Origin of the sequence: Arthrobacter sp. NPDC056691 (assembly GCF_042791415.1) — a bacterium.
Classification (GTDB): Bacteria; Actinomycetota; Actinomycetes; order Actinomycetales; family Micrococcaceae; genus Arthrobacter.
Map to the genome: position 1 here is coordinate 1 of NZ_JBHTXX010000039.1, position 47,622 is coordinate 47,622.

Here is a 47,622-nt window from a genome sequence, read left to right on the forward strand (position 1 = left end):
TCTTTAACTATAGGCTTCAGGAAAGTATTCCCGATGGCTGCCTCCAGAGTCATGAACGACTTGTCGAGCCGAAGACGGGCGACCGTAGCTATTCTTGCCCGGCCAAATTAATCAAGTCCGGCGGTAGGTTTGGAGGCGCCCGAGGCATCCCTCGGCACCGATTGAATGAGGTCACACGAGGCCACGAAACCTCAATGGGAGCGAGAAGCCCCGGCGACGGGACTAGCGCCAGCCGGCTGTTGCTCCACGTCCACAGAGAAATTCTGCCCCGTTACCCACGCAGATTCGTCCGACGCGAGATAGCAGGCCATATAGGCGATGTCGGATGCTGTTCCTGGACGCTGGATAAGGTGGTTGTTGAGCTGCCACTTCCGTCCGACTTCATCCACAGCAGCATCTGTGGCTGGTGTCTTGACAAACCCCGGGGAGATGGCGTTGACCCGAATTCCGCTTGCTGCGCCTTCGGCTGCCAGGGATTTGGTCATTGCGACTATGCCGCCCTTGGCGGTGGCGTGGGCCACCTGCCCCAGAGGGGCGATTCCGCGAAGGGCCGAATAAGAAGCGGTGTCGATGATTGAGCCGCCGGACTTGGACATTGCCGCCCAAGCAGCGCTAGTGGTGTTGAAAACGATCTCCAGTTCAACACGCAGGACGTGGCGGAAGAGGTCGATAGTCATCTCTGAGAAGGGTGCAAAGCCGAAGCCTGCGGCGTTGTTGTACAGCACGTCGATTCCACCTAGCACCTTGGCACCCTCCTCGACCCATCCGCGTGCGACGTCCGGGTCAGCAAGGTCCACATCGTAGCCGCGTACGTCGTAACCTAGCGCGCGAAGGCCACTGGCCGTCTTCTCCGCAGCCCCTGGACGCAGGTCACAACCGATTACTTGAGCGCCTTGCTCCGCAAAGAGTTTTTGCGCTGCTTCACCTTGGCCCCCTGCCGTTCCGGTAATTAGTACACGCTTCCCCGTCCAGACGTCCCATTGCTAGCTCCTTTGCTCGGTCCGATAAGGCCGCGGTGGACACAGCCAGGCAAACAACCCGGCGAGTCCCAGTGCCAGGGCAGTCTCGGATGAGACCCACCTCTGGCGGCTTGTCCAGTGACGATTCAAGAATCGTCCTCCCCCGCGGAGTTACCTGCATTCATTCAAAGCGTGGACACCTTGGCCGTCTTGGTCGACCCTTGCGTTGGCCATCATGCTGGTTCCATGGCTTCCAGAAAAGGCTAAGCCCGAAGTTCCCCTGAAGTCAGCAGTCCGTTCCGCTGAGTGAACCGACAGGTTGGCGACCGCCGAGGGCCGCTCCTCCCATCGCAGCACCTCGACATCGGTCGAGCGACGGATCCGGACCGACTTTCCGCTCCGTGGTTTCAGCTTCGAAGGGGCAGATAATGGCAGAGACGTTCGATACATCCTCGCCGACATAGACAGCTTCGACCCCAAGGGTTCGTCGCGCATCTTACAGACGATGTTGTCCTCCGCTTCGGCAACGCGGACGCTGTCGCCGGCACTGTCGCCGTCAGCGAGGGGGTGGCCGGGTTCTTTTCGACGATCGAAGGTCTCAGCCACCATGTGATGGACATCTGGGAGCCCGAGCCTGGTGTCACCCTCACACGGTTGAAGTGGAATTTCGCCGAAGGACGGTGAGACTGTATATATGTCGAACGGCGACGTCCTCCGCTGGCGCGGCGAGAGGATCTACGACCGGCAGATGCTCATCGACATCACTCGGATTCACACCCGCAATCTCGTCTTCGGTCACACAACCGGCGGATCCCATTCACGCGCGCCCCAGGCCTCTTGGACATATAGCCTTAGCGCCGCACCCGGATTCAAACAACGGTATAACTTCAGGTGCAAAACGAAGGTGCCCCACCGTTTGTTTTATGGTGGGGCACCTACCTTGATTTCAGTGGGACGTTGCCGCGGCCGCTTTCTCGGCAAGAGTCTGGCCGCCTGAGAGCCAATGCTCCGGCGGGACCTCACGGATGATGACGCGGATGCTCGGGCCGGGAACCTCAAGTGAGCGTTCGACGGCTGTGTGCACATCGCCTAGGAGGGCGCGGAGCTGGTCGGGCGTTCGTCCTTCGGCTAAGGTGACCTCGATGAGCGGCATCAGGCCTCCTGCAACGCTGTGCGGTCGCCGGCCTGAAACTGAGTGCTCGGGCGCTGGGTGCGCCCGCCCCACATGTCGATCGAATGCGGCAGGGCGGGGTCGAAGTAACGTGGAGTCCAGGCGGCATCGTCTTCGATCCGGCGGACACCGTATGAGTACTCGTAAGTCAGCCCTTCCGGCCCCTTGAAGTAGATGAAGATCGCACCGGACTGTGGGTGGCGCCCGGGCCCTTGTTCGATCTCGACGCCGTTGTCCTCCAGAAAATGCCAACTGCGCATCACATCGTCGATACTTTCAACTTGGAAGTTGATGTGACACAGACCCGGACGGTCGCCCTTGAATACGGCAAGCTTGTGGTGAACTGGGTCGAACCGCATGAGCGCGGCATTATTGCCGACCCAATCGCTGATCTTGATGTTGAACAGCGAACTCCACCATTCGTACGCCAGGCGCGGATCGGGTGCGTCGACGCAGAGATGTCCGAATTCGATGATGCCTGCCGGCCGTGTGAAGTGCACAGGACCGGCATCTGTTTCCGCATCGATGACGAGGTCGAAGCGGTTGCCCCAGGGGTCGGTGAACTCGAGAAATTCGCGTACGTGCCTTGACGCGGACTCTTCGGGGGTTCCCCAACGGGTCGTGATGCCGGCCAGTGTGAGCTCCTCGTCAGCGGCGACCAGGGCGGCCTTGTCCGCGACGGAGAGTCCGGAGCTGAGCACACCGGATTCACCCTCGACAAAGGCCAGGCAATGATGGCGCTGGTCGGCGCGCAGGTAGTGGACACCGTCCTGGGCGCCGCGGTACTGCATGCCCACGATGTCGCGTGCGAAGCGAACGGCTTCTGCGGCGTCCGCCGCTCCTGACCGGACGTACTGGATGTCTTTTAGCTCGATCACAGTGTTTCCCTTCTCTAATTCACGGAATATTTTTTAACGGGTCGTGTCGCCGCTGGAATCCAACGTGAGATATCGGCCCACGCGCGGCAGCAGTTCTGCGGCGTGATCACGCCACCATGCCTGTTCCTCGACCGGGAGTTCTGAGGTAGGCCCGGCTGACGACGCACGGAGATCGAGCTCCGCGGCGCGCTCCAGGATCCACATTCGTGCGAGTGCTTCCCTGGCGTCCCGACCCCATGTCACCGCGCCGTTGCCCCTGAGCATGATGGCGCGGGCGTCTCCGGATGCGGAGACGAGCGTTTCGGCAGTGTGCCGGTCCCTGATCAGCCGGGAATCCGGATACAGGGCGATCGGACCAATCATCGCGGCATGGCCATTGAGTGCAGCCGGTACCCTGCCCAGAGCCGCCATCGCGGCCACGGCCCTGGGCTGCGCCCGGCACACGGCGCCGGCTTCAGCGTGACGCTCGTATAGCGCGATGTGGATCCACGCCTCCTTCGGAGCCTTGTCCGGCAGGTCGACGGCGCCGAGGCTGAGGTCGGCTGGGGCGTCGTCGGCTGTCAACCAGGCAAGTGGAACCGGAGGCGTGAGCAGCGCCTGGTCGACGGAGGTGCGTACGGAGACATGGCCGAACGCATCGACGAGACCGGCACGGGCCAGTCCTCGAGCTGTTGCGGTCACTTCACCGTATGCGGCCTCGGTCGGTGCGAACTCCATGTCTTTTGCGCCTGTCAGTGTGTGTTCGAGCGTTCGATCTGCATAATGACCGCTTTGGGTTCCGTGAAGAACTCGCGGCTGAAATTGCCGCCCTCGCGCCCGACTCCAGACTGCTTAGCGCCACCGAACGGCGCACGAAGGTCGCGGACAAAGAAGCAATTGACCCAGACGGTGCCCACAACAACTGCCGCGGAGACTCGATGCGCTTTGCTGAGGTCTTCCGTGAAGACCATCGCGTTCAGGCCGTACGGGCTGTCATTGACCAAGGCCACAGCCTCGGGCTCAGTGTCGAACGGCGTGACAGTCACGACAGGACCGAAAATCTCTTCGCGCTGATGCGGCGAGTCTGCAGCCGGTTCACGAATGACCGTGGGCCTGACGAACCACCCTTCATCCAGGCCGCCGGTGATCTGTTCTCCGCCTGATTCAGGGATCGTTTCCACGTAGCCCCGAACTTTTTCATAGTGAACATCGCTGGCCATCGGACCAATCTGCGTTGCAGGGTCCTTGGGATCGCCCAAACGCATGCTTTCCGCCGCTTCAACAAAGCGCCGAAGGAACTCATCGTAGATCGGACGTTCAACGTAAATGCGGCTACCTGCGAGGCAGACCTGTCCGGCGTTGGTGTAGATCGCCTTGATAGACCAGGCGATGGCGTTATCCAGGTCGGCGTCGGCGAACACGACGTTCGCGCCCTTTCCGCCCAACTCCAGGCTGACTGGAATGAGGTTTGATGCCGCAGCGCGTGCAATCACCTTCCCGGTCGAGGACTCGCCGGTGAACGTGATGCGGTCGACGTCTGCATTGGCAGTGAGGGCCTCCCCCACTGAGTCGGCCCCGTAGCCGTGAACGACGTTGAAGACTCCAGGCGGAATCCCTGCTTCCAAGGCGAGCCGGGCCATGATGGTGGCGCTGGCCGGCGAATCCTCGGCAGGCTTCAGCACGACGGTGTTGCCCCAAGCCAGTGCGGGGGCAACCTTCCAACTTTCCAACATCATAGGGAAGTTCCACGGTGCGATAGCCACCACAACTCCCGCCGGATCAAACCGGGTGTAGGCATGATGAGGCGTGCCCATCGGAAGCACCTCGGCCGAGGACCCATGTGCATGATCTGCAAAGAAACGGAAGTTTAGTGCGGTACGGGATACGTCGTTGGACAGGCTCTGCGTGATTGGCTTGCCCATGTCGCGGGTGTCTGCCATGGCCAGTTCCTCGCCGTGCAGCTCGATGAGATCTGCGAAGCGATGCAGTAGCGTCCGGCGTTCAGTGGCGCTCATACGGGGCCAGGGTCCCTCGTCAAAGGCACGCCGTGCCGCAGCGACGGCGAGGTCGGCTTCAGCGCTGCCTCCCAGGGGAAAGACCGCCCAGGGCTCGCGCGTGTAAGGGTCGATGCTGGTGAAGACGTCCCCGGAGGCCGACTGGACTTCCCTGCCATCAATGATGTGTCCGAATTCGACCAGGCCGGACTCCGTAGTCGGCTCCGATGCCGTTGTCTGGAGTGTGCTCATTTCTTTATCCTTCTTCGGTAGTGGAGATATCGGAGGTTTGCAGCGAGACCACGCCAAGGGTGGAGAATTCAGCCGAAACTTTCGCGCCGGGGGCGATTGCCTTGGCATCGGTCATCGCACCTGTGAGCACGATCTCCCCCGCCCGGAGGTAGTCGCCGCGCGCGGCGAGCTCGTTGGCCGCAAAGACGAGGGCCCGCAGCGGGTCGCCCAGTACGGCTTCGCCGGTGGCTTCCGCGACGATCTCACCGTCGATTCGGAGCGCAACGTGCTCGTTGATGACGTCACAGTCCGCGAGCGGGACGCCGGTGTCGGCGACGGCGAACCGGGCCGAGGAAGCGTTGTCGGCGACCACATCGGGCAGGCGGAAGTCGAAGGCCCGGTACCGGCTGTCGATGACCTCGATCCCTGCATGCACCCGTGCTACTGCCCGGGCGGCCGCCGCAACATCTATTCCGGGACCGCGCAGGTCCTCGCCAAGCACAAAGACGATCTCGGGCTCCACCTTCGGATGGATGAGCTCGGACAGCGGGATCGGGTTACCTGGAAAGAGGTGCATGTCCTCGGTGAGGATGCCGGTGATGGGTGCAGCTACGCCCATTTGCTTCTGCTTGGCGAACGAGGTCAAGCCGAGTTTGACGCCGATACGTTTTCCGCTGTGCGCAGTCCGGCGGCTGATGCCCTCGGCCTGGATTCGGTATGCAGTGTCCAGGTCCAGATCCTGCCAGGTCAGCGTGAACCGCTCGGTACTCCGACGCTCGTTTTCTGCGCTGATCAATTCGTCGAGGACGGAATCCTCTGTCCAGGCCTGTGAAGGCGTGTTCTCCTGCTCAGTGGTTTTCATGACCTACTCCATGCTCAATAGTGTCGGGAATACGAAGGTTGGGTGTTTTTGGCTCAAGGAATCAGCACCACTTTGCCCACGTTGTCTCCGTGCTCGACGTAACGGTGCGCATCGGGGGCATCGTGGAGCGGGAAACTGCGGTCCCTGACGGTACGGAAACCGCGTCCCACTTCCCGCCAAAGCTCTGCGACCGATTCCGGCGTACCGGTTCGAACGCCCACTACTCGGATCCCGGTGGTATAGAGCTTCTGCAGGTTGAGCGGAACGGTGTGACCGAGGAAGGCTCCTGAGGACACCATCGCCCCTCCCGGGCGCAAGGAATCGAATCCGTGTTCCCAGACCAGCGGCGCCCCCAGATTGTCCACGATCAGGTCCGCTCCCCCGCCGAAAGCAGCGCGGACACGGTCACTGAAGTCATCGTCGATGGCGTCGAACACATGCTCAAACCCAAGCTCCCGAAGGGTCTTCCGCTTGCTTTCATGCCGTGAGCTCACCACGACCTCGCAACCAAGGTGTTTGGCGAGCAGGGCCGTTGTCAGGCCCAGGGCGCTGCTTGCGCCCTGGACCACGACCCGGGATCCGGCACCGATGCCACCAACGCGGGCGAATTGGTTTGTAGCGACCGCTCCGACACTCGCTAACGCGGATGCCTGCTCGGGCGCGACGCCCTCCGGCACAACTGATGCGTTGGCCGCCGGCACGGAGACATATTCGGCGTAGGCGCCTGGGCGGTGAGTGCCAATGATCTGCACGTTAGGTGAGAGGTCGGAGCGGCCTGTACGGGTGTATTCGTCATCGCCGAGAACTACCAGCGGGAACACCGCTACGTGATCTCCCAGCTTGAATTCAGAAACGGAAGCCCCGACGGCTGCTACAGTTCCGGCATGGTCTCCGCCGAGAATGTGGGGGAATGTGAAGCTCGCATAGGGGTGCTTTCCGGACCGTGCAACCAGGTCGAGCAGGCGCCCGATGCTGACTGCACCAACCTTAACAAGAATCTCATCAGGCCTAACGCCCGGCACAGGCATGGTCTCCATGTGCAGCACGTCCGGGCCGCCGAATTCACGGAAGACCATGGCATTCATGGTCTTCGGCACGTGCTCCGAGACAGTGGGCCAGGATGCAACGGTGTTCATGAGATCAGTCATTTCTACCCCTAGGTTTGCTTCTGGTGCTTCACAACTGCTGACGTCTCAGTGCTCGAGCAATGCCGGGTTGATCGGACCCCAGCTGTTGGCCGCGATTACGTCGGCTTCCCACGTTTTCGGGAACTGAGGGAATTCGTTGTGCCAAGGACGCGGTTCGAAGTACCCCTTCGATTCGTCCGCGATGGTATCGAGCTGAGTGAACAACTCGATGGTGTTCCCGTCAGGGTCTTTGTGGTACGTGAAGACATTGTGTCCGGCGCCGTGCCTGCCCGGTCCCCACTCGAGGCGAACGTTCCGGGCGGCCATGTGGTCGAGCATTGTCTGCAGGTGGGTGAGGTCACGCATTTCGTAGGCGATGTGGTGCATGCCGTCGAACTTCTTTGACGCCATGAAGTTGGCTGCGTGGTGGTCACTGTTGCAGCGCAGGAAGACGAAGAAGTCACCGATGGTGTCCGACCACTTGAACCCGAGCAGGTCCTGGTAGAAGCTCTGGGTCGGCACCAGGTCCGGGGTGAACGCTGCAATATGCCCGAGCTTGGTGGGTCGCAGGACACTGTCCCCGGGCGCCACCTCACTGCGTGCTTGCTGGTCATAAAGGTGCAGCTGAGTTCCCGTCAGCGGCTCGGCGATTACCAAGACGTCAGGGGTAGAGGGAGCGATGCCGCTGCGACGCTCAACCTCGTAGCCGGCGTCTCGAATGCGGCGCTCAGCGTCGGCAAGATCCTCTTCAATCTCGTAGCCCACGACGGTGCGCGCCTTGTGCTCTTTGCTGGCACGCAGCACTACGGAGTGATGATCAAACGAAGGGGTGAGGAACACCTCCTCCGCCGTCTTCTCGACAGGGACGAAGTCAAGGACGTTTGTGTAGTACTCGGTGAGCCGGTCAAGGTCCGGTGTCTCAAACTCGACGTACCCGAGCTTCGTAACATTGACGGCGGAACTAGGCTTGATAGCCATGTAGCAGATCCTAACTTTTTTCGCTTTTTGGTGGGTCAGTTGACGACAGCAGAGGTTGCTGAAGTAGTTGCGGTTCCGCCATTGCGGCGATAACCAGGTTTAGGTGGGTGCCCCGTCGGGTGTTACGGGTGTGTCCTGTTTCGTTTCCGATACAGTGTCGCCGCTGGCACTCCCCCGCCTTGTAGTGAACAAAAGAAGTACGGCTGCGCCCAGGATTCCCGGCACCGCAATGGCGTAGAAATTCAAGCTTGTACCGCCTCCTGAGGCGACCAGCAGACCGAGGGCCGTGGGTGCGAGCACGGAGCCGAGCCGCCCGATGCCGAGCGACCATCCAAGCGCAGTTCCCCGCACCTCCGTGGGAGATTCCTTCGAAACCCAGGCGTTGATGAATGCCTGGGTGCCCAGCACCGCTGCCCCCGCCACAATCAGCAGGGCGTACAGCGCGATGGTCGGGAACGGAATGCTCAGGAGAAACAGTGACAGAGCCGCTGCAAGGAACGAGGTGATGATCACGGGCCGGGATTCGAAGCGATCAGCCAGGAACGAGATCCCGACCAGGCCCAGAATGGCGCCCACGTTGTAAACAAGAAGGAATCCCAAGGCGGATCCCAGTGAATATCCGGCGGCCTGCATGATCTGCGGGAGCCAGGTGTTCAGACCGTAGATCATGAACAGGCACAGGAAGCTCGTAATCCAGAAGACGACCGTCAGGCGGGCCAGCCCGCCCTGGAAGAGGGCGCGCACGGAGCCACGAACCGGAACATCATCACTGTCACGCCCGATTTCAGGAAGAACGAAGCCATGACGCACCGCGAGTGCCTTCGCCTTGGCAAGCTCGCCACGGGCCAACAGGAACGCCGCGGACTCGGGTAGCAGGGCAACGGCGGCGGGGACGATCAGAACAAAAGGCAGCAGGCCAAGCAGGAACATCCCGCGCCACCCGAAGGCTGGCAGGATAACCAGCCCGGCAAGAGCGGCCAGAATACCTCCCAACGGGAATCCGGACCACATCACGCCATAGACGAGGTTGCGCTGTTTCGGTGAAGAGTATTCGGCAGTCAGTGCACTGGCGGCCGGCATCACGCCGCCGAGCGCGACGCCGGCGATGAAACGCAGCAGGCCGAGAATTTCGGCGCTGGGTACGAGAGCGCACAGCCCCGTGAACACCGAGAACCAGATAACCGAAAGGACCAACATGCGCTTGCGGCCGAAGCGGTCTGTCAGAGACCCAGACAGGAGCGATCCGACAAACATTCCCAGGACAGCCATTGAACCGACGACTCCGACGCTCGCCGGGTTGAGGCCAAGTGAAGGGTCCCGAAGAAGTGAGGGCACCACCGCTCCGAACACCACGACATCAAAGCCATCGGCGACGACCGTTGCCCAGCACAGGGCCAGGACGGTAATGACGAGGCGGCGTGGATGCCGCGGGGCTGAGGTGTCTGTCGAAGACAGACTTGCTGAAGCAGATGACACGGGGGCTCCTTTGCCGAAATGCCGCTGATCTATTGAGTGAGTGTGTGGGGAAGATGGCATCAAACCACTTTCCGATACGTTCAAGTGTATACAGTTATGAGGGCCAGTCAAGCGTCAGTTGAGGCGGGAGTCAGAGGGTTCGCTCGTCGTAGCCAAGGTGTCCCCTCTCCTGTGCCGAGGTCGGCCAATGTCCGCAAATGGACCCGGTCAGCTGGGTGCGCAGACAACGGGGAGGATCACAGGGACATGCACGAATTGAGTCGTTCGCGCCTGCTGCCACCTTTCGCGGCCAGTCGGGATCGACGAAGATCGCCCGGGCCAACGCCACTGCGGACACGTTGGTTTCAACCAGCGCCTTCACCATGTCCGCGGGGCCGCCGAGACGCCCGTTCGCGATGATCGGGATGCTCACTGCACCAGCGAGGGCCTTCGAATCAGCCATGGCGTAGCCCTGCCGGTTCATAAGACCCTGGTTCGCCGGAAGCCGGAGGGTTTCGAACGTGGCAGGGATTGCAAAGAGAAAATGTGCTCCCGCGGCCTCCAGGAGCGGCGCCAGCCGTACGGCGTCTTCGATGGTCCAGCCGTCCTCGATGAGCTCATCGCTGAGCAGGTGGACGCCCACGATGAAGTCCTGCCCGGTACCGGCGGTGATTCGCCGGACGACCTCAGAAGCAAACCGCACGCGGTTCTCAAAACTCCCTCCCCACTGGTCCGTTCGGTGATTGGTCCGAGGCGACAGGAATCCTGAGATCAGGAAGCCCTGCGCCGCGTGCACGTCGACGCCGTCGAACCCGGCACGCTCACAGATCTGGGCTGCGTGAACGAACGCCTCGATGGACTCTTCAATCTCCTCTTCGGTCATTTCCTGGGGAGTCACGGTCCGACCCGGTGTGAGTTCGAAGGGGACCGCCGACGGCGCAAGCCGCCGCCTGCTCTCGTACTCATCCCAGGGACCTGCGTACCGCCCGGAGTGCACGATCTGCACCACGGCCAGCGATCCGTGTCCGTGGACCTCGTCGGCGAGCTTGCGCAGGCCGGGGAGGTGCTCCTCACTGATGACTGTCTGCAGCGGCATCTGCCGTCCGGCCAGGTTTACTGCGAAGTTCTCGGTGAAAACAACACCGACGCCGCCTTGTGCGCGCCGGCCGTAGTGCTCAATTTCCTTCGCGCTTACCGAACCGTCCGCGTGGCCGTACGAGACCGACATCGGCGCCTGCATGATGCGGTTATGCGCGGTCCTGGGCCCAAGCTCCAACGGCTCAAACAGCGGGGCCACTTCGGTTTTCGTGGGATCAATCTCTGTTGTGTCGGTCATGCGCGGGCCGCCCCGCCAGGTGCAGCCGCGGTAGCATCCGCCCGAAGGTTCTCCCCCTGGACTTCATTGCGGAGAGTGCCCAAAGGTCCGATTGCCACTTCGAGCGTATCTCCGACTCGCAGGAACTCCCCCTTGCCCTGACCGGCGCCCACGCCAGCGGGCGTACCCGTCGCAAGCACATCGCCGGGCTTCAGCGTCATGATGGAGCTGGCGCTTGCAATGAGTTGAGCGACTCCGAAGATCATGTCCAAGGTGTTGCCGTCCTGTTCGATGACACCATTTCGGCGCAGTTGCACAGGAAGTGACTGCGGATCCGGGATGAACCATGACGGCGTGACACTCGGTCCGATTGGAGTGAATGTATCGCGGCCCTTTGATCGGAGCCAGTCAAACGCGAAAGGAGGAGCCAGGGGGTCGGCTACACGATGGTAGCCACGCGAGGAGATGTCATTGACGATCGTGTAGCCGGCCACTACGCTCAGAGCCTCCTCGACTGACACGTCTTTGGCTTCCCGGCCGATGACCACGCCCAGTTCGGCCTCCCAGTCGACACGCGCTGACGCGTCCTCCGGAATGGTGATCGCCTCGTCGGACCCGATGATCGACGTTGAGGGCAGCAGGAAGAAGAAGGGTTCGAATCCAGCAGGCACGTCCCCCGAGCCAAGCATTTCCTGTAGATGACTGCGGTAGTTCGCCCCGGCGCAGATCAGCTTGCCGGGCGAGGGCAGCGGCGCCAAAAGGCGTGCTTCCTCGGCGGGATATCCATCGGCCGGTCGCAGTTCGCGAAGAGCCGGTTCGAGAGTCGACCAGTCGCTCAACACAGCCGTTACGTCGGCGTAGGCCGCGAGTGCCGGGTGTCGCCATACTTTCCCGGTCGAGTCCAAAACACCGACGAAGGTTGTTCCCTCGCCATCATTCGGCCAGCAGGCCACCAAACTCCAAATAGAAGACATTTCTACTCCAGCTTCATTGCTCCGTATATGCGTCGTCCGTCACGACTAGTCTCTAGAGTGCATACACTTTGCTGCAAAGTCAACCTGTGGTCCCGCTCACTGGAATACAGGCAGTCGTCATCCCTGGGTCAAAGAGAGGGGCGGAAATGTCCCTCTCTCGACGAAGATTCACGGGGCGCTGACGGACCTCCGTGATGCACCAACCATTCCCCTGCGGGTCCCCCGACAAACCACCGAGGCACGCCTGCAGGAGGACCTCCTGCAGGCGTGCCGGGGTACCGCGTTCTTCCCGCGAACTCAACGGAGCCCAGGCTGCCGACGGCCAAATGCGTCTGGGCGCTGCACTCTCCGTCGGACAGACCGCCGAAACGCGGGGTTCCGCCAAAGTAGGACTCGAGTTCGGCACGTGCGACCTGGGAACGCGGACGGATGAACGCCTGTGCACCAAGTCCGACAATGGCCTGTTCAGCGGGGCCGTGCATGGGGCGCGGTCGCGCGACTGCGTGTCATCGCGCCCTCGCGATCCGGTTCTTCAAGGGCGTCCTGCCCAGTTCGCAGGGCTCGAAAGCGGCCGTCATGGTGGTTGTCCTTACTGTTGCGGCTCGGTCACCGACGGGCGGCCTTGTTGAGTTTCATGAAATTGTTTCGATCGTCATCACGTGGAAAGGATCCCTCCCGGCTTTCCCTTGTTGAGACTGGGAACCCGGAATAAGCACATGCCCTGTGGTTTCTGTTATCGGGCAGGTGTATTCCGGCGCGATGCTCGGCTCGGGCGAAGGAGCGTACGGCGAAGGCGCCGCTCGTGCGCCCTGCTCGGGTGGCTGTGGACGAGCAGCAGCCTCGGCACGCTTCTTACCAGTGCCACACCGTCCGGTTGCGACGGCGCAGCTGTGCCTTCGCGGGCCCGTCCGGGATGGTCGCGGGCCCGCGTTGAACGGTTGGTTCCTGCGTTCGGCCTACAACTTAGGTGCGTTGAGGCGCGCGGTTTCGGTGTCGTCGCGCCAGCCGGCTGTGGCGCCTCCGTCGACGCTGTAGTTCTGGCCGGTGATCCAGCTGGATTCGTCCGATGCCAGGTAAAGGGCCATGTAGGCGATGTCTTCTCCCGTGCCGGCGCGCTGGAGGAGGGCATTGCTGATCTGCCAGGCCCTGCCTTCGGCGTCAACGGCCCTGTCGGTAGCGGGGGTGCTGATGAAGCCGGGGGAGATGGAGTTCGCGCGGACGCCGCGGGAGGCGCCTTCCGCGGCGAGGGCGCGCGTCATCGAGATGATGCCGCCTTTGGCAGCGGCGTGGGCGACCTGTGCCAGGGGTTCGATGCCGCGTAGGGCGGAGTAGGAGCCAATGTTGATCAGGGAGCCACCGCCGTCCAGGAGGAGCGGCCAAGCTGCGCTGGTGGTGTGGAAGACGAGGTCGAGTTCGACGTTCATTACGTGCCGCCAGAGCGAGTACGTCATCTTCTCGAACGGAGCGAAGCCTGCACCAGCGGCGTTATTGTAGAGGACATCGAGGCCGCCCATGCGCGCCGCGCCCTCACGTACCCAGTCCCCGGCCTGCTCGGGGTTGGTGAGATCCACCGTAGTTCCCCAGACGTCGAATCCCTCGCTGCGCAGCCCCTCGGCGGTCGCTTCGGCGGAGCCGGGCTTGAGGTCGCAGCCGACAACGGTCGCACCTTCCCGTGCAAAAATCCGCTGTGCCGCTTCGCCCTGGCCTCCCCCGGTGCCGGTAATGAGTACGCGCTTGCCGGCCAAGCGTCCGGTTGCATTCGGTGACATGTGAATCTCGCTTTCAGTTCGTTTCTTTGTTGGCGGGATGCCGCCAGATCATTGGAAGGGGCCTACCCTTGGGCGTCGGATGTACGCGTTAGGTGCGGGCCATCCTCCGGTCAGGCATCGGCCCGGGCTATGACGGATCAGTTCGCAGTGGCACTCTGTGCCGTCTGGCGCACCGCGCCGATAGTCGATTCGATGGCCTTGAGGTAGTCGGTGTTCATGCCGTCCGCGTAAGCCTGCTCTTTGGCGGACCCGGGTTCGAGGTCAAGGACGATGAGGACGAAGCTGAAGCGGAGCCTGAGGTCCTCGTCGGTGTCCTCGATCTCGTTCGCGATCGTGCCGAGCACGGCGCCCCGCGGTCCGGGTGAAGACCACGCGCCTGGGCTCCTGCAGGGTGATGCGTTCGGTGTCGGCTCCCCGCGCCACAATCTCGCGGTCGAATTCGGCATCGCCGCTAAGAACGGCAGGGCGTTGCTGCCCTTATAACCAGCCCGTCCCAGAGCTGGGCCCGCGTGAGGGGAAGTTCGTGGTTGTTGTTCGATGGCAGGACATTCGAAACGTAGATCATGGCACCACCGTAAACCCCAAAAACATATTGGACCAATCGGTCCCGATAGTGGTATTGTTATTTCAGGACCAATCAGTCCAGTTATCTTGATTACCGAAGGAATGCCACCATGAGCTACGAACGACTCAACGCCGACAACGCCGCCATCCTGTTCATCGACCACCAGACTGGGCTGTCAAACGGCGTGCAAGATCAGTCCTACCCGGAGTACCTGACCGCCGTCACTGCTTTAGCCGAGCTGGCGAAGGCCTATGAACTGCCCGCTGTGATCACCACCTCCGCCGAGGATGGCCCGAACGGCCCGGTCCTGCCCGTCGTCGCCGAGAACCTTCCCGGCGCCCCGGTAATCAGGCGCCCGGGCGAAATCAATGCCTGGGACAACGCCGAGTTCGTCGCCGCCGTGGAGGCCACCGGCCGCAAAAAGCTCATCATCGCGGGAGTCTCCACGGACGTGTGCGTAGCTCTGGCAGCCCTGGCAGCCCTGGCAGCTGGCTACGAAGTCTACGCTGTCATCGACGCCTCGGGCACTTGGAACAAGCTGGTCCAGGAGATCGCCGTTGCCCGAATGGTCAAGGCCGGGGTCGAGCCGATGACCTGGGTCGCGGTGGCCGCGGAACTGCAGGGCGACTGGCGCGCCGATAAGGGCCAGGAGCTTGGCCGGATCATGGGCACCCACCTGCACTTCTACGGCAATCTCACTGCAAGCTTCGCCGCAGCCGCCCGCGTGTCAACGAACGCCTGACCTGCCCTCACAGGCCTGCCCCTAAACGACAGCCCCGGCCGCTCCTCGAGCGGTCGGGGCAAGCCGGGCACATTGAGTTTCATGAACCCGGCTATTGGTACGGTGGGATTCCAAAGACCATCAGGTCCGCAATAATGAGGAGCAATTCGCATGGCACGCCAACGGGAGTTCGACAGGGACTCCGTCCTGCAGAACGCCATGGGCGCGTTCTGGGAGCACGGCTACGAAGCGACATCCATGGCAGACCTGTTGAAGGTCACCGGGCTGAGCAAGAGCAGCCTTTACGCCGGGTTCGGTGACAAGCACGCCCTCTTCGTGGCGACCTACGACCTCTACCGCTCCCGCCGGGCCGAAAACATGGCACGGGTCCTCGCCGACCACCCGGCCCCGCACGGAATCCGGGCATTCTTCGAAGAGGTCATCGGAACGGGATCCAACGACTGGCAACGTTTCGGATGCATGAGCACCAACCAGGCCGCCGAACTGGCCCAATCAGACCCGGCCGTGTGCACAAGGGTTGCCGAGGACCACCAACTGCTGGAGGATGCCTTCACCAACCACCTCCGCGCCGGCCAAGACACAGGAACTGTACCCGCCGCCATCGACGCCCGGGCCGCGGCCAGTGCTCTGGTCACCGCATTCTCCGGCTTCCAACTCACCGTGCGCGCGGGGATGGACCGCACCCGGCTGGAACGGTCCCTGGCCTACCTCCTCGCCCCACTCGAAACACCGCCCTGAATAGTCCTACTCGAACCCGCGCAGCATCACGCCATCACGTTAGAAGGACTGCACACAATGCAGCGACACTGGACCAGCCGCCATTGCCGAACACGCAGGCCCGGTGCAGGTGCGCCTCCGCACGCTTGGCCGCGGCCATGATTGCCTCGCCCGAGGAAATCGCCGCCGGCTTCGCCGCAGCCTGGAACGCCACAGACGCCGGGCTCCTCTCGGAACTCTTCACCAAGGACGCCGATTTCGTCAACGTTGTCGGGCTGTGGTGGAGAACGCGCTCCCAAATCCGGGAAAACCACGCCTACGGCTTCCGCCACATGTTTCCCCATACCCTCATGACCCTAAACGAGGTCACCACGCGGGAGTTGGGCCCCGACGCCGCCGTTGTCCACGCGGCATGGACCCTCACCGGACAGATCACCCCGAGCGGCGAAACGGCCGGCGACCGGTCCGGCGTGCTCAGCTTCACCCTCAGCCGCCAGGCCGACGGCCACTGGCTCGCTGTCAGTGCCCAAAACACCGATCGTGTTCCCGGCGCCCAAACCTATGTGGCAGCAGGGGACACCCTGACCCCGGAGAACTACAAAGGATGAAGCCGCTCCCGGTCCCGATCTACCAGTCAGGGGTTCCGATGCGCTTTTCAACTTGCCCCACTCGCAACGGGCCAGCAGGACTTCAGGCGTCACCCGGACCGATTCGGCGAGGAGTCGCCACCGGGACGGACCGTACTGCCGTTGCTATTCCTCGACGAGTTGTTCCGGTTCGGATTTGGCCGCTCGTCAGGCAGTGGCTTCGGCTGAGCGAGTAACGCGATTCCGCACGCCCTGGAGCGTAGAACGGACGGCGTCCAGATAGTCCTCTTCCATGCGGTCGGCAAACTGCCGCTCCTGCACACTCCCGGCTTCCACCCCGTCTATAGCGATGCGGAAGGTGAAAGTCAGGACAGGATTGCCGTTTTCGCCAACGCCTATCTCATTATCGATGGTGCCGCGGGCGCTGCCATGAGTCCGGACGAAGTGCACGCGCTGCTTTGGATAGAACGTCACCACTTCCCGAACCGGCTGTCCCGCGTGCACGATCTCGCGCACGAGGCCCCCTTCGAAACTCTCGGTGACGGTGCACTCAGTAATGCTGGCAACGTACAGCAAAGGGTTTTCGGCCTTTTCAACCAAGCCCGCCCAGACGTCGTCAATGGTCAAGGTTGGCGTGGTCCCGTTGTTGACCGGAATGCTGCGACTAACTTCGATCATTTTCCTCACTCCATTGTTAGAGGTGCCGTGCAAGTGGTGGTGGCGGGTCGGGTGACCCGCACCACACACGAAATATACCGACAACTTCATCAAGGTGTCGACACTTACTGAACCTTTTGCGCCATTGCCTCTTGGGCCCTCCGTCCAAAATGAGCACGCAGGACTTGCTGCCTGACACCCAGGGGGGATCCTTCCTCTATGCGGCACTCGGACGCCGGGCCCCGGGAAACGAACTGAAGCGGATGAGAGTGTGTACAGCTCGGCTCCCCCCAGCGAGATCATCCAGGGTGCACAGCCGTGCTTGCGCCTACACAAATCTCGCGTTCTTGTGTCGTGGCCTGAGGGTCATTCTCTGCACGATGCCTATGGCGTCTTCCCTTGCTTTACGACAACCCTGCATGTTTCAGCACCGTAGACAGGGGCCCGACGCTCGTGGTGGCACTGGTTTCATGCTTCCGATGGGAATGCCGCAGCTGTCATGACCTTGATTCAGAGTCGTAACGTGAGCGCGTTGCCCGTACCTATACTTGTTACACGTTACTCGAGGCCGCCGGCAGGGTCCGGCGCAAAGACTTGGAGAGTCCCGTGCAGTGGAAACCCAGAGCACTCATCTTGGACCTTTTCGGAGATTATCTTCGGTATGCCGGCAGCGAGGTCAAGTTGGGAGATATCACCGCACTGCTGGCCGTTTTCGACGTCGAGCCTGCCACGGTGCGCGTAAACCTTTCACGCCTGCGCAAGGAGGGGTGGTTCACCACCCGGCGAATCGGGCGCGAAACGGTGTACTCCCTCACCCCTTACATGCTGGAAATTCTCGATGATGGGCGTGAGCGAATCTTCAGCCGACGGGATGAGGTGTGGGGTGGCCGGTGGACCATGGCCATCTATCAGGTTCCTGAATCCGAACGCGCAGTCCGTGAGAAATTGCGAAAGCAACTCTCGTGGCACGGCTTTGGCCAACTCTCACCATCCACTTGGCTTAGCCCGCATGACCTCATGGCCGAGGTCCGGCAGATTGCTGATGAGAATCCGCTCGCAAAAGTGGATGCCCTCTGGTGCGGAACAGGAGATGCCCGTGAGGACAGGGACCTTGCCGCGCGGTGCTGGGATTTAGATCAGTTGGGTAAGGATTATGAGCAGTTCCTCCAGACCTACGCCCCACTCAATGAGAGGGGACCCAATGCCGATAACGGCGGCCGAACTGCACTCATTGAGCGCATGCACCTCATTGGCGATTACAGGCGGTTCCTCTTCCGCGACCCCTACCTGCCCCGGGAGTTGGAGCCCCAGGACTGGCCTAGCCGCGAGGCCTATGGACTCTTTGGCGCCGTGCACCGCCAACTGGGGCCAGCCGCCACCGACTACGTGTCGAGCATCCTCGGCGAGCCGCTAAGGCATGGCCAGGAGGTAGCAGCAGCCCATCGCGTAAGATGAAATGTAACAAATAGTTGACGTTCAACAGAGATTAGTCACATACTGGCGGTGAGTCTTCTCGCACTGAATCCAATCTTTTCGAAGGTGACATTGATGGCACTTCGCGTAGCCTGCATTGGCGGCGGTCCTGGCGGACTGTTCTTCTCAACCCTGTTCAAGCAGACCGTTCCGGACGCCGAGGTCGTGCTGTTCGAACGCAATCAGGCCACGGACGCGTTCGGCTTCGGTGTGGTCTTCTCGGATGCGACCCTGAACCGGATCAATGACGCCGACCCGGTGGTCCGGGACGGGCTTCGCGACCACGGGACACACTGGAACGACATCGAAGTCCGGCTCAAAGGTGAAAAGAAGTCGTTCTCCGGAAACGGCATGGCAGCCATTTACCGGAAGACGCTCCTGCAACTGATGCAGGCACGTGCAGCGGAAGCGGGTGTCGACATGCGGTTTGGACAATACGTGCCGGACCTGTCACAGCTCGACAGTTTTGATCTAATCGTCGGCGCCGACGGAGCCAACTCCTCGACCCGAGTACAGCTCGGCGAAAGCCTGGGCCACACGGCGGAAACGGCAACTGCCAAGTTCATCTGGTTCGGCACCACGCACCTTTTCAAGGGCATGACCTTCCTGCACCGGAAGAGCGAGTTCGGTAACTTCGCCGTCCATGGCTACCCCGTCAGTGAAAACCTGAGCACCTTCATTGTCGAAACCGACGAGGAAACATGGCGCAAAGCCGGGCTGGACGAATTCGATGTCAGCCAGCCCCCCGGTCCTTCGGATCTGAAGACCCAGCGGTTCCTGGAAAAGCTCTTTGCTGAGGACATCGACGGTGAACCGCTAGTGGCCAACAGTTCCCGCTGGGCGAACTTCCGTACCCGCCGCACCCGTTCCTGGCACAAGGGCAACGTGGTCCTTCTCGGCGATGCCGTTCACACCGCGCACTTCTCCGTGGGCTCCGGCACCAAGATGGCAATGGAAGACGCCATTACTCTGGTCCGTGAAGTGGCAGCGAACCAGGACGACCTCGAGACTGCGTTCACTAGCTATGAAGCCGAACGCCAGCCGCAGGTCGCCAAGATCCAGAACCAGGCCCGCGGCGGGCTCAGCTGGTGGGAACACTTCGGCCGATACTACGACGCCTTTGAGCCGACCCAGTTTACGTTCCACTTCTTCACCCGCAGCATCGACATCGACAAGATCCGCCAGCGCGATCCCGGTCTGGTTGAGAGGGCGGAACAGGATTGGGCCACCCGCCATGGCAATGCTCCACTGGAGACGCCTCTGGTGACGGGTTCCGCCAAGTTCAAGGGACGTTTGCTGTCCCTGATCCAAGAGGGCGGTACGTTCGAATTGAAGGACGACGACGGCAGCCTGCCGTTGGTGACAGATCCAGCTGATGCGAATGCAAGCACCGGTCTCCTCCTCACGGCACCGGACCATGAGGAAGGTCTGCAGGCTGCACTCGAGCAGCTTCCGGGAAAGGCAGCCGCTGTGGTGATCCGGGGCGGCAGTCCGTTTACGCGGATCATGCTTTCCGAAGAGGCTCGACTCGGACGTGGTCTGACCAGCGTCATCGTGGATGACCGGGGCCCGGCGTCGATTCTGACCTTGGTCCTTTCCGGCCGTGCTGACGCCGTTGTTGCAGCCGGCCCGGAGGCGTCGAATGCATAACCTTGCCTCGCTCTTTGCACCCCGCGGCATCATCGTGGTCGGGGCGTCGTCGAGCCCCGAAAAGCTCGGCGCCGTCATGGCGCAGTCCCTGTCCAGCTACCCGGCCCCCGTGGAGCTGGTCAACAGCCGGGGTGAAAAAGGGATGCACACCAGCATTGCCGCGGCCGCGGCTGCCATTCCCGGCGGCCCTGATCTCGCCGTGTTGTGTGTCCCGGCTGCTGCCACCGCACAGGCTCTCAGGGACAGCGCCGCGAACGGTGCCAAAGCAGCGTTGGTCTGCGCCGGCGGTTTTGCAGAAGCCGGCGGTCCCGGCATCGAATACGCCTCACAGGTCGAGGCCGCTGTCCGGGAGACCGGCATCCGGCTGCTTGGCCCAAACACCTCCGGCTTCTTCGTTCCCCACCGCACTCTCCGCGCCAGCTTCGTCCCAGGTGTCGCCGAGCTGGAGCCGGGTTCGGTTGCCGTCGTCGCAGCCAGCGGAGGCGTCAACCATGTGCTGGCGTTCCATATGCAGCGATCCGGGGCGGGCGTCAGCCTGGCCGTCGGTGTCGGCGCCGGAGCGGACATTACCGCGCCTGATGTCTTGGACTATCTCATCACCGATGATCAGACCAAGGCTGTTGCCCTGCATCTGGAAACTGTTTCGGACGGTCCTGCCCTGATTGACGCCGTTTCCCGCCTGAGCGCCGTCAAGCCTGTTGTTGCTTTGGTTGTGGGGCGCAATGATGTGTCCGAGTTTGCCCAGTCCCACACCGGGGCGTTGGCCACGTCTTGGCGCACCACTCGATCCGTCCTTCAGCAGGCGGGCGCGGTGATCGTGGACGACGAGAACCAACTGGTTGCGGCCGTTACGGCCCTGGCAGGTCGCCGGCTCGCATCATCCGCGGACCCCGGGGTGGGCCTTATCACCGGCCAGGCCGGGCCTGGCTTGCTGATCGCTGATGCCCTGCACAGCGCAGGCGTGGCCCTCCCCCGCCTTGCACAGAGCAGCCAGGACACCATCGGCGCACTGCTCCCGCCGCTGACGTTTCAGGCCAACCCCGTTGACACCGGCCGCCCCGGCCCAGGCTACGAGCAAATCGTCGCCGCAGTGGCACAGGACCCGGCGATCGACCTCGTGGCGCTTTACGGCCTGACAGAACCAGTAACCGACCTCCCGCTGGCCGTGGCTACCTCCGGTGTGGCCGAGACTATGCCATTCCTCGTCGGCGTGGACGGCCCCGAAGGCGACCTGGAGCGAGCCCGCAAGTCTGCGCGTCAGCACGACCTTCCACTGATTTCAGGGCCCACCTCGTTGGCCCACGGTATCGCCGCCCTAGTGAACGATGCCCGAGGTCAATTCCAGAGGGCCCAAACTTCTCAGGGCGCCACAGCATGGCCGGATGTAGAAGGCCCATGGGATGAGAACCGGTCCAAGGAACTTCTCGGTGCGCTTGGCATTTCCACCCCCGAGCGGCGCGTCTGCAGCACCCGCGACGCTGCCCATGCGGCGCTGGCGGAGCTCGGCGATCCCGTCGCAGTCAAGCTGCTCGACGCAACCGTCCTGCACAAAACGGAAATTGGTGGCGTTCACCTTGGCGTCAGGACCCTTGAAGACATGGACCGGGCCTTGGCAGGACTCGAAGCCGCCGGCGCCCGCGAGTTCCTGGTAGAGGCGATGGTGCCGTCCGGGGTCGACCTTGTCGTGGGCGTCCGCCGCGATCCGGTTTTCGGACGGATCGTGGTTCTGGGGCTGGGCGGCACCGCTGCCGAAGTCTTCGCGGATATCTCCATCCGAACCGCGCCGCTTGCACTACGGGCAGCCGAAAGCATGCCCGCCGAGCTGCAGGCACGCGAACTCCTGTATGGCTTCCGCTCCGGCCCGATGCTGGACACGGCCGAACTGGCTGATCTCTTGGTCAGGCTCGGCGATGCACTCGTATCCAACCAGGCAATCGCGGAAATCGAAATCAATCCCCTCCGCCTGACCCACAACGGGCTCCTGGCGTTGGATGCAGTAGTTATCAATGTCGAGGAGGACATTCAATGACCAGCCACACCAGTGAAGGCACTGTCCCCTGGCCAGCAGACCTCGCTGCAGAATTCCGCCGAAAGGGCTACTGGGAGGACCGCTCCCTAGGCAGCTATGTCCTCGAGTCAGCCGACAGGCTTCCTGACAAGCTCGCCCTGGTAGACGGCGACGTCCGGATGACCTACGCCGAGCTTGCCAACCGGATGGACGCCACCGCCGAACGCCTCCTCCAACTCGGCCTCAAAGCGGACGACCGCCTCATGGTCCAGTTGCCCAACGGCTGGCAATTCGCCGTGCTCACGCTGGCCTGCTTCCGCGCAGGCATCGTCCCCGTCATGGCACTGCCGGCACACAGAAAGTACGAGCTGTCCTTCCTCACTGAACACTCTGAATCCCGTGCGATCGCGGTGCCTGACGTGATCAAGGATTTCGACCACCAGGCCCTGGCCGAGGAACTCGCTTCGTCAATTCCTTCCCTTGAGCTGATCCTCGTGTCCGGCGGCGCCAACCCCCTCAACATTCGCGTGGAAGAGATACTTGCACCCGGGAAGGATACTGCCGGTGCCCGTGCTCGGCTGGATGCAGCGGCACCGTCCGCCGATGCAGCTGCCCTGTTTCTCCTCTCAGGAGGCACCACGGGCCTCCCTAAGCTCATCGCCCGGACCCACAACGACTATGCCTACAACATCAGGGCGACGTCCGCACCAACGAACGTCACCGAGAACAGCGTTTATCTGGGTACCCTGCCGGCCAGCCACAACTTTCCGCTCGCCTGCCCCGGGATATTGGGCACACTCTTCGCCGGTGGCACCGTAGTCATGTTGCCCAGCCCCGAACCGCGCAAGGCTTTCGCAGCAATTGAACGGGAAGGCGTCACCCTTTCGGCGGCAGTCCCGGCCGTTGCCCAACGGTGGATTGAGTACCAGGAGAAAACAGGTGGCAACCAGCTGGCCAACCTGCAAGTCATCCAGGTTGGTGGTTCGCGACTGCCTGACGAAATTGCGCGGAAGGTGAAACCGGTACTGGGCGCGACGCTTCAGCAGGTCTTCGGCATGGCCGAAGGGCTTATCAACACCACCCGGCTGGACGACCCCGAAGACGTCATCTGCACAACGCAAGGGCGACCCGTATCCGAAGCCGACGAAATCCGAATCGTGGATGAAGCTGGAAATGATCTCCCCGACGGCGTGCCCGGAGCCATCCTGACTCGCGGCCCCTACACACCCCGCGGCTACTACCGCGCCCCTGAAGCAAACGCCCGAGCCTTCACCCCGGACGGCTGGTACGCTAGCGGCGACATCGTGGAACGCCGGCCGGATGGAAACCTCATCGTCCAGGGCCGTGACAAAGACATGATCAACCGTGGCGGAGAAAAAATATCGGCCGAGGAAATCGAAAGCCTCGTATACCGCATCGAGGACATCACCATGGCGGCAGCTGTCGCTATGCCCGATCCGGTGCTCGGTGAGAAACTCTGCCTCTACATCACCGTGAAACCGGGCACGGAGGTAACACTTGAACAGATTCAAAAGATGTTCCGCGAAACCGGCGTTGCTGCATTCAAAATTCCCGAGCGCTTGGTGGTCGTCGACGAGCTCCCTGCCACAAAGGTCGGCAAGGTCAACAAAAAAGAGCTCCGTGCCGACATAGCAGAACGGCTGGCTACTGCCAGCGCCCACTCTAAGTAGAGGATTGCCATGACTGAGAACATCACGCATGAGTCAGTTGCTGCCAGCCACGCCCTGCCGGAGCCCACGGCGGAGGAGGCTGCCCAGCTGGAGCAGCTCTACCGGGACTTCAACAAAGAGAACCTGATCCCGCTGTGGACCGAGATTGGCGACATGATGCCCATGGTCCCATCGCCCAAGGCGGTGCCGCATGTGTGGCGGTGGAACGACCTCTACCCCCTGGCTGCCCGCGCCGGTGGCCTGGTACCCGTGGGCCGCGGCGGGGAACGCCGCGCCATTGCCCTGGCCAACCCCGGCCTGGCCGGCACCCCGTATGCCACTCCGACACTGTGGGCGGCGATCCAGTACCTCGGCGCCCGCGAAACCGCTCCGGAACACCGCCACTCACAGAACGCGTTCCGCTTCGTGGTGGAGGGCGAGGGCGTGTGGACCGTCGTAAACGGCGACCCGGTCCGGATGTCCAGGGGCGACTTCCTACTGACGCCGGGCTGGAACTTCCACGGCCACCACAACGACACCGATCAACCCATGGCCTGGATCGATGGGCTGGACATCCCGTTTGTGCACTACGCCGACGCCGGGTTCTTCGAGTTCGGCACCGAGCGCGTCACCGACGAGGCCACCCCGGACATCTCCCGCTCAGAGCGGCTCTGGGCCCACCCCGGCCTGCGCCCGCTCTCCGGACTCGATGACACCACCAGCTCCCCCATCGCCGCGTACCGGTGGAAGTACACTGACGCCGCCCTGCGCGAGCAGCTGCTCCTCGAAGACGAGGGGCACCCCGCTACGGTCTCCCAGGGCCACGCCGCGATCCGGTTCACCAACCCCACCACCGGCGGGGACGTGATGCCCACCATCCGTGCTGAGTTCCACCGCCTCCGCGCCGCTGCCACCACGGATACCGTTCACGAGGTGGGCTCCAGCGTGTGGCAGGCCTTCGAGGGCACCGGCACCGTGGTCCTCAACGGTGAAACGAAGCGGCTGGCCAAGGGCGACCTCTTCGTTGTCCCGTCCTGGGCCGCCTGGTCACTGCAGGCCGACACCGGATTTGATCTCTTCCGCTTCAGCGATGCCCCCATCTTTGAGCGCCTAAACTTCAACCGCACCTACATCGAAGGACGCACCAAGTAATGAAACTCCTCACCCTCCGCACCGGCAACGGACAGGGCACGACGGCGGTCCGCCAGGACGGCGATACCCTCACCGAGATCCCCGGGTTCGCCGACGTCGGCGCCCTGCTGCAGGACCCCGCCTGGGAAACCGCGGCCAAGGAAGCCAACGGCGCAACGCACGCCCTCGACGGCGCCGACCTTGCCGCCGTCGTGCCTTCCCCGGGGAAGATCATCTGCGTGGGCCACAACTATCGCAACCACATCAAGGAGATGGGGCGGGAAGTCCCCGAATACCCCACCCTGTTCGCCAAGTACGCGGAATCCCTGATCGGCCCCAACGACGATCTGTCCCTGCCGCAGGAGTCGGACGCCGTTGACTGGGAGGCCGAACTCGCCGTCGTCATCGGCAAGACCGGCCGCCGGATCAGCGAAGCCGACGCCGCGGACCACATTGCTGGCTACGCCGTGCTGAATGACGTCAGCATGCGGGACTACCAGTTCCGCACCATCCAGTGGCTGCAGGGCAAGACTTGGGAGAAGTCCACCCCGTTCGGCCCCGCCCTGGTCACCAAGGACGAATTCACTACGGGACCCCTGATGACCTCCGCGGTGGACGGCGAAATCCAGCAGAGCACCCCCACCTCGGACCTGGTGTTCACCCCCGAATTCCTCGTGTCCTACATCTCCACCATCATCACTCTCAAGCCCGGCGACGTGATCGCCACCGGCACCCCCGGCGGCGTCGGCCACGCCCAAGACCCCAAGCGCTACCTGCAGGAAGGCCAGGTCCTGGTCACCACCATCGAAGGCCTGGGCCAGCTGAAGAACCGTGTGCTCAAGGAAGCCTGATGGTTGCCCGCCACGACCAGACGAAGGACCCGCGCCTGCAGGAACAACTCCTGCAGGCGCGGCGGGGCACCGCATTCTTCGCCCGTAAGCTCAACGAGCTGACAGACGCGGAACTGGACGGCGGCTCGCTGCTGCCGGGATGGACCCGTCGACACATCGTCGCCCACGTTGGCTACAATGCCCGTGCGATCGCCCGGCTGATCGAGTGGGCCGCGACGGGAGTGGAAACCCCGATGTACTCCTCTCCCGAGGCGCGCAACCACGAGATTGAGTTCGGCGCGACCCTGTCCCCCATCGCCCTGCGGCACCTCTTCGATCACTCCGCAGTGCACCTGAACGTCGAATGGCGCGACCTGCCCGCCGACGCCTGGCACCACAAGGTTAAAACCGTCCAGGGACGGACCGTCCCGGCTGAGGAAACGGTGTGGATGCGCACCCGCGAGGTCTGGATGCACGCCGTGGACCTGGACAACGGTGCCACGTTCAATGACATCCCGGCGCCTGTCCTCGAACGTCTGCTCACGGACATCACCGGCGCCTGGCACACCCGCGGCATGGACCAGGGACTGCTCGTCAAAGTCACCGGCACGGACCTGGCGTTCGGTGACACCAGAGCTGCGAACCCGACGGTCATCAGCGGGCCCCTGGCCGCCGTCGTCGAATGGGCCGCGGGCCGCGGCTCCGGCGTCACCGCTGTCCGCAAGAGTGCAGCGCTGCACGACGCGCCTGCGGCTCCGAAATGGATCTAAGCCACTGACCAAGCCGACGCGAGTAAGCGATTGCCTATGGCAGAACGGCCGAGGTGGCCGGGCCCTGGTGCTTGGAACTACCCACTGGATGAGCTGGGAGCCTCACCATCAGAGTACATTGACCTGATAGCGAGTTCCGAGGACCTCAAGGACCCATTTGGTTTCGTAGGTTCCCTTTGCCCCAATCGGCTCGTGATCTTAGGCCTCGAGGACCCCGTTGCAGAGCCGGTTGACTACTTCGGTGAGCATGGCGAGGCCCGCGACGATGTCCTCGTCAGTGGTGTATTCGTGTTCGTTGTGGGAGATTCCGTCCACACTTGGGACGAAGAGCATCACGGTGGGGACGAGGTCCTTCATGTTGATCGAATCGTGCCCGGCGAGGGTCATGACCTGCTTGCTGGAGAGGCCCAGGTCCGCGGCGACCTTGGCTGCGAGCTCCACCCCTTCGGTCTGATATGGCGTGACCGGCCAGGAGTGGGAGTGGTTCCGTTCCACCGAGATGTTGGCTGCCCGCTCAATCGCCGGTATCCGTTCATGGAGCAGGGCGTCTGCTTCGGCCAGGACTGACTCGTCGGCGCTGCGCAGGTCCAGCAGGAGGTTGACCCGGGATGGGACAACCACCGGTGAATTGGGGTAGACCGTCAGTTCACCCACCGAGGTGTGCAGCACACCGGGGAACCTGTCCGCCAGTTCGCGGGCGGCCACCACTAGCATGGAGGCGCCGAGGAGGGCATCTTTCCTGTCGGCGATCACGGTGGAACCGGTGTGCGCCTGTTCGCCGTGGACCACAAACTCATATTTGTTGGCGGCCCAGCTGGACTGTACCAAGCCGATGGTGATGCCTTCTCGTTCCATGCTGCGACCCTGCTCGATGTGGATTTCGGCGCAGTAGGCGGCGGTCGGCCCGTCGTAGTCGCCACGGCAACCGATGCCGTCCAGCGCCTCGCGGACGGTGATCCCCTGCGTGTCAGTGGTATCGAGGGCTGTTTCCAGGGCGAGTTTGCCAGTGTAGACGGAGGAGCCCATCATGGACGGCTTGAAGCGGGAACCTTCCTCGTTGAACCAGTTCACTACTGCAATGTTGAACTTCGGCATCGCCGTGCCGCTTGCCCACTTCTCAGCCAGCCGTAATGCCGCGTGGGCTGCGGCCAAGACGCCGAACGCACCGTCATAGCGGCCCGCCGTCGGCTGTGAATCCATGTGCGAGCCGACCACTACAAAGGGTGCCCCCGGCACGGCCTCGAGTAGGCCCCACTGGTTACCGGCGCGGTCGAACTTCACGGTGAATCCGCGGGCCTCAAGCAGGCCGGTCAGCCAGCGGCGCTGCTCGCCGTCGGCCGTGGTGGCTGCCTGGCGGTCCACGCCACCGTTTTCCGTGGCTCCGAACTGACTCATGATGCGGAAGTCCTCGACAAAGGCGGCGTCGGGGGCGGCGAGGGTGGGTGCTGTAGTCATGGTGTTCCCCTATGAACGGTGGTGGTCAATGGTGGATGAAGCGTTGGCCAGGCGGGCAGTCAGTGCGTCCGCCTGATAGGTAAGGGAGCCTCCGACGGCGGTGGCCAGGACGCAAAGGTCTGCAATGTTGGCAGTGGCCAGGGGCGATCCGGACAGGACGGTGAAATCCGCCAGTTTGCCGGGCGTCAGTGACCCCTTCAGGCCGTCGGCGCCAGTAGTTGCGGCCGCTCCGGTGGTGTAAGCGGCAAGTGCCTCGAATGGCGTGAGCCGTTCGTCCGGGTTGCCGAACACGCCGCCGGAGGCAATCTTGCGGTCCACAAAGGCTTGCATTCCGCGAAGCACGTTGCCGTCTGCGACGGGCCGGTCAGAGCTGTCGGCGACAGTGATGCCCGCGGCCAGGAACGACGCCGCACGGTAGGCCCATGCAATTCTTTCCGGTCCCAGCGAGGCCGTCATACCGTCCCCGCCATCGCCGAAGAAGCTGGCCTGCGGAGTCACGGCGATGCCGGCCGCTGCCATGGTGGCGAGCTGGTCCGGCCTGACTATGGAGGCGTGTTCGATCCGGTTTGGCAGTGTTCTGCGCCCGTATTTGGCGGAGCAGCCAGCCAAGATACTGATCGCCAAGTCCACCGCACGGTCCCCGATGGCGTGAGCGGCGATGGCCCAGCCCGCAGCGTAAGCAGCCTCGATCTTGACCCGAAGCTGGTCAGGGTCTGCCTGGAAGTAGCCGCGGTTGCCGGAGTTGTCCCGTTGGCCGTGACTGCAAAAATCCTCGCTGACGGCCGCGGTTTCGCCCAGCAGCGAGCCGTCCAGGAACACCTTCGCCGGGCCCAGCGACACGTAGTCATTGCCGAATCCGCTAGCCATGCCTAGATCGAGGCCCGCAGCCTCCCCACCAACGGCATCCGCTCCGGACGCTGCCCCGAACCCGTCCAGCGGGTGGAGCACGTCCAGCACCGGCATGAGCTGCGCCCGGGCATGCAGCCTCCCGTTCGCGGCGGCACGCTGGTAAGCGGCCAGTTCGACGGGGCTGTGGCCGATCCAGCCGCCGCCGATCCCGGCTTCCGTGAAGCTGGTGATGCCTTCTGACGCATAGTGCCGGGTGGCCCGGTCCAGCGCCGTTTCGATGGCCTCAAGGGAATACGGCAGGATCAGTTCCTGGATCAGCCGCTGCGCCGTTTCCTGGACCAGCCCGGTGGGCCCGCCGGCGGCGTCGCGGACTATCACGCCGCCGTCGGGATTCGGGAACGACGGCGATTCGGCGCCTGCCAGCCGCAGCGCGGCGGTGTTCACCACGGCCATGTGGCCGGAGTTGTGCCGGATGAACAGCGGCCGGTTAGCCGTGATCCGGTCCAGCACCCTAAGGTCCGGGAACTCGCCGCCGTGGTGCGTCTGACTGAAGCCGGTGGCCATCAGCCATCCGGTCTGCTTGCCGCCGGCCATGTCCGCCTCCAGCAGCCGGTACAGCTGGTCCAGGCCGCGTGCGCCGGAGACGTCCACTTCGCCGAGGCCCAGTCCATACCACGTAGTGTGGCAGTGGGCGTCGATGAACCCGGGAGTTACCGTGGCGCCGTCCAGGTCCAGTACCTCGGCCGCGCCCAGGCCGTCCAGGTCGTCGTCGAGGCCGACGATGCGGCCCTGCCAGACTCCCAGCGACACGGCGTGCGGGCGGCGGGCATCCATGGTGATGATGTCCGCGTTGCGCAGCAGCAGATCGAGTTTCATGGGGTACCTCGGGTCAGGAACGGGCGGGTTAGCGGTGGGAGGTGGTGACGGACTTGATGCGGGTGTAGTCCTCGAGTCCGAACACGGACAGGTCCTTGCCGGTGCCGGAGTGCTTGAAGCCGCCGTGCGGCGCCTCGGCCGGGATCACCTGGTGGCAGTTGATCCAGACGGAGCCGAAGTCGAGCTCGTTGGACACGCGGGTTACCACGCCGTGGTTGTCGGACCAGACGCTGGACGCCAATGCGTACTTGGTGCCGTTGGCCAGTTCGATGGCTTCCTCCTCCGTGGCAAACGGCTGCACGGTGACCACGGGACCGAAGATCTCGTCGCACACCACCTCATCGCTCTGGAAGACGCCGTCGATCACGGTGGGCTGGAAGTAGTAGCCGGTGCCGGTGCGCTTGCCGCCGGAGAGGACGCTGGCGTTGGCGGGGAGCCGGGACATGAAGCCCTCCACCCGCTCAAGCTGCGCGGCGTTGTTCAGCGGGCCTAGGTCGGCGTCGTCGCCGCCCACCTTAAGAGCAGAGGCAGCCGCAGCAAGGGCAGCCGCGAATTCACGGTGGATGGGCTCCTCCACCAGGACCCGAGTCACGGCGGTGCAGTCCTGCCCGGCGTTAAAGAACGCGCTGAGGGCCAGCTCGCGTGCCGTCTGCTGGATGTCGACGTCTGCGAAAACGATCGCGGGAGCCTTGCCGCCGAGTTCCAGGTGGACGTCCTTGAGCGTCTTGGCCGCGGCGGACATGACCTGCGCGCCGGCACGGGTGGAACCGGTGATGGAGACCATTTCCGGGATCTCGTGGTCCACCATGGCCGCACCGGCGTCACGGCCGCCGCAGACGATGTTAACGACGCCGGCCGGGAACACCTCCTGGGCCAGCTGGCCCAGGAGCACCGTGGACCACGGGGTGGTGTCCGCAGGCTTGAGGACCAGGGTGTTTCCGGCGGCCAGGGCCGGGCCGATCTTCCAGATGGCCATCATGAACGGGTAGTTCCACGGGGTGATCTGCGCGACCACGCCCAGCGGCTCGCGCCGGATGGTGGAGGTGAAGCCCTGGACGTATTCGGTGGAGGCGGTCCCTGACACCACCCGGCAGGCGCCGGCGAAGAACCGCAGCTGGTCCGCGCCGCGCAGGATCTCCAGTTCGCGGGTCGCGGCCCGGGGCTTGCCCGTGCACGCCACCTCGGCCTCCAGCAGGCGGTCCGCGTTGGCTTCGATGAGGTCCGCGAGCTGCAGCAGCAGCGCCTGGCGTTCGCCCGGCGTCGTGCGCTTGTAGCCCTTGAAGGCCTGCTGCGCGGCCTGGAAGGCGAGGTCGACGGCGGCTGCGTCGCTGTCCGGGGCGGTGCCGATCTGGAGTCCCGTGCTGGGGTCGAAGAAGGGCAGGCTGGCCGGGGCGTCAACGGCATGGCCGTTGATGATGTTCTTGAGCGTGATCACGTGGGGCTCCAGTCAGTTGCTCTTGGGGGAACGGATGGTGGGGTCCTGCGGCAGGTGCAGCACGGCCGGCAGACCGGATTCGACGGCGCGGCGGAACGCGGCGGCGAAGTCCTCGGCCTTCTCGATGCGCTCTCCGTAGCCGCCGTAGGAGCGGGCCAGCGCGGCGAAGTCCGGGTTGGTCATGTGCGTGCCGGATGGGCGGCCCGGGTAGTGGGCTTCCTGGTGTTCGCGGATGGTGGCGAAGATGCCGTTGTCCACCACAAGCACAAGGAACCGGGCCCCGTGGCCCATGGCAGTGGCGATTTCCTGGCCGTTCATCATGAAGCAGCCGTCGCCGGCCACCGAGATGACCTGCCGGCCCGGGTAGGCCAGGGAGGCGGCCACGGCGGCGGGGATGCCCATGCCCATGGCGCCGTTGCGCGGGGCGGCCAGGGAGTTGGCGTTGTTGTGCTGCAGGTAGCGGGCCGGCCACAGGGCGTGGTTGCCTGCACCGAAGGTGAGGACGGCGTCGTCGGCCATTTCCTGCTTGAGGATTTCCATGACGACGCCGAGGTCCACGCCCGTCCCCCCGTCAGGCTGGGCGGAGGAGAACTTGAGGTAGTCGGCGCGGGCGTCGGCGAACCAGCCGGCCGCCGGCCGCACGGCGGATTCCATGCCGGCCAGGACCGTGGAGAACGCGGTGACATCTGCGGTGATGTGCTGGTCCATCCGGCCGAAGTGGCCCAGCAGGTCGGCGTCGGCGTTGACCACCACGGTGTCGGCGTCGAGGCCGCGGGTGTATCCGTCGGAGAGGGCGTCGCCGCGGACGCAGCCGAGGAAAATGATCAGGTCCGCCGCGTCCAGCCGTGCGGCGTTGGCGTCGCTGCGGCCGTAGCCCAGGAAGCCGGCGTAGGCGTCAGAGCGGTGCGGCACGGCGTCGTAGGCGCGGAAATCGGCGAGGACGGGTACCCCGTGGCGGGCGGCCCAGCCGGCCAGTGCCTCACCGGATTCCTGAGTCCAGCCTTCGCCGCCCACCACGATGAGCGGCTTGCTGGCGGCGCCCAGCCGGGCCTCGAGCTCGGCCAGGTCCGTGGCGGCGGGCGCCGGCCGGGAGACCTTCCGCGGTTCCACCGTGCCGGCGTCGATGGCGTGGACCAGCACGTCTTCGGGAAGGCCGATCACCACGGGTCCGGGGCGGCCGCTGAGGGCGGTGAAGATGGCGTCGTCCACGACGCGGGCGGCGGACGCGGCGTCATCGAGCGTCACCACCTTCTTGGCCGTGCTGCCAAACCAGGCGTTGATGTCGAATTCCTGGAAGGATTCGCGGCCGCGGTCTGCCACGGGGATGAGACCCACGAAAAGGATCATGGGGGTAGCGTCCTGGTGGGCGGTGTGGATCGCGATGAAGGCGTTGGCCGCCCCGGGGCCCCGGGTCACCATGGCCACGCCGGGCAGTTCGGTGAGGCGGCCTTCGGCGAGTGCCATGAATCCGGCGCCGCCTTCGTGGCGGGTCACCACGGTTTCAATGGAGGAGCCGTGCAGGCCGTCCAGGACGTCCAGGAAGCTTTCGCCGGGTACACCGTAGACGCGATTGACGCCTGCACGCTCGAGCTGGGCGACAATAAGGTGCCCGGCGGTGGTTGTTGTGCTCAATGCTTCATACCTTCTTCTTCGATACTGACGGCCGGCAGGACCATCCCTGAGAGTGCGGTCAGGACCGACACAACCAGCAGGATGATGGCCCCGGGCCAGAATGAATTGCCACTGGCAGCCACGAGGGCTGTGGCGATGAGTGGAATAAAGCCGGAAATAACACCGGCGCTGTTGGAGGTGATGGCTACGCCGGTGTAGCGGACACGGGTGGCGAACAGTGCTGTGAGGGCGGTACCCGAAACGGCATAGGGAACAGATAGGGTGGCCACTCCGAGGATCATGGCGCCGATGACCAGCACGGGGTTCGCTGTGTCGATGGCCAGGAAGACCGGGACGGCCACAAGCGCGGAGGCCACGCCGCCCCAGAGGATCACCTTGCTGGCGCCGTACTTCTCACCCATGCGTCCGGCCCAGATCAGGACGAAGATCTCGAAGACCGCGGCGAGGAGCGAGCCCAGCAGCAGGGTTTCGTAGGGCATCTTGAGGATCTTGGTGCCATAGAAGACCACAAAGCTGGTGATGAGGTAGAAGCCGCCGATGCCCAGCAAAGCGGAGCACATGCCCACCAGGATCTGGCGCCAGCTCTTGGTCAGGACGCCTCGGATGGGGGCGTGCTCGGTCTCGCCGGACTCCATCACGGCCTCGAACTCAGGCGATTCGCTGAGCTTGCTGCGGATCCACATGGAGATGGCAAGCAGCGGGATGGCCGCGACGAACGGGATGCGCCAGCCCCAGGCGTCGAAGCTGGTCTGGCCCACCAGGTAGAGCATGCCGAAGAAACCGCCCGAGGACAGGATCGTGCCGATCGGGGAACCGATCTGCGGCAGCGCCGCGTAGCGTGCACGCTTGGCAACGGGGGCGTTTTCGACGGCGATAATCACGGCACCGCTCCACTCGCCGCCTACTGCCAGGCCCTGCAGGATCCGCAGTGCCACCAGGATGACGGGAGCTGCCACGCCAATGGTCATGTAGTTCGGCAGCAGCCCGATGAGGCCGGTCACGACGCCGATGCCCACGATGGTGACCATTAGGATCTTCTTGCGGCCTACCTTGTCACCCAGGGAGCCGAAAATGAATCCGCCGATGGGGCGCGCCACGAAGCCGACAGCCAGGGTGGCGAAAGAGCTCATGGCGGCTACAAAGGGGTCCTCGGAAACGAAGTACTGGGCATTGAACACCAGGGCTGCGGCGGTGGTGAACAGGAAGAAGTCGTACCACTCGAGGGCTGTGCCAACCAGGGCTGCCAGGGCCACCTTGCGGGTGACACTTTCATCTACGATTCTCAGCGCCGGGTGATCCGCCCCCGTGAGCGCCTTGCTGTCATTGCTTGCCATGATTACTCCAGATAGATGCCGACCGTGCGGGTGGACCGCCTGTCTCGTGATGCGGCTCACCTTTGCGCCTGAACCCATTCTGCCAGTAGGTTCGTCCAAAAAAACTAGCAATGCACCACGCGGTAATGGTTCTAGAATGTAGAAATGCACAATGATCAGGACTACGGCGCCCGATGGGGAGAGCTGGTGGAGCGGCTGCACGGCCGCGTCGATGAATTGGCGGAGCTGTTTATGGCGCGGGTGCAGGAGATCCCCGAGTACGCCGGCAGGACCGTGGGAATCGAGGAACTGCGGGACACGGCCCGTGAGACCTTCCGCCGCCTCGTGGACGGACTGCGCGACGAGGAACTTCAGCTGTCCGGACGCAACGGCGACAGTGATTCGCTGATGCGGTTCTCGTTGGAACTCGGCGCGAAACGAGCACGGGCCGGCATCTCCCCTGAGGCACTCACGTCGGCCGTCCGATTGGATTTCAGCATCCTGTGGGAGGACCTGCTGCAGATCTCTGAGCCTCAGGACGCGGCCTTGCTCACGTCCAGGGTGGACCGGGTATGGCGCGTGGTGGACGAATTCGCCGCGCATACACATTCGAGCTATTCAGCCGAGCGGGTCCGCATGGCGCAGGAGGAATCCAACATCCGGCAGGAGTTCATCACGCGGCTGTTCAGCAAGTCCGAGCTCTCGGCGGACACCATCAGCCAGGCGTCGGCCGCCCTGGTCACTGATCCAGATGCCCGGTACTCGATCGTGGCCGCCAGCGGGGAGGCAGCGTCCAGGCTTCGCGCAATTGCGCAGGCCCCGCAGGCTTCGCAGCGGCTGTTTGTCCACGAATTCGGTGGCAGCACGTATGTCTTCTGGGCGCTCGGCCCGATCACCGATGGCGGCAGGCAACCAGCGGGGCCGGCGTTTATCCCGGCAGGTATTGCCGGGATCCCGTGCGGCTATGTGGAAAGTTTCGCGGGGCTGCGCGCCCTTCCGTCGGCCGCCCGGACTGCCGAGCGGTTGGCGTTGCTCCTTCAGCCGTCAGACCGGGGTCCCCTTACGGCCGCGGCGGCCTGGGCGAGGCTGGCCAAGCAGCAGCTCCAGGATGCCGGCCTTGATCTGTGGACGGACCTGGATGCGGCGCTCTCACCCTGCCGCGGCGGAGAGCGCGAACGCCTGGAGGAGACGGTTCGCCACTTCCTGTCCACGGGCAACATCACCACCACGGCCCAAGCCCTCTTCTGCCACAGAAACACCATCCTCAACCGGCTCAACCGATTCCAGGATCTAACCGGGATCCATCTTGCCGTTCCCACACAAGTGGCAAGGCTGGTAGTGGCGTGGGCCTGAGACTGTCGGCATACAGGGCGGTTGTGTGAACTCACATTTATCGACGATTTCTGGTGGATTTTTTGCCATTGAAGTGTGATGGCTGACACAGAATAGTTGGTAACTACCTTGCATCGGACAATCGTCCCCGCACCCCATCTGGAGAACTGATGGCCAACACGGTAGAAACCACCGCCGCTGCTACGGCACGGCTGGACCTCACAAAAATGCGCAAAATCGCCCTCGCGAGCGTCATCGGAACCACCGTCGAGTGGTACGACCTCTTTGTTTTCGGAACAGCTTCCGCTCTCGTCTTCAACAAAATCTTCTTCCCCAGCTTCGACCCGCTGGTAGGCACCATGCTCGCGTTCGGCACGTTCGCCTCGGCCTACATCGCCCGCATGGTGGGCGCCATCATCTTTGGCCATTTCGGGGACCGGCTTGGACGCAAATCCATGCTCCTGATCTCGCTCCTGACCATGGGTGCCGCCACCTTCGCCATCGGCCTCCTGCCGGACTACAACAGCATCGGCATCATGGCCCCCCTGCTCCTCCTGTTCCTCCGCGTCATCCAGGGCCTTGCCCTCGGCGGCGAATGGGGCGGAGCCGTACTGATGACAGTGGAGCACGCTCCGCCAACCCGTCGCGGCTTCTACGGTTCCCTCGTCCAAGTTGGCGTGCCCGCCGGCACCCTGATCGCCAACGTGGCGTTCCTGATCGTGGCCTCGAGCGTCAGCACCGAAGCCCTGCAAGCCTGGGGCTGGCGAATCCCCTTCATGGCATCCGCACTGCTCGTGGCAGTGGGCATCTACATCCGGCTCCACATTGAAGAAACCCCGTCCTTCCAGGCTGTGAAGTCCGCTGGCGCCAAGGCCAAAATGCCGTTCGCCGTGCTCATGGCCAAGTACTGGAAGCAGGTCATCCTGGGCGGCGTCGCCACGCTCTCCACGGGCAGCACGTTCACCCTCCTCGTCGCGTCCGGCGTCTCCTACGGCAAGAAGGAACTCGGCCACTCCGAGAGCCTCATGCTGTGGGTCGTCCTCGCCGCCTGCGCCCTGTGCTTCGTCCTCATCCCGCTCTTCGGACGACTTTCGGACAAATACGGACGCAAACCCATCATCTTCGCAGGCGTGGCAGCCGAAGCAGCTTTGGCCTTCCCCATGTTCTGGCTGATGGACACCAAGTCGGTGGCACTGCTCTTCGTCGCCTACCTGGCCATGATGACGGCGTTCGCCGCCAACTACGGCCCCATCGCCACATTCCTGGCTGAGCTGTTCGGTTCAAAGGTCCGCTACTCTGGCCTGTCCGTCGCGTACATGCTCTCCGGACTCCTGGGAAGCGCCGCGACACCGTTCATCACCACCTGGCTCCTGGGCATCACCCACCAAAGCTCATCGATCGCCTGGTACATCATGGGCGCCGCGCTGGTCTCCCTCACTGCGCTCGTGATCCTGACGGAAACCCGCCACGGCAACATCGACGCCGTCGATGAGTCCCCCGTAGAGGCGGCAGCGAAATGACGGCAATCTCCCCCACGGAAACCATCCGGCGGATCGCTGACGTCCCCGGCGGGGCGGCCGCCGTCGGGCCCTTCTCCCAAGCGGTGGTGGCCAACGGGTTCGTCTTCACTACAGGGCAGATCCCAGCCATCACCGGGCTGGACGACCAGCCGGAATCGTTCGCCGACCAGGTGCGCCAGACCATCCGGAACCTGGAGTCCGTGCTGAAGGCCGCAGGGTCCAACCTGGAACACGTGGTCAAAGTGAACACGTACCTCACCGACCCCGGCCAGCTCGAGGCGTACAACCGCGTTTATGCAGAGTTCTTTAGCGATGCTAAACCGGCACGCACCTCCGTCTGCGTCAGCCTTTGGGGCGTTTCCCTGGAAATCGAATGCGTTGCCGTCGTGGCTGAGGCCGGACAGTGAACAGCGGGGCCTTGGCGGACACACACGTCCTTGCCGGACTGGAGGCAATCAGTTACCCCACGATCGGGCACTTCCTTGAGGACGGTTTCCTTGACCCGGCCATCCAGTCGCTGCTCGACGGCGTGAAGGTGGCAGGCCCGGCAGTAACTGTCAGGATCGTGGGCAACGACGCCATTGCCATGAACCGGGCCCTGCTCGAGCTCTACCCCGGAGCGGTGCTGGTGGTGGACATGGACGGTGACCGCCGTCACGCCCCCGTCGGCGCAGTGACAGCGGCGGCCGCCAAGGCTCAGGGTGCCGCCGGCATCGTCGTTGACGGCGTGGCCACGGACCTGCCCGAGCTGCGGACCACTGGGCTTCCGGTGTTCGCCCGTGGCACTTCGTGCCTCACGACCAAGCGCCTGCACGGCACGGAGTCCGCCGTCGACGTTTCAGTGACATGCGGCGGCGTGAACATCAATCCGGGCGATTGGGTCCTCGGGGACGACAACGGCGTCATCGTGCTGTCCCAGCAGGAGGCGGCAGCCGTCCTTGAGCGGGCACTGGCCTCTGACGCGGCCGAGCCGGAACTGCTGGCACGGATCGCCGCAGGTGAACCGCTCGGGACGCTGCTGCCGCATTGAGCTGTTTACCCGACGCCGGGCACGGCTTCCTGCCCGGCGAGGGCCAGCAGGGCGGCCGCAGCGTCACGCGGCTTCTGAAGATCCAGTCCGGTGTACTTCTCAAAGAAGCAAGCCTGTTCACCACCGTGTTGGCTTCGACTGCGGATCCCTGCCCGCCGTCGTCCAGTGGCAGCAGGCCGCCCGACGGCGGCGTCACCGCCGTCGGCAACGGAGCAGCGCTGGACCATACGCCTGCAGCTCCGAATTGGATCTAGCCAAGACATACATGGATGCGGGCGACTTCCTTCCGGACCGCCTCCAAGAAGCCGACGTCCGGGACGGCTTCCTGCTCGACGGCTACCCGCGCACCACCGCCCAGATCGACGATCTCGATGACATCCTCGCAGGCAGAAGCTCGACCTCGTCCTGCAGCTCACAGCCGACGATGGGGAACTCGCGGCTCGGCTTCTAGGTGCGAGTAGGATTTGACGTCCTCGCCACCGGGAACATCACAATCGACCCTACTTGGGCCTCTTCAAATGGGCACGGACTGCCGTCCCGGAAGCGTTCATCCAGCCCCTACTCCTCGCGTACGCGACCATGGAATCAAACCCCTGCACCCATGCAGAGTCCTTCACCGGCACCTGTGCTCAACCAATCCATATTGATGAACACATGGCTTCCGGTAAGTTCCCCGGCTCCTGTGTGAGCCAGGGCAGCTGCGAAAGCAGCATCCGTTAGACCGGCAGGCACTACAACATGTAAGCGCCGGAGACCGTCCAGTCGGCCAGCGGTCTGGTGGCAGCTGCCTGTGACTACAGGGGCATCGAGCAGCTGCTTCGGCTCGAGCATTTGTTGCCAATTCACGAAGGGGTCGAGGACCCCGGCTCCCTGGACTGCGATTCGGACGTCGGTGACGCTGCTGAGATCCATCAGCGCGCCAGCAAGGCGATTCAGCTCATCAGTGAGAACTCGGACGCGTTCCTTGTCAGAGCTGTCCTTCGGTAAGACAGCAGGAGCGATCCCCATGGCCATGGCACCGAACCCGGAGTTCTCGACATGGTTCGTCGTAACTCGTCGAGGCGCTTCTCCAAGAAGTTCAATTACTCGCCGTTCGTCCGGACGTCCATGTGTCCTTTGATTCAGTCGTGGCGTTCGAGCCCAAACGCATTCGTACGCCGTACACAAGGCCTGCCTGTCGACTCCGGATATGACGGCGGAGCCCGCTCGACGTCACTTATCAGCCCGCCAAGGCAAGCGTGCTCAACGTGGATCGTGAGTTCAGGCTTATTGGGCAAAGAGGCTGTTCTGGTGAGTGGGACAGGGTATTCCCTCAACACTCAATTGCACATAGCTTCGACTGTGCAGGGAATCAAGACGAGCAGCACCTTTAAGACCACAACTTGTCAACGAAGACATACGAGGAAGAAACAATTGGAACATTCAAATAACGTCGCACTGGAACTGCAAAAAGTCCAGGAGAGCACGGCCGGCCGTTTGTCGCGGAGTGACGAAGCGATCCTGGCCGAACTTATCGATCGCCAGCGGATCAGCGAAGTAATGCTGCGCTTTGGCCGCGGACTCGACCTTCATGACTGGGAAATGTATGCCGCGACCTTGGACGATGAATTCGAAGTTGATTTTTTTGACCTGACCGGAAACCCTGCGGCTGTTACCACCCCTGATGCATGGTCGCGCTTTGCAAAAGCCTGCTTGGAGAAGCTGGTCGTAATGCATCAGTATTCCAACTTCCATATCAATCTTCGTGGAGATGAAGCAGATGGCGTGTTCTATCATGTGTCACGGCACCGGCTTCCTAATCGCCACGGGGATGATCACTACACCCAATATGGCTGGTACGAGAACACCTTCCGTAGGACCAGCGAAGGATGGAAGATCAGCAAGCTTTCGCATAAATTCCAATGGTGCGAGGGTAACCCCACGCTGATCGATGCCACTGATCCGGAATTCAGGGCGGCTGCTGCGGAAATCTTCGGGGTCGACTGAGCCAGGGCCGACGTGATCAGGCAAAACTCTTCCACAATGGCTGACAAACTTCGAGAGCGAGGGGCCTAGGAGGTATATTGTTGCGCCTTCACCTGGTTGCGGTCCTGTTGCCAAGGTCGTATGAAGATGCTCCTGTTCCCCACGACATCCTGCTGGATAGACGAGATTAATGCGTCTTTCAGGGGCGTGTCGGTGACGCGTGATTGGGGCCAAAACGCAATGGACCCCTCTGCGGCTGAGTACACACGCAGCATGGGCATGCCCGTGCTGCGTGTGTAGTTGGCCGACAACGTCGCAGTAGCCATCCGTGACCGCCGGTTGCGCCGGTCACAAGAGCCCTTTGTTCTTCCGAGACAACCCTCAGAGGCTCTTCGGCGACGCCAACCAGAGAGTCGCGGCTATTCTCCGCACGCTCTAAAGCGACCCGGCACCGTTGATGGCCCGATTCATATCGGGAGGCCATTTCAATGGCCAGTCAGCCAACTTCCAAACCTTCCGCGGCAGCAAACGGCTTCAACGGGGCGAGATGATGGCTAGGGGTGTTCGGTTCGGACTCAGACCCAGTCCCCATATCGTGGGACAGGTGGCCGAGAACGAAAGTCTTGCCGGCCAGCTGGAATTGTCTGAAGCGGAACTGCTTTGCCTGGTGGTGGCCCAGCAATAGCTCGGACACTCCTCCGAAGCGAGGTGGGTCCGGTCCGCCCGGACCCATCTAACAGGCATGTACGCCGGTATTCCGCACCGGTGCGGATACAACAAACGCCTCCGGGCAGCCGCGCCCCTTATCTCGGCGTCCATCACAGTCCCGGCCCAAGCCCCCCTCCCCTCAGGGCATCATGTGCTCCGTCTCGTCGATTCCACACCGCTTGCCGCCGGGATGTCGCGGGAGACCGTCGACACGGCGAACGCACCCTTCAAGGCGTCACGGCAAGCGCAGGGACTCGCCGCTTTGCCGTCGCAGCCGGCGCCAGGCACAACGGGCTCTCGACGCCCTTCTGGCGATCTCTGATCGCCTACATTTCACTGAATCTCATCGGAGCTACTCATCCTGGGTTGAAGCCGCCCGGGCGCCCTGGTCCGGAACCTCCACGCCATCCCCTCCCCGACGAGACAGCGGTCCGCGACAGGACGCCCATTGCCCTTCCACGCGGGAAATATGCGGTGCGATCACGGACCACATCTCATCAGAAACCAGGAAACGACTGCACATCACACGAGCCAACCGCATCCAGACCTCAAAAAGGTTTAGCACCACGTCCTAGAGACCCATCCATGGTGGCGAGTCAAACCATGAGGGTCTGGAGTTGGCGGAAGATCTGTCTGGCGATGAGGCGCTTGATCAGCGGCGGACTTCCCGTGGCGTCCTGCCTTTCGCGGTGCGCCGATCAGAAGAATGCTGAGCTGACCGGGTGTCCGCTGTGCAGAGTTAGAACGATGCATCCGGGCCTTCAAAGCCCTCTAGAATTTCACGTCGTTGTGACTTGGGACTGAATTCTTAGCGGCGGCTACAAGGCCGGCGCAAGGGGCTGCCACAACTGACGGGATAGTCCCTGCATGTAATCCTTGCCCTTGGGGAAAGAAACAAACTCGAGGAGCATTCCCCACGGAGAGAGAAAGTGCGCAAAGGTAGACTCTTCGCCGGCTTCCGGTCCCATGCCGGCCTTCGATCCTCCGAGGATGCGGATGCCTCGGCTTTCAAGGTATGCGAGCGCGGTGTCCATGTCATCAACATAAAACGCAAGGTGCATGCCGCCCCAGTCGCTCATGAGGGGCATTCGTCGCACCTGGTCAGGTGCCTCATACTCGAAGATCTCGAAATTCGAGCCGTGCCCGCAGCGCAGCAGTGCCGCTGCAGGAACGACAGCGCGAGGATTGAGGTCGAGGTTTTCAGCAAACCAGTCTCCCTGGTCGTCCCGAAAGGGACCGATGTCGTAGATGTGCTCGCAGCCGAGCACATCTACGAAGAAGCGAACAGCCTCTTCGAGGTTTGGTACTGTGAAAGCGGCGTGCTCCATGCCCCGCAGCCCCGGCACGGGGCCCGTGTTTTCGTTCTCTGATTTGACGTTTCTCACTGTCCCTCCCCAAAGAATTCCAGGAGGTGGCCGGCAACGAACTCTGGGCGCTCCTCGCCTATCCAGTGGCCGCAGCGCTCTATGACTCCGCCCCTCACGTCATTCGCCACCAGATCGATGGACGCCTTGGTGGCGTCGCCGAGGCAAGCCTCTCCCCCCCACGCTGACACCGGGATTGTCAACGGTTGCTTTGCGTGCTCTGTGTTCTGTGCAGCTGACTCGAAGTAGCTCTTGTAATATTCGAGTCCGGCGCGAAGGCTACCTACGTGAGTCATTGCACGGACATAAATTGCGACGTCCTCGGCGCTGAACGCGGACGGATCATACGCATAGTGCTCGAAGAACCACCGCATGTAGATGTCTTCCCGGCCTTGAATAAGGGCATACGGGATATCGGGCACTGATTGAAACGCCATGTGCCAGAGGAAGTTTCCCCCCTGTTGCGGGGTCATGGCTTCCTCCATGATGCCGAAACCGGGGAGGACCATTTCGAAGATGGAAAGTTTGTGTACTCCCTCCCGGAACTGGGCCGCATACGCATAGGCGACGGCGGCGCCCCAGTCGTGGCCGGCGAGGTATATCTTGTCGAAGCCGAGTGATGTGACCAGACCACGTATGTCTCGAGCGACTGTGTTCACGTCATAGCCGGTGTCCGGTTTGGAGGTGGATCCGAGGCCCCGCAGATCCGGGACGATGACGGTGTACTTTTGCGACAGCGCGCCAATTACGTTTCTCCATGCCGCCCACGATTGAGGCCAGCCATGCAGCAGCACGATTGGTTCGCCGCTGCCAGCGCGTGCGTAGTGAATTCGCAGGTCTCCCACGCGTGCGGTGTGATGCTGTACAGGAAATGCCACGGGCAAAGTCTTCTCGGTCATCCATGTTCTCCTTTGAAGGTCCAGGAATGTTGGAAAGACTACGGGCACGGACACAGTCTGGGCGACAATCGGCCCACTGACCGGGACACGGAATCGCACTGGTCTTCGGGGACTTTACCTTCTAGCGAGAATCGCTGGCCTTCAGGGCCTGACGTCGCATCCCGTCAATCGTTCGAGATTTGCAACGGTCACTATTGAGCTCAGGGGCCAGGCCCAGATCCAAGGTACTTGAAGTGAGACTCCGTACTACGTTCTCGTTTCAACGAATGAGCAGCGCCGTTCGCGAACCAATCTCGGCTCATTGAGTCCGCTCACTTAGCTGAGCGTTGCTTGTATGAATACGCCGTGGATCGGTCGCTGACCACAGGTCAGCCGGAATTGCGCCGACCTTCACGAACTGGTGGTTCTGTGTGCCACACTCGAGCCTGTGTTGTTCCTCGAAGTCGAGTTTCTGGACGGTACACCGCCGCAGCGGGCCTAGCCACACGCTGAGTCCGGGCGATGAATACTCCGTGCGCTTGGGCGACGGAACTCGCCGACCATCGCACAACTTCACAAGAACGTTTAGGAACACGGAGGCGGCGGGGCTGCCAGCAATGGCCGTGAAGACACCAGAGGGTAGGTGAGCCAAGGCCCTGTTCTTCAGGTGGGCGTTGACCTGCTCCATGACCGCGTGACCGCGGTGGGTCTTATCGGCGGCCACGGTGTCCAGTGTGCCTGTGGTGAAGAAAGCGTGGAACCGGTAGGTGTCGAAGATGGTCGGCTGTCGGGCGCCCGCGTGCGGGTTCAGGTCCGGGATCCTGCGGACGACCAGGCGCCCGGTGACGCGTTCGCCCTGTTGCGGGACCTGAACGCGGTGAACGGTGTCTCGGCGACTTCGGAGGCGGAGATCCACCGGTCCGACGCTTCGTCGAAGACCGCATCGGTGTACTGGATCGGCTGCCATGCGGGCAGTGATAGAAACCGCGGCGCCGGCTTTGGTAGCTGCGTTGACGGAGGCGTATCCGTAGAACACGGAGTCCGCGCGCAGCAGCACCTTGCCGGCGGCCCCGTCCCGGATGCGTTTGAGGGTGGCAAGGGTGTCGGCGACCAGCCGCGCCGCGGGGCGAACCGGCCGAGCCCTTGCGCAGCCGCTAGGCGAGGATGACCGGGGCCGTGTCCTTCGTGCTGACCTTGGCCAGCAGCGCGTTCAGGCCCCGCACCCCGGAGTAGCCGTAGCCCGAGCCCTGCTTTTGTATCCGTGAACCTCGATTATCGTGTCGTCCACGTCAACGAGCGTGTATTCCGCGGCGCTGCCACCGATCAGCGGGGTCGGTGCCGCAAGGTTTACCAGGAACCGGGACGCGACAGCGTCCAGCTGGCGGACGTGGCCGAAGGTGAAGCAGCGCCGGAAGGAACCCAACGTCGAGGGTGCGTAACAGGCCTTGAAGAGCCTGCCCATGCCACCGTGCGCAGCAGGGCGGCTGGCGGCCGGTGGACGGTCGACTCGGCGCAGGAAAGTTCTCGGTGAGCATCAGATCCGCAGAGCAGCCTTGACCGGGGCTGCAGCTGAGCTGCTGCATGCGTGGGCGGTGAGATTGCGGTCTGCGTTCGACGCTGTCGATGTTGAATCGCGGTGCGCTGCGATAAACAAGCTTCTCATCGAATTTCGCCCCGGAGGAGGACGACGTCGTCGCCCGGGTGAAGGCGGTCACGGCAGGAGGGCTGGCGATCTTCGCCGTCGAGGCCGAGGGCAGCCGTCTGGGTGTGTGCGCAAGGGCCTCGTGCGGGGTCGCGTTTGTCGACACCAGCAGGAACGGTCTGCGGGCGTATTGCTCGGCGAGGTGCGGAAACAACGATGCAGTCCGGCGACACCGAGAGCAGGTCAGATAACCCTGCAACGCCGTCCTCACAGCTCTTGTGTCAGCGATGGTCGAAAACTGAGCCGTCTCGTGGGCCTTAGCGTGTAGCGGTGGTTGCAACAGCTGAGTTATAGGGAGTTGCAATTGGGAGATATGAAAAGACCGCCGAGGGGCCGGGGCGCCCTAGGAGACTGCTGAACTAATTGCTTTGAAGGGCTGGTCCGGGGTGTTCATGTGTTCCGGGCCAGCCCTTTGTCATTTGTCTGGGTTTTCGGGACTGGGCCGTTTTGGGTGGTTTCGGTCTTTTCGTTGGTGAGTCCGAGCTTCAGGAGGCGTTTGAGGTTCACTGCAGCGATGCGCAGTTGCCACCGGACGTGGTTTTTCGTGGTTCCGCGGTAGCGCAGGCGCCGGTTGTCTTTCACGAGCCACGCGATGGAGCGTTCGACCACGGGCCGGTGGCGCGTGTAGTCGACCTGTAAGCTTTTCTTGGGCTGCGGTGCGGTGCTCGCGCATCAGGGCGTGCTCGGGATGCAGCTCGATTATCCGGCGCCGGGCTGTGGTCGTGCAGCGGGACTTCAACCGGTGCAGCCTGCACCGAACGTGACATATCCCCTAGCGATGATCGCGCGCACACCAGCCCGTTAGGGCAAGTCAGCGTTCCGGCCTGCTGATCGTAGTTGAAGTCATCAATGGTGAATCCGCCCTCGATCGCCCGGGCCAGGGGCTTGGGCTTGATCAACGCGGTGTGCCCGGCCGCCACCAGGGTCCTGAGCAGTTCTCCGGTTCCATAGGCCGAGTCCGCCAGCACCTGCACGCCGGTGGTGATCGTCTGGTCCTGCTCCAAAAGCATGGCCCCGGCTTCGGCGTCGGCGGCACCCTCGCCCGCGGCCTTGGTGAGCGTCGCGGCGGTCACCAGTCCGGTGTCCGGTTCAATCACGATGTGGGCCTTGTAGCCGTCCCGGCGGTCTTCCCGGGTCTTATGCGCATGCCGGGCATCGGGGTCCACGGTTTAGATCACCCGGTCCGGGGCGACTTTCCGGGCGATCCTCCACCGCCGTCCATCCCGTTCAATCCTCGGCCGGTTCCACGTCCTGCCCGGCGACAAGGGCCAACAGCGCGTACGCATCAGCGGCCCTGCCATCAAGAGTCTCGGGATCGACCGCCGCAAGCAGGGCCATGGCGTCGGCGACCAGGGCCGAGATCAGCCCGTCCTTTGCGTCCCGGCCATCCCACGCGATGTCAGGCTTGCCCGTCCGGGTGTAGTCATACCCGGACGCCTGGGTGGCGATCAGGTCCTGCCCGCCGGGGACGTCACGGCCAAAACGGCGTATGCCCGCGATCAGCTGCGTGATGGTGTCCTGCCTGGCGACCGCCTCGTCCAGGACCGTGGAGTCCACCGCCCGCCGGCGCTTCCCGTTCAGTACCCCGGCGCCTGCGCCAGTACGCCAGCGTGCCGGGTGAAACGCCGTATCAGTGAGCCCATACCCGCATGCGGCCTTCCACCGCAGATCATAAGTCAAAGCCTCGGCGGTTTCCCGGTCAGATAAACCCAGCAATGCCTGCAGCACCAGCACCGAACCGATCACCGGGGCCGGAACCGATGGCCTGCCCCGGTGCGACGGGAACAGGTCCTCCATCATTGAATCCGGGAACAGCCGCCCCCGATGCGCGGCCAGAAAAGCGAAAACGCTGCCCGGGGCCAACAACTCCCCGGCCAGCACCTCCACATCCAAATACCCACGCTGCGCGTCTTCGCGTCCCTGCATACAACCAGTCTTGACCACCCGGCTCACCAGTTCAGCCGACACGCCCACCGCGCGATTACTTCAGCAGCCTCCTAGGGAAGAACGCTGCACGCTCATTATGATCAGCTTTTGAAACAGGGAATAGGCAATTCTGAAGCCTGCCGGATCGTAGGGGTCAGTCGTAGTTCCGGAACTCGCTGGCGGCACGGCCACGCCCGCACACTGTCATGGCACTGGAGCGCGTCACGGTTCGAGAACTCGGAGCAGACGTTGCCGTTGTCCACGCGACTTGGATAATGGCCGGGCAGATCACGCCCACCGGGGAAACCGCAGGGACCAGGCGTGGAGTCATCAGCTTCACCACAGTACGGCAACAGCCTGGGCGGTGGTTGACGGTCAGCGCACAGAACACCGACGCCGTCCAAGGGGATGCAAACCTACATTGCGACCAGCGAAGGACTAAGGCCGCAGACTTACGTGAGCCGGCACGGCACCCGACCAGGGGCATAACGCTCAGATCAGTTTCCTAGTCAGGGTCAGCCTTTCGCTGTCGCGTGCTCCGATTCGCCTGCCAGGTTGGATTCAATCCGCTCCAGCAACCGGATCGCCGTGTTGCGGTCTTCTTCGGCCAGTCCCGCCGTCGTCAGCTCCTCCAGTCTCAGCCAGATCTCTTCGACCTGGTTCCGCAAGGCTTGGCCGGCGCGCGAGGCGCTCACCATAATGGTGCGGCGATCAACAGTTGAGGGTTTGCGCGTGACGAAACCAGATTGTTCCAGGCGCTGCAGCATTTTCGTAACGGTGGAAGGATCGAGGCCCAGCGTCCTGACCAGGTCCGTCTGACGCTGCTCCCCCTTCTCCCACAACGCCATCATCAGGACTTCCTGCCCTGGATAGAGGCCGGTTTCTCGCAAAAGACCCCCTGCGACGAGGCGATGTATGCGGGCGATCCGAAAAATGGCTTCGCTGGTGGGTGCACCTTCAATGGTGGGCACCATGTCATCATTCTTGGGCATCTTGGCGCTCCCACGCATGATTTGCCACCTCCCCATTTGCGGCCACTCTTGGCCAGCCAATTAAAGTCTAAGCCATCGAAGAGCGAGTACGGGTATGTCTCGAAAAACGTCTCCTGATGTCGGGAATACTTTCTCGAAGCCTATAGTTGGAAC

General features: G+C 63.1%; 39 protein-coding genes and 3 pseudogenes. 18 read left to right on the top strand and 24 right to left on the bottom strand.

Annotated elements, in window-relative coordinates:
• Positions 1–191: 191 nt before the first annotated feature.
• The 13 genes from ACFRAU_RS22635 to ACFRAU_RS22695 form a co-directional block, all read right to left on the bottom strand.
• Complete coding sequence (locus tag ACFRAU_RS22635) at positions 192–950, bottom strand: SDR family NAD(P)-dependent oxidoreductase (RefSeq protein ID WP_378001616.1); 759 nt, start codon at positions 948–950, stop codon at positions 192–194.
• Between the two features lie 955 nt (positions 951–1,905).
• Positions 1,906–2,112, bottom strand: coding sequence for a 4-oxalocrotonate tautomerase family protein (locus tag ACFRAU_RS22640; protein ID WP_378001579.1), 207 nt, complete (start codon positions 2,110–2,112; stop codon positions 1,906–1,908).
• Positions 2,112–3,008: a VOC family protein gene (locus ACFRAU_RS22645; RefSeq protein WP_378001580.1), complete on the bottom strand. Its 897-nt coding sequence runs from the start codon at positions 3,006–3,008 to the stop codon at positions 2,112–2,114. The genes ACFRAU_RS22640 and ACFRAU_RS22645 overlap by 1 nt, the downstream gene beginning before the upstream one ends.
• Positions 3,009–3,041: 33 nt before the next feature.
• Positions 3,042–3,725 carry a class II aldolase/adducin family protein gene (locus ACFRAU_RS22650; protein ID WP_378001581.1) on the bottom strand — a complete coding sequence of 228 codons (684 nt, stop codon included), beginning with the start codon at positions 3,723–3,725 and terminating at the stop codon, positions 3,042–3,044.
• A gap of 14 nt (positions 3,726–3,739) precedes the next feature.
• A complete protein-coding gene (locus tag ACFRAU_RS22655; protein ID WP_378001582.1) occupies positions 3,740–5,233 on the bottom strand; it encodes an aldehyde dehydrogenase in 1,494 nt (497 codons plus the stop codon).
• Positions 5,234–5,237: 4 nt separating this feature from the next.
• A complete protein-coding gene (locus ACFRAU_RS22660) occupies positions 5,238–6,074 on the bottom strand; it encodes a 2-keto-4-pentenoate hydratase (RefSeq protein ID WP_378001583.1) in 837 nt (278 codons plus the stop codon).
• A 53-nt stretch (positions 6,075–6,127) separates the two neighbouring features.
• Positions 6,128–7,222: a zinc-binding alcohol dehydrogenase family protein gene (locus tag ACFRAU_RS22665; protein WP_378001584.1), complete on the bottom strand. Its 1,095-nt coding sequence runs from the start codon at positions 7,220–7,222 to the stop codon at positions 6,128–6,130.
• A 45-nt stretch (positions 7,223–7,267) separates the two neighbouring features.
• Positions 7,268–8,179: a VOC family protein gene (locus ACFRAU_RS22670; protein WP_378001585.1), complete on the bottom strand. Its 912-nt coding sequence runs from the start codon at positions 8,177–8,179 to the stop codon at positions 7,268–7,270.
• Between the two features lie 99 nt (positions 8,180–8,278).
• Positions 8,279–9,715 (bottom strand): MFS transporter, encoded by a 1,437-nt coding sequence (locus tag ACFRAU_RS22675; protein ID WP_378001586.1) that lies wholly within the window; start codon positions 9,713–9,715, stop codon positions 8,279–8,281.
• A 70-nt stretch (positions 9,716–9,785) separates the two neighbouring features.
• Entirely contained in the window at positions 9,786–10,970 is a 1,185-nt protein-coding gene (locus ACFRAU_RS22680; RefSeq protein ID WP_378001587.1) for a hypothetical protein, read from the bottom strand.
• A complete protein-coding gene (locus ACFRAU_RS22685; RefSeq protein ID WP_378001588.1) occupies positions 10,967–11,923 on the bottom strand; it encodes a fumarylacetoacetate hydrolase family protein in 957 nt (318 codons plus the stop codon). Before ACFRAU_RS22685 ends, ACFRAU_RS22680 begins: the two co-directional genes overlap by 4 nt.
• A 956-nt stretch (positions 11,924–12,879) precedes the next feature.
• Positions 12,880–13,692, bottom strand: coding sequence for an SDR family NAD(P)-dependent oxidoreductase (locus ACFRAU_RS22690; RefSeq protein ID WP_378001589.1), 813 nt, complete (start codon positions 13,690–13,692; stop codon positions 12,880–12,882).
• 137 nt (positions 13,693–13,829) lie between these two features.
• Entirely contained in the window at positions 13,830–14,036 is a 207-nt protein-coding gene (locus tag ACFRAU_RS22695) for a hypothetical protein (RefSeq protein ID WP_378001590.1), read from the bottom strand.
• A gap of 330 nt (positions 14,037–14,366) precedes the next feature.
• Between ACFRAU_RS22695 and ACFRAU_RS22700 the strand changes: the two genes are divergently transcribed.
• The 3 genes from ACFRAU_RS22700 to ACFRAU_RS22710 all read left to right on the top strand — a co-directional run bounded on the left by ACFRAU_RS22700 (position 14,367) and on the right by ACFRAU_RS22710 (position 16,324).
• Complete coding sequence (locus tag ACFRAU_RS22700) at positions 14,367–14,999, top strand: isochorismatase family protein (protein WP_378001591.1); 633 nt, start codon at positions 14,367–14,369, stop codon at positions 14,997–14,999.
• Positions 15,000–15,149: 150 nt separating this feature from the next.
• Positions 15,150–15,737, top strand: coding sequence for a TetR/AcrR family transcriptional regulator (locus ACFRAU_RS22705; RefSeq protein ID WP_378001592.1), 588 nt, complete (start codon positions 15,150–15,152; stop codon positions 15,735–15,737).
• A gap of 137 nt (positions 15,738–15,874) precedes the next feature.
• Positions 15,875–16,324 (top strand): SgcJ/EcaC family oxidoreductase, encoded by a 450-nt coding sequence (locus tag ACFRAU_RS22710; RefSeq protein WP_378001593.1) that lies wholly within the window; start codon positions 15,875–15,877, stop codon positions 16,322–16,324.
• 186 nt (positions 16,325–16,510) lie between these two features.
• On the opposite strand, the gene ACFRAU_RS22715 is transcribed toward ACFRAU_RS22710, so the two are convergent.
• Complete coding sequence (locus ACFRAU_RS22715) at positions 16,511–16,981, bottom strand: SRPBCC family protein (protein ID WP_378001594.1); 471 nt, start codon at positions 16,979–16,981, stop codon at positions 16,511–16,513.
• A gap of 585 nt (positions 16,982–17,566) precedes the next feature.
• Here ACFRAU_RS22715 and ACFRAU_RS22720 point away from each other — a divergent pair.
• From ACFRAU_RS22720 to ACFRAU_RS22750, 7 genes are all read left to right on the top strand, one after another.
• On the top strand, positions 17,567–18,415 hold the full coding sequence (locus tag ACFRAU_RS22720) for a PaaX family transcriptional regulator C-terminal domain-containing protein (RefSeq protein WP_378001595.1): 849 nt from the start codon (positions 17,567–17,569) through the stop codon (positions 18,413–18,415).
• Between the two features lie 93 nt (positions 18,416–18,508).
• Complete coding sequence (locus tag ACFRAU_RS22725) at positions 18,509–20,083, top strand: FAD-dependent monooxygenase (RefSeq protein WP_378001596.1); 1,575 nt, start codon at positions 18,509–18,511, stop codon at positions 20,081–20,083.
• The gene (locus ACFRAU_RS22730; protein WP_378001597.1) at positions 20,076–22,112 is read left to right on the top strand and encodes an acetate--CoA ligase family protein; all 2,037 of its coding nucleotides are present in this window, start codon (positions 20,076–20,078) and stop codon (positions 22,110–22,112) included. Before ACFRAU_RS22725 ends, ACFRAU_RS22730 begins: the two co-directional genes overlap by 8 nt.
• Complete coding sequence (locus ACFRAU_RS22735) at positions 22,109–23,782, top strand: (2,3-dihydroxybenzoyl)adenylate synthase (protein ID WP_378001598.1); 1,674 nt, start codon at positions 22,109–22,111, stop codon at positions 23,780–23,782. The genes ACFRAU_RS22730 and ACFRAU_RS22735 overlap by 4 nt, the downstream gene beginning before the upstream one ends.
• A 9-nt stretch (positions 23,783–23,791) precedes the next feature.
• Entirely contained in the window at positions 23,792–24,913 is a 1,122-nt protein-coding gene (locus ACFRAU_RS22740) for a cupin domain-containing protein (RefSeq protein ID WP_378001599.1), read from the top strand.
• Positions 24,913–25,743, top strand: coding sequence for a fumarylacetoacetate hydrolase family protein (locus ACFRAU_RS22745; RefSeq protein ID WP_378001600.1), 831 nt, complete (start codon positions 24,913–24,915; stop codon positions 25,741–25,743). The genes ACFRAU_RS22740 and ACFRAU_RS22745 overlap by 1 nt, the downstream gene beginning before the upstream one ends.
• Positions 25,743–26,492 (top strand): maleylpyruvate isomerase family mycothiol-dependent enzyme, encoded by a 750-nt coding sequence (locus ACFRAU_RS22750; RefSeq protein WP_378001601.1) that lies wholly within the window; start codon positions 25,743–25,745, stop codon positions 26,490–26,492. The genes ACFRAU_RS22745 and ACFRAU_RS22750 overlap by 1 nt, the downstream gene beginning before the upstream one ends.
• A 198-nt stretch (positions 26,493–26,690) precedes the next feature.
• Here ACFRAU_RS22750 and ACFRAU_RS22755 read toward each other — a convergent pair whose 3' ends face one another.
• From ACFRAU_RS22755 to ACFRAU_RS22775, 5 genes are read right to left on the bottom strand one after another with little or no spacing between them, the layout of a single operon-like run.
• A complete protein-coding gene (locus tag ACFRAU_RS22755) occupies positions 26,691–27,947 on the bottom strand; it encodes a M20 family metallo-hydrolase (protein WP_378001602.1) in 1,257 nt (418 codons plus the stop codon).
• A 9-nt stretch (positions 27,948–27,956) separates the two neighbouring features.
• The gene (locus ACFRAU_RS22760) at positions 27,957–29,672 is read right to left on the bottom strand and encodes an amidohydrolase (protein ID WP_378001603.1); all 1,716 of its coding nucleotides are present in this window, start codon (positions 29,670–29,672) and stop codon (positions 27,957–27,959) included.
• A gap of 28 nt (positions 29,673–29,700) precedes the next feature.
• The gene (locus ACFRAU_RS22765; RefSeq protein WP_378001604.1) at positions 29,701–31,107 is read right to left on the bottom strand and encodes a gamma-aminobutyraldehyde dehydrogenase; all 1,407 of its coding nucleotides are present in this window, start codon (positions 31,105–31,107) and stop codon (positions 29,701–29,703) included.
• Between the two features lie 12 nt (positions 31,108–31,119).
• Entirely contained in the window at positions 31,120–32,739 is a 1,620-nt protein-coding gene (locus ACFRAU_RS22770; protein WP_378001605.1) for a thiamine pyrophosphate-dependent enzyme, read from the bottom strand.
• Positions 32,736–34,073 carry an MFS transporter gene (locus tag ACFRAU_RS22775; RefSeq protein WP_378001606.1) on the bottom strand — a complete coding sequence of 446 codons (1,338 nt, stop codon included), beginning with the start codon at positions 34,071–34,073 and terminating at the stop codon, positions 32,736–32,738. Before ACFRAU_RS22775 ends, ACFRAU_RS22770 begins: the two co-directional genes overlap by 4 nt.
• Positions 34,074–34,217: 144 nt before the next feature.
• Between ACFRAU_RS22775 and ACFRAU_RS22780 the strand changes: the two genes are divergently transcribed.
• From ACFRAU_RS22780 to ACFRAU_RS22810, 7 genes and pseudogenes are all read left to right on the top strand, one after another.
• Positions 34,218–35,405 carry a helix-turn-helix domain-containing protein gene (locus ACFRAU_RS22780; RefSeq protein WP_378001607.1) on the top strand — a complete coding sequence of 396 codons (1,188 nt, stop codon included), beginning with the start codon at positions 34,218–34,220 and terminating at the stop codon, positions 35,403–35,405.
• Between the two features lie 149 nt (positions 35,406–35,554).
• The gene (locus ACFRAU_RS22785) at positions 35,555–36,904 is read left to right on the top strand and encodes an MFS transporter (protein ID WP_378001608.1); all 1,350 of its coding nucleotides are present in this window, start codon (positions 35,555–35,557) and stop codon (positions 36,902–36,904) included.
• A complete protein-coding gene (locus ACFRAU_RS22790) occupies positions 36,901–37,311 on the top strand; it encodes a RidA family protein (protein ID WP_378001609.1) in 411 nt (136 codons plus the stop codon). The genes ACFRAU_RS22785 and ACFRAU_RS22790 overlap by 4 nt, the downstream gene beginning before the upstream one ends.
• 11 nt (positions 37,312–37,322) lie before the next feature.
• Complete coding sequence (locus ACFRAU_RS22795) at positions 37,323–37,934, top strand: RraA family protein (RefSeq protein WP_378001610.1); 612 nt, start codon at positions 37,323–37,325, stop codon at positions 37,932–37,934.
• Positions 37,931–38,188, top strand: a complete 258-nt coding sequence (locus tag ACFRAU_RS22800) for a hypothetical protein (RefSeq protein WP_378001611.1) — start codon at positions 37,931–37,933, stop codon at positions 38,186–38,188. Before ACFRAU_RS22795 ends, ACFRAU_RS22800 begins: the two co-directional genes overlap by 4 nt.
• Positions 38,188–38,396 (top strand): annotated as a pseudogene (locus ACFRAU_RS22805) (adenylate kinase family protein); the annotation flags it as partial. The gene ACFRAU_RS22800 and the pseudogene ACFRAU_RS22805, both read left to right, overlap by 1 nt.
• A 951-nt stretch (positions 38,397–39,347) precedes the next feature.
• A complete protein-coding gene (locus tag ACFRAU_RS22810) occupies positions 39,348–39,920 on the top strand; it encodes a nuclear transport factor 2 family protein (protein ID WP_378001612.1) in 573 nt (190 codons plus the stop codon).
• A 1,505-nt stretch (positions 39,921–41,425) separates the two neighbouring features.
• Here ACFRAU_RS22810 and ACFRAU_RS22815 read toward each other — a convergent pair.
• The 3 genes and pseudogenes from ACFRAU_RS22815 to ACFRAU_RS22825 form a co-directional block, all read right to left on the bottom strand.
• Positions 41,426–41,992: a VOC family protein gene (locus ACFRAU_RS22815; RefSeq protein WP_378001613.1), complete on the bottom strand. Its 567-nt coding sequence runs from the start codon at positions 41,990–41,992 to the stop codon at positions 41,426–41,428.
• Positions 41,989–42,870, bottom strand: coding sequence for an alpha/beta fold hydrolase (locus ACFRAU_RS22820; RefSeq protein WP_378001614.1), 882 nt, complete (start codon positions 42,868–42,870; stop codon positions 41,989–41,991). The genes ACFRAU_RS22815 and ACFRAU_RS22820 overlap by 4 nt, the downstream gene beginning before the upstream one ends.
• A 298-nt stretch (positions 42,871–43,168) precedes the next feature.
• Positions 43,169–44,320: pseudogene (locus ACFRAU_RS22825) on the bottom strand (hypothetical protein); the annotation flags it as partial.
• Between the two features lie 296 nt (positions 44,321–44,616).
• Here ACFRAU_RS22825 and ACFRAU_RS22830 point away from each other — a divergent pair.
• Positions 44,617–44,742: a CGNR zinc finger domain-containing protein gene (locus tag ACFRAU_RS22830; RefSeq protein WP_378001617.1), complete on the top strand. Its 126-nt coding sequence runs from the start codon at positions 44,617–44,619 to the stop codon at positions 44,740–44,742.
• Positions 44,743–44,941: 199 nt separating this feature from the next.
• On the opposite strand, the pseudogene ACFRAU_RS22835 reads toward ACFRAU_RS22830, so the two are convergent.
• Positions 44,942–46,477 (bottom strand): annotated as a pseudogene (locus ACFRAU_RS22835) (transposase).
• Between the two features lie 515 nt (positions 46,478–46,992).
• Positions 46,993–47,469, bottom strand: coding sequence for a MarR family winged helix-turn-helix transcriptional regulator (locus ACFRAU_RS22840; protein ID WP_378001615.1), 477 nt, complete (start codon positions 47,467–47,469; stop codon positions 46,993–46,995).
• Positions 47,470–47,622 lie beyond the last annotated feature (153 nt).

Coding starts and splice junctions, on each gene's coding strand:
- ACFRAU_RS22640 (WP_378001579.1), bottom strand. CDS start 2,112: ATGCCGCTCATCGAGGTCACCTTAGCCGAAGGACGAACGCCCGACCAG.
- ACFRAU_RS22650 (WP_378001581.1), bottom strand. CDS start 3,725: ATGGAGTTCGCACCGACCGAGGCCGCATACGGTGAAGTGACCGCAACA.
- ACFRAU_RS22655 (WP_378001582.1), bottom strand. CDS start 5,233: ATGAGCACACTCCAGACAACGGCATCGGAGCCGACTACGGAGTCCGGC.
- ACFRAU_RS22660 (WP_378001583.1), bottom strand. CDS start 6,074: ATGAAAACCACTGAGCAGGAGAACACGCCTTCACAGGCCTGGACAGAG.
- ACFRAU_RS22665 (WP_378001584.1), bottom strand. CDS start 7,222: ATGACTGATCTCATGAACACCGTTGCATCCTGGCCCACTGTCTCGGAG.
- ACFRAU_RS22670 (WP_378001585.1), bottom strand. CDS start 8,179: ATGGCTATCAAGCCTAGTTCCGCCGTCAATGTTACGAAGCTCGGGTAC.
- ACFRAU_RS22675 (WP_378001586.1), bottom strand. CDS start 9,715: ATGCCATCTTCCCCACACACTCACTCAATAGATCAGCGGCATTTCGGC.
- ACFRAU_RS22680 (WP_378001587.1), bottom strand. CDS start 10,970: ATGACCGACACAACAGAGATTGATCCCACGAAAACCGAAGTGGCCCCG.
- ACFRAU_RS22685 (WP_378001588.1), bottom strand. CDS start 11,923: ATGTCTTCTATTTGGAGTTTGGTGGCCTGCTGGCCGAATGATGGCGAG.
- ACFRAU_RS22690 (WP_378001589.1), bottom strand. CDS start 13,692: ATGTCACCGAATGCAACCGGACGCTTGGCCGGCAAGCGCGTACTCATT.
- ACFRAU_RS22700 (WP_378001591.1), top strand. CDS start 14,367: ATGAGCTACGAACGACTCAACGCCGACAACGCCGCCATCCTGTTCATC.
- ACFRAU_RS22705 (WP_378001592.1), top strand. CDS start 15,150: ATGGCACGCCAACGGGAGTTCGACAGGGACTCCGTCCTGCAGAACGCC.
- ACFRAU_RS22710 (WP_378001593.1), top strand. CDS start 15,875: ATGATTGCCTCGCCCGAGGAAATCGCCGCCGGCTTCGCCGCAGCCTGG.
- ACFRAU_RS22715 (WP_378001594.1), bottom strand. CDS start 16,981: ATGATCGAAGTTAGTCGCAGCATTCCGGTCAACAACGGGACCACGCCA.
- ACFRAU_RS22725 (WP_378001596.1), top strand. CDS start 18,509: ATGGCACTTCGCGTAGCCTGCATTGGCGGCGGTCCTGGCGGACTGTTC.
- ACFRAU_RS22730 (WP_378001597.1), top strand. CDS start 20,076: ATGCATAACCTTGCCTCGCTCTTTGCACCCCGCGGCATCATCGTGGTC.
- ACFRAU_RS22735 (WP_378001598.1), top strand. CDS start 22,109: ATGACCAGCCACACCAGTGAAGGCACTGTCCCCTGGCCAGCAGACCTC.
- ACFRAU_RS22740 (WP_378001599.1), top strand. CDS start 23,792: ATGACTGAGAACATCACGCATGAGTCAGTTGCTGCCAGCCACGCCCTG.
- ACFRAU_RS22745 (WP_378001600.1), top strand. CDS start 24,913: ATGAAACTCCTCACCCTCCGCACCGGCAACGGACAGGGCACGACGGCG.
- ACFRAU_RS22750 (WP_378001601.1), top strand. CDS start 25,743: ATGGTTGCCCGCCACGACCAGACGAAGGACCCGCGCCTGCAGGAACAA.
- ACFRAU_RS22755 (WP_378001602.1), bottom strand. CDS start 27,947: ATGACTACAGCACCCACCCTCGCCGCCCCCGACGCCGCCTTTGTCGAG.
- ACFRAU_RS22760 (WP_378001603.1), bottom strand. CDS start 29,672: ATGAAACTCGATCTGCTGCTGCGCAACGCGGACATCATCACCATGGAT.
- ACFRAU_RS22775 (WP_378001606.1), bottom strand. CDS start 34,073: ATGGCAAGCAATGACAGCAAGGCGCTCACGGGGGCGGATCACCCGGCG.
- ACFRAU_RS22780 (WP_378001607.1), top strand. CDS start 34,218: ATGCACAATGATCAGGACTACGGCGCCCGATGGGGAGAGCTGGTGGAG.
- ACFRAU_RS22785 (WP_378001608.1), top strand. CDS start 35,555: ATGGCCAACACGGTAGAAACCACCGCCGCTGCTACGGCACGGCTGGAC.
- ACFRAU_RS22790 (WP_378001609.1), top strand. CDS start 36,901: ATGACGGCAATCTCCCCCACGGAAACCATCCGGCGGATCGCTGACGTC.
- ACFRAU_RS22820 (WP_378001614.1), bottom strand. CDS start 42,870: ATGACCGAGAAGACTTTGCCCGTGGCATTTCCTGTACAGCATCACACC.
- ACFRAU_RS22840 (WP_378001615.1), bottom strand. CDS start 47,469: ATGCCCAAGAATGATGACATGGTGCCCACCATTGAAGGTGCACCCACC.